This window comes from Novosphingobium mathurense, assembly GCF_900168325.1.
GTDB lineage: Bacteria > Pseudomonadota > Alphaproteobacteria > Sphingomonadales > Sphingomonadaceae > Novosphingobium > Novosphingobium mathurense.
In genome coordinates, this window is the sequence record NZ_FVZE01000015.1 from 1 (window position 1) to 41344 (window position 41344).

The 41344-nt window shown below is 62.1% G+C and carries 39 protein-coding genes and 3 pseudogenes; 19 read left to right on the top strand and 23 right to left on the bottom strand.

Annotated elements, in window-relative coordinates:
* Positions 1 to 59 precede the first annotated feature (59 nt).
* From B5483_RS21360 to B5483_RS21380, 5 genes are all read right to left on the bottom strand, one after another.
* Entirely contained in the window at positions 60 to 833 is a 774-nt protein-coding gene (locus tag B5483_RS21360; RefSeq protein ID WP_079731930.1) for a hypothetical protein, read from the bottom strand.
* Positions 830 to 2341 (bottom strand): hypothetical protein, encoded by a 1512-nt coding sequence (locus tag B5483_RS21365; protein ID WP_245829512.1) that lies wholly within the window; start codon positions 2339 to 2341, stop codon positions 830 to 832. Before B5483_RS21365 ends, B5483_RS21360 begins: the two co-directional genes overlap by 4 nt.
* Positions 2342 to 2351: 10 nt before the next feature.
* Positions 2352 to 4556: a TonB-dependent receptor gene (locus B5483_RS21370; protein ID WP_079731931.1), complete on the bottom strand. Its 2205-nt coding sequence runs from the start codon at positions 4554 to 4556 to the stop codon at positions 2352 to 2354.
* Between the two features lie 92 nt (positions 4557 to 4648).
* Complete coding sequence (locus tag B5483_RS21375; RefSeq protein WP_245829514.1) at positions 4649 to 5833, bottom strand: MFS transporter; 1185 nt, start codon at positions 5831 to 5833, stop codon at positions 4649 to 4651.
* Positions 5830 to 7140, bottom strand: a complete 1311-nt coding sequence (locus B5483_RS21380; protein ID WP_079731932.1) for an MFS transporter — start codon at positions 7138 to 7140, stop codon at positions 5830 to 5832. Before B5483_RS21380 ends, B5483_RS21375 begins: the two co-directional genes overlap by 4 nt.
* Positions 7141 to 7211: 71 nt before the next feature.
* Here B5483_RS21380 and B5483_RS21385 point away from each other — a divergent pair, with 71 nt between their 5' ends.
* The 8 genes and pseudogenes from B5483_RS21385 to B5483_RS21420 all read left to right on the top strand — a co-directional run bounded on the left by B5483_RS21385 (position 7212) and on the right by B5483_RS21420 (position 16198).
* Positions 7212 to 8387, top strand: coding sequence for a cytochrome P450 (locus tag B5483_RS21385; protein WP_079731933.1), 1176 nt, complete (start codon positions 7212 to 7214; stop codon positions 8385 to 8387).
* A 48-nt stretch (positions 8388 to 8435) separates the two neighbouring features.
* Positions 8436 to 9437 carry a LacI family DNA-binding transcriptional regulator gene (locus B5483_RS21390; RefSeq protein ID WP_079731934.1) on the top strand — a complete coding sequence of 334 codons (1002 nt, stop codon included), beginning with the start codon at positions 8436 to 8438 and terminating at the stop codon, positions 9435 to 9437.
* Positions 9438 to 10248: 811 nt separating this feature from the next.
* On the top strand, positions 10249 to 11403 hold the full coding sequence (locus tag B5483_RS21395; protein WP_281251267.1) for a type II toxin-antitoxin system HipA family toxin: 1155 nt from the start codon (positions 10249 to 10251) through the stop codon (positions 11401 to 11403).
* Entirely contained in the window at positions 11400 to 12398 is a 999-nt protein-coding gene (locus B5483_RS21400) for a helix-turn-helix domain-containing protein (RefSeq protein WP_079731936.1), read from the top strand. The genes B5483_RS21395 and B5483_RS21400 overlap by 4 nt, the downstream gene beginning before the upstream one ends.
* Positions 12399 to 12740: 342 nt before the next feature.
* On the top strand, positions 12741 to 13166 hold the full coding sequence (locus tag B5483_RS23605) for a helix-turn-helix domain-containing protein (protein ID WP_079731937.1): 426 nt from the start codon (positions 12741 to 12743) through the stop codon (positions 13164 to 13166).
* Positions 13160 to 13441 (top strand): annotated as a pseudogene (locus B5483_RS21410) (transposase); the annotation flags it as partial. The gene B5483_RS23605 and the pseudogene B5483_RS21410, both read left to right, overlap by 7 nt.
* An 803-nt stretch (positions 13442 to 14244) precedes the next feature.
* Positions 14245 to 15492, top strand: a complete 1248-nt coding sequence (locus B5483_RS21415) for an MFS transporter (protein WP_079731938.1) — start codon at positions 14245 to 14247, stop codon at positions 15490 to 15492.
* Positions 15485 to 16198 carry an SDR family NAD(P)-dependent oxidoreductase gene (locus B5483_RS21420; protein WP_079731939.1) on the top strand — a complete coding sequence of 238 codons (714 nt, stop codon included), beginning with the start codon at positions 15485 to 15487 and terminating at the stop codon, positions 16196 to 16198. Before B5483_RS21415 ends, B5483_RS21420 begins: the two co-directional genes overlap by 8 nt.
* A gap of 3 nt (positions 16199 to 16201) precedes the next feature.
* On the opposite strand, the gene B5483_RS21425 is transcribed toward B5483_RS21420, so the two are convergent.
* The 3 genes from B5483_RS21425 to B5483_RS21435 are packed head-to-tail and all read right to left on the bottom strand — an operon-like array spanning position 16202 to position 18437.
* On the bottom strand, positions 16202 to 16951 hold the full coding sequence (locus B5483_RS21425) for an SDR family NAD(P)-dependent oxidoreductase (protein WP_079731940.1): 750 nt from the start codon (positions 16949 to 16951) through the stop codon (positions 16202 to 16204).
* Positions 16951 to 17496: a cupin domain-containing protein gene (locus B5483_RS21430; RefSeq protein ID WP_079731941.1), complete on the bottom strand. Its 546-nt coding sequence runs from the start codon at positions 17494 to 17496 to the stop codon at positions 16951 to 16953. The genes B5483_RS21425 and B5483_RS21430 overlap by 1 nt, the downstream gene beginning before the upstream one ends.
* Positions 17493 to 18437, bottom strand: coding sequence for a fumarylacetoacetate hydrolase family protein (locus tag B5483_RS21435; RefSeq protein ID WP_079731942.1), 945 nt, complete (start codon positions 18435 to 18437; stop codon positions 17493 to 17495). Before B5483_RS21435 ends, B5483_RS21430 begins: the two co-directional genes overlap by 4 nt.
* A gap of 186 nt (positions 18438 to 18623) precedes the next feature.
* Between B5483_RS21435 and hisD the strand changes: the two genes are divergently transcribed.
* From hisD to B5483_RS21470, 7 genes are all read left to right on the top strand, one after another.
* On the top strand, positions 18624 to 19955 hold the full coding sequence (hisD, locus tag B5483_RS21440) for a histidinol dehydrogenase (protein WP_079731943.1): 1332 nt from the start codon (positions 18624 to 18626) through the stop codon (positions 19953 to 19955).
* A 126-nt stretch (positions 19956 to 20081) separates the two neighbouring features.
* Positions 20082 to 20846 (top strand): SDR family NAD(P)-dependent oxidoreductase, encoded by a 765-nt coding sequence (locus tag B5483_RS21445; RefSeq protein ID WP_079731944.1) that lies wholly within the window; start codon positions 20082 to 20084, stop codon positions 20844 to 20846.
* 4 nt (positions 20847 to 20850) lie between these two features.
* Positions 20851 to 21633: a cyclase family protein gene (locus B5483_RS21450; protein WP_079731945.1), complete on the top strand. Its 783-nt coding sequence runs from the start codon at positions 20851 to 20853 to the stop codon at positions 21631 to 21633.
* A gap of 11 nt (positions 21634 to 21644) precedes the next feature.
* On the top strand, positions 21645 to 22799 hold the full coding sequence (locus B5483_RS21455; RefSeq protein ID WP_079731946.1) for an alpha/beta hydrolase: 1155 nt from the start codon (positions 21645 to 21647) through the stop codon (positions 22797 to 22799).
* Positions 22800 to 22809: 10 nt separating this feature from the next.
* Positions 22810 to 23217, top strand: a complete 408-nt coding sequence (locus B5483_RS21460; RefSeq protein ID WP_079731947.1) for a VOC family protein — start codon at positions 22810 to 22812, stop codon at positions 23215 to 23217.
* Complete coding sequence (locus B5483_RS21465; RefSeq protein WP_079731948.1) at positions 23214 to 23858, top strand: O-methyltransferase; 645 nt, start codon at positions 23214 to 23216, stop codon at positions 23856 to 23858. The genes B5483_RS21460 and B5483_RS21465 overlap by 4 nt, the downstream gene beginning before the upstream one ends.
* Before the next feature lie 17 nt (positions 23859 to 23875).
* Positions 23876 to 24166 carry an antibiotic biosynthesis monooxygenase family protein gene (locus tag B5483_RS21470; RefSeq protein WP_079731966.1) on the top strand — a complete coding sequence of 97 codons (291 nt, stop codon included), beginning with the start codon at positions 23876 to 23878 and terminating at the stop codon, positions 24164 to 24166.
* A gap of 13 nt (positions 24167 to 24179) precedes the next feature.
* Here B5483_RS21470 and B5483_RS21475 read toward each other — a convergent pair.
* The 8 genes and pseudogenes from B5483_RS21475 to B5483_RS21515 form a co-directional block, all read right to left on the bottom strand.
* Positions 24180 to 25213: pseudogene (locus B5483_RS21475) on the bottom strand (M20/M25/M40 family metallo-hydrolase); the annotation flags it as partial.
* Between the two features lie 152 nt (positions 25214 to 25365).
* The gene (locus B5483_RS21480) at positions 25366 to 26436 is read right to left on the bottom strand and encodes a VOC family protein (RefSeq protein WP_079731949.1); all 1071 of its coding nucleotides are present in this window, start codon (positions 26434 to 26436) and stop codon (positions 25366 to 25368) included.
* A 169-nt stretch (positions 26437 to 26605) separates the two neighbouring features.
* A pseudogene (locus B5483_RS21490) lies at positions 26606 to 27724 on the bottom strand (FAD-dependent monooxygenase).
* The gene (locus B5483_RS21495; protein ID WP_176168163.1) at positions 27618 to 28301 is read right to left on the bottom strand and encodes a VOC family protein; all 684 of its coding nucleotides are present in this window, start codon (positions 28299 to 28301) and stop codon (positions 27618 to 27620) included. Before B5483_RS21495 ends, B5483_RS21490 begins: the two are co-directional and overlap by 107 nt.
* A gap of 2 nt (positions 28302 to 28303) precedes the next feature.
* Positions 28304 to 28489 carry a VOC family protein gene (locus B5483_RS21500; RefSeq protein WP_079731953.1) on the bottom strand — a complete coding sequence of 62 codons (186 nt, stop codon included), beginning with the start codon at positions 28487 to 28489 and terminating at the stop codon, positions 28304 to 28306.
* Positions 28490 to 28630: 141 nt separating this feature from the next.
* On the bottom strand, positions 28631 to 28870 hold the full coding sequence (locus B5483_RS21505; protein WP_079731954.1) for a hypothetical protein: 240 nt from the start codon (positions 28868 to 28870) through the stop codon (positions 28631 to 28633).
* Positions 28870 to 30456 (bottom strand): phytoene desaturase family protein, encoded by a 1587-nt coding sequence (locus tag B5483_RS21510; protein WP_079731955.1) that lies wholly within the window; start codon positions 30454 to 30456, stop codon positions 28870 to 28872. Before B5483_RS21510 ends, B5483_RS21505 begins: the two co-directional genes overlap by 1 nt.
* On the bottom strand, positions 30453 to 31265 hold the full coding sequence (locus B5483_RS21515) for an SDR family NAD(P)-dependent oxidoreductase (RefSeq protein ID WP_079731956.1): 813 nt from the start codon (positions 31263 to 31265) through the stop codon (positions 30453 to 30455). Before B5483_RS21515 ends, B5483_RS21510 begins: the two co-directional genes overlap by 4 nt.
* Before the next feature lie 131 nt (positions 31266 to 31396).
* Here B5483_RS21515 and B5483_RS21520 point away from each other — a divergent pair, with 131 nt between their 5' ends.
* The gene (locus tag B5483_RS21520) at positions 31397 to 31804 is read left to right on the top strand and encodes a winged helix-turn-helix transcriptional regulator (protein WP_079731957.1); all 408 of its coding nucleotides are present in this window, start codon (positions 31397 to 31399) and stop codon (positions 31802 to 31804) included.
* Positions 31805 to 31809: 5 nt separating this feature from the next.
* On the opposite strand, the gene B5483_RS21525 is transcribed toward B5483_RS21520, so the two are convergent.
* The 4 genes from B5483_RS21525 to B5483_RS21540 are packed head-to-tail and all read right to left on the bottom strand — an operon-like array spanning position 31810 to position 37611.
* Positions 31810 to 32820, bottom strand: a complete 1011-nt coding sequence (locus B5483_RS21525) for a LysR family transcriptional regulator (RefSeq protein ID WP_245829516.1) — start codon at positions 32818 to 32820, stop codon at positions 31810 to 31812.
* A gap of 12 nt (positions 32821 to 32832) precedes the next feature.
* The gene (locus tag B5483_RS21530; RefSeq protein WP_079731958.1) at positions 32833 to 33753 is read right to left on the bottom strand and encodes an NAD-dependent epimerase/dehydratase family protein; all 921 of its coding nucleotides are present in this window, start codon (positions 33751 to 33753) and stop codon (positions 32833 to 32835) included.
* A gap of 11 nt (positions 33754 to 33764) precedes the next feature.
* Positions 33765 to 35171, bottom strand: coding sequence for a sulfatase family protein (locus B5483_RS21535; RefSeq protein ID WP_079731959.1), 1407 nt, complete (start codon positions 35169 to 35171; stop codon positions 33765 to 33767).
* A 4-nt stretch (positions 35172 to 35175) separates the two neighbouring features.
* The gene (locus tag B5483_RS21540; protein WP_079731960.1) at positions 35176 to 37611 is read right to left on the bottom strand and encodes a TonB-dependent receptor; all 2436 of its coding nucleotides are present in this window, start codon (positions 37609 to 37611) and stop codon (positions 35176 to 35178) included.
* A 144-nt stretch (positions 37612 to 37755) separates the two neighbouring features.
* Between B5483_RS21540 and B5483_RS21545 the strand changes: the two genes are divergently transcribed.
* On the top strand, positions 37756 to 38895 hold the full coding sequence (locus B5483_RS21545; protein ID WP_079731961.1) for an FAD-dependent monooxygenase: 1140 nt from the start codon (positions 37756 to 37758) through the stop codon (positions 38893 to 38895).
* 72 nt (positions 38896 to 38967) lie between these two features.
* Here the strand turns inward: B5483_RS21545 and B5483_RS21550 are convergent, their stop codons facing one another.
* The 3 genes from B5483_RS21550 to B5483_RS21560 form a co-directional block, all read right to left on the bottom strand.
* A complete protein-coding gene (locus B5483_RS21550; protein WP_245829518.1) occupies positions 38968 to 39198 on the bottom strand; it encodes a carboxymuconolactone decarboxylase family protein in 231 nt (76 codons plus the stop codon).
* A gap of 199 nt (positions 39199 to 39397) precedes the next feature.
* The gene (locus B5483_RS21555) at positions 39398 to 39724 is read right to left on the bottom strand and encodes a type II toxin-antitoxin system RelE/ParE family toxin (RefSeq protein ID WP_079731962.1); all 327 of its coding nucleotides are present in this window, start codon (positions 39722 to 39724) and stop codon (positions 39398 to 39400) included.
* Positions 39721 to 39960: a ribbon-helix-helix domain-containing protein gene (locus B5483_RS21560; RefSeq protein ID WP_079731968.1), complete on the bottom strand. Its 240-nt coding sequence runs from the start codon at positions 39958 to 39960 to the stop codon at positions 39721 to 39723. Before B5483_RS21560 ends, B5483_RS21555 begins: the two co-directional genes overlap by 4 nt.
* Positions 39961 to 40078: 118 nt before the next feature.
* Here B5483_RS21560 and B5483_RS21565 point away from each other — a divergent pair, with 118 nt between their 5' ends.
* Positions 40079 to 40711 (top strand): tyrosine-type recombinase/integrase, encoded by a 633-nt coding sequence (locus tag B5483_RS21565; protein ID WP_079731963.1) that lies wholly within the window; start codon positions 40079 to 40081, stop codon positions 40709 to 40711.
* A 149-nt stretch (positions 40712 to 40860) separates the two neighbouring features.
* Positions 40861 to 41091 carry a DUF6933 domain-containing protein gene (locus B5483_RS23795; RefSeq protein ID WP_425435061.1) on the top strand — a complete coding sequence of 77 codons (231 nt, stop codon included), beginning with the start codon at positions 40861 to 40863 and terminating at the stop codon, positions 41089 to 41091.
* Positions 41092 to 41344 lie beyond the last annotated feature (253 nt).

A 41344-nucleotide genomic window follows, 5' to 3' on the forward strand; every position in this document is an offset into this window, starting at 1 on the left:
GATCGGCCGCGAGGTTCAGATTGCACCCGTGACAGTTGCCGTGCCGCAAATGGCTCACGCTAGAACACCGCGCGGATTTCCACGCGCCGTTCGGCCTGACCGGGTATCGTGTCGGCGTCGGGATCGTCGCTCGGGCTCGTTCCGGCTTTCCAGCGTGTCTCTACGCGAATGCCGGGCACGAGGCGGCGCAGTGTTTCGGCGATCGTTTCCGCCCGCTGCCGGGCGAGATCAGCAGGCTCGGCGAGCATGACGCCGGACACTTCGACCGGATCGGTGGCGGCAAATCCCGTGACGATCAGCTTGCCGGGCTTGGCGGCCTTGATCCATGTCGTGGCGCGGTCCAGCAGGTAATCGTCGTACTGGTAGATCAGGAAATCGTTGCCGTACTCGAAATAGGCATTGAAGGTCCGCTCGGTGTAAGGGCCGGGCGGCGTTTCGCGCGGGACGGAGATCGGATCGATATAGCGGCCCTGCAGCTTGTACCTGCGACCGGGGAAGCCCTCGGCGGGCAGCATGTGGCGGGTGCAGGGGATCCCGTAAAGGCGCGAGGTGCGCACGGGGCGCAGCACCGTGTCGCCGCAGGGCGCCGGTGGTTCGTCCGAGACGCGGCCCTCGACGAGAATGGCGTAGTTCCAGTCCGGCTTGTATGGCGACCAGCTGACATCGTAGCGCTTGCCGGTTTCGCGATCCGAAGCGAGCCAGCAGCCGGATTTGCGGCCGTCATCGGTGTCGCGATAGACCGGGCAGGTGACGAAGCGCAGCAGCTTCCCCGTATCCTGCGCGGGCGATGCGAGCGAGGCGCCGAGCGCCACGAGGGTTGCTAGTGACTTCATAGCACGCTCATCAGGTTGACCAGATCGCGCTTCTCCTGCTCGGTGTAGCCGATATCGTAGCGGCGGTCGTAATAGTCGACGACACCGCGCAGATCCCCGGCCAGGCCGTTGGAGAAATAGGGGGGCCTGGCAGCGAGACCCCGCATGGACTGGAGCGTGATCTTGCCGACGTCGGCGCAGCGCCCGGTGGTCAGCGCGAAGCCCGGGTCCATGGTATAGAACTCGCGCCCGTAGTGGGGATGGGGCGCCTTGAGACAGGTTATGCGAAACAGCGGCAAGTCGGGCATCGGATCGGCGAAGGGCATCGTGGTCGTCCCCAGATCGACCTGTCCCGGGGCGACATCGTTCCCCATCTGGCTCATGTTGTGGCAGAAGACGCAGGAGTTCCTGACCGGGTTGCCGAACCCGATCCGCGAATTGATGCCCGCGCTGTCGGAAATGAGGAAAGTCCTTTCGCGGAATACCTTGGCGCCGCGCGCCACGGACTGTCGGAACGCGAGTTGCGCGGGGGTTAGCGTTTTTGCGTCTTCGGGGGAGATGTCCTCCCATTTCGCGAATTCGCTCCACACCGGTTCACCGATGCTGCCGAGCGCGCCGGGCTCGGAATCGCGCAAATGCGCAGGCCCGCCCTTCGCGCCGAGGGTATCGAGTGCGCCGGCCTCCTTGCTCACCTGCTGGGCGGTGAAGATGCGTTTCTCGAACTCCTCGATCCGGGAGATATCGGCCTCGTCAAGGTGCTTCAGCATCTCGAGGTGGGTCGATCCGGCGTCCTCCATCTGCAGGCGCAGGGTGCCCGTGCGATTGTCGGCCATGATGTTGCCCGACATCATCTGGCCGGTGCGGGGGTCAATGGGCAGCGCGTACCCCTGCTTGGGATCGAAAGGGAAGCCCACGGCCAGCAGGTACTTCATGTTCGCGACGGGGCGAGGGCGGCGGTAGACCGAGATGTTGCCATGTTTCGGGCCACGGTCGGGGCCGCTGTTGCAGCCATTCGGATCGCGCACGACGGTGATGCTGAAATCGGGCGTGACCGGCTTGCCGTTCCATTCGCGCACGGGCCAGGCCCGCTCGATGCGAATGAGGCCGCGATCGAGCAGGAGCGAATGCGAAGCGCGCTCGCCTTGCGGCAACGATGGGCAGTTCGAACCGTCATAGGCCGCGAACAACGGGTCCTTTCCACCGGTCGCGTCCCACCGTTCGCGCGCGGATTGCGCCGACAGGCTCATGGCGTCGGCAGGCTGGTGGCAGGTTACACAGGCGCGGCCGTTGCTTCCGATCGGTTCGAAGAACGGATGCCCATTCGTCTCCAGCTTGCCTCCGGTGAGAAGCAGGCGAAGCGTGCCGTCGCCGTTTTCGTAGTCGAGTTCTTCGGGAAACACCCGTCCTTCGCCGGGCGACCACCACCGCGGCAGCGGGTCCCGGGCGGCTGCGACGGAAACCGCAGCCGCCCCGGTCACCGTGGCCAGGAGCAGAAAGAGCGATCGGAACGAGTGCCTGAGTTTCGCCAACGGTCCTGCCTCAGTCGCCGAATGCAACCTTGACCCGCACGCCGTAGGTGCGCGGTGCGCCGTAGATGATGCCGCCGTCGGCGCTCGAGCTGTTCTGGATCTGCGTTGCGATGTAGGTCTTGTCGGTCAGGTTGTTGACGAAGGCTTCCAGCTTGTACTTCTCGCCCAGGTCGAAGGTGAGGCGCGCATCGAACAGGTCGCGCGATGGCACCAGCGTGTTGAAGCTGGGGAACGGCGTCGCGTTCTGGGCGCCCACGTGCGACCATTGCACCCTCGGTGTCACGTCGATCCCGCCGACGGGGAAGGTGTACTGAACCCCGCCGTTGATCGTCCAATCGGGCGAGAACGGCAGGACGCGGCCCTTGGGCACGAAGCGCAGCCCGGTGGGGCACCCCGCGTCGGTTCCGGGCGCGTTGGTGTCGGTAATGCAGCCCGAGTTGCTGAACTTGGCGTCAAGGTATCCCGCGCCAAGATTGAAGGCGAGGCCGCCGAACTGGCCGGTGATCTCGATCTCGCCACCCTTGGAGTGGCCGCCAAGCGCGTTCTGCGTGACCGGAAGGCCGTTCAGCAGGCTGGAGAGCTGGATATCCTTGTAGACCGAATAGAACACGTCTCCGTTCACGCGCAGGTGACGGTCAAGCAGCTCGGTCTTGAAGCCGGCTTCGTAGACGAAGTTGCGCTCTGGCAGGAAGTCGGGCGTGTTGGGCGTCAGGTTCACGCCGCCGGCCTTGTAGCCCTTCGACGCCGTCACGTAGAGCATGTTGTTGTCGCCGAAGTGGTAATTGACGCCCAGCTTGCCGGTCAACTGGTGGGAAGACGCTGCGCTGACATAGGGCAGGGGGATCGGCGGTCCCGGAACCGCGAAGCGGGTGTAGACTTGCTTGTCCCAGCTGTAGCGGCCGCCCGCAATCAGTTCGATCCGGGGCGTCACGAACCAGTTCGCCTGCCCGAACAGCGAATAGGACGTGTTCTTCGCACTGGTGACGATATCGCTGTTCGAAACCACGAAGTCGGTGGTGTGGCGATTGTCCCGGTACAGCGAAACCGGCACGGTTTCGTCGAGCGCGAAGGCACCGACGACCCACTGGAACGGGCCGTTTCCGGTCGAGAGCAGGTTGAACTCGCCGATCAGGGTCTTGAATTCGGTCGAAGCATTGCTGACGCGGCCGGGATAGAGCCGGGTGTTGGCGCTGCTGGTCGGCAGGTTCGCGGGCACGGGCAGGGCCGTGGCGGTGCGGTCACCGTCGGTCTGGTCGTGGGTAAAGCCGTCCTGCCAGGAAACCATCGCGCGGGCCTGCATGGCATCGCTCACGTCGTAACGGATCTCGCCGCCGATGCGATAGCCCGCCTGGTTCTGGTATGAGCGCCCATCCTCTTCGATCACGAAGGGGTCGCTGCTGACCGCGTCATTGCGGTTCTTCACGGCATTGTTGTCGGACCGCACGTCGAAGTACTCGCCGCGCACGTGCACATTCAGCCTGCTGTCCATCCCTTGCAGCCGCAAGGTCGCGCGCACGGCATCCATGTTGAGGTTGCCGGGCTGGCTTTGTGCATTGGCTGCGATGTTCCTGGTGAAGCTGTCGCGCTCTTCATGAACCGCCGCGATGCGCAGGGCGACGCTTTCGCCCCCGACGTTGATCGCGCCGACGACGCGATAGCGGTCGTAGTTTGCGGCGGTGGCATCGACATAACCCGAAACCTCGTCGAAACGCGGATCCGGCGTGCGGACGTAGATGGCGCCGCCGGTCGAGTTCTGCCCGGTCAGCGTGCCCTGCGGTCCGCGCAGCACTTCCAGCGAACCGATGTCGTAGAAGCTGAAGCCGATGAACTGTTCGTGCGGGATGAGCTGGCCGTCGATATAGTAGGCAACGCCGGGGTTCGAGGTCGGCGCAGACTGGGCGATACCCACGCCGCGAATGTTGATGAAGGTAGAGCGGTTGAAGGTATTGATGGCGATCGAGGGCGCGACCTGCTGGATGTCGTTGAGGTTGGTGACGCCCTTCTGGTCCAGCTGCTCCCCGGAAAGGACCGTGGCCGAGATGGGGATGTCCTGAAGGCTCTGTTCGCGGCGTTCCGCGGTGACGATGATCTCGTCAAGCGCTCTGTTCGCCAGACTGCCGGCAGAGCCCTCTGCGGCGGTCTGGGCGAGCGCAGGTACGGCTACGCTGCAAAGCAAGGCAACGATACTCGGGCGCGCGAAAGCGGTAATCGGCATGGTAGACCTCCCAAATTGTCTGTCTGTCTGTCTTTATGATTGGCTCTTTACGGCATATGTAAGCCCTTGCAAACCCGAATTGCATGTCGGGTTCAGCGTGTCGCCAGAGGGCGGGCCAATACGGCGCAGGCCGCAGCGATGGCGGTTGCGATCACCAAGGCGCTGCAGAGTTTGGATGGTCCGACAGGTGAGAGCCAGGACATAACCGTTATGGAAAAGGCACTTATCAGCATTTGTCCGGCACCTGCCAGGCTTGCCGCGGTTCCTGCGAGAGTGGAATTGACGGCGATTGCGCGTCCAATGCCGGCCGGACCGGCTATTCCGGCGCTCACGCCAAGCAGAATGAGCGGTGCGATCAGCGCGACGGGGCCGGTGAAACCCGCAAGATCGGCTGCAAGCGCTGCCACGGCGCCTGCCACGCCCAATGCAACGCCTGCTGCCAACGGGTCGGTCCGGCGCTCCAGCATCGCCACGAAGCGGGAGCCGACGATGCCCCCTGCTGCGACGAAAAGGAAGGCGATGCCGACCTCGTCCGGAGACAGGCCATAGCGGCTGACAAGCAGAAACGGCGCATTCGCGAGGAAAATGTAAAGCGCCGAACTCATCGCGGCGAGGGTTCCTGCCGCGCCGAGGAAACGGCGGTCGGTCAACAGTCTGAGGTATCCGGCCCACAGCGACCGAACCAGACTGGGGGCCGGCTCGACTTCGCGGCGCCGCGGTCCGGTCTCGGAAATCGAAGCCCATGCCGCGGCGAAGGCGAGGAGGCCGGCAAAAGCAAGGACGGCAAAGACTGCGCGCCATCCTGACGACGAAGCGATCAGCCCACCGATAACGGGAGAAAGCGCCGGCGAGATCAGCACGACCATCATCAGCGTCGCCTGCCGGGCGGCACCTTCGCCGGGCGATCCGCTGTCGCTCACGATCACGCGCGCCGTGACCACGCCCGCAGCGCCGCCACCGGCCTGAAGGACGCGCGCGGCCAGAAGGGCGGGAAAAGAGGGGGCAAGCCATGCAGCGAAGGCCCCGGCGGCATAGGCCAGAAGCCCGGCAAGCAGCACCGGTCGCCGGCCGATCCGGTCAATGAACTGCCCGGCCACAAGCTGGCCCGCACCCAGGAAAAACAGGTAAAAGCCAAGAATGTGCTGCGCTTCGCCGGGGCCGACAGCGAAGTCTGCGGCAATCAGCGGCAGGGCCGGAACCAGCATGTGGATCGCCATCGACCCCATAGCCGCGATCCCCGCAAGCAGGACCAGCTTGGGATAGGTCCGCTCGGTCACCTTTTGGCCTGTGCCCGCCCGTTTCGGTCTGCGGATCGCGCCACAAGGCACAATCCGGCGCAGGCTGCCGCGATTCCGAAAAGCAGCAGGGTCGGTGGCAGGAACGACCCGCTCCATTGCGCGAGCACGCCCATCAGCGCCGGAACCGTTGCGCCCGCAAGGCTGCCGCACATGTTGATGACGACGATGCCCATGGCGAGGGCGGCCGGTTTCAGCAATCGGATCGGAATTGCCCAGAATGCCGCCACCGTGCACCCGGTGCAGGCGCCGCCGATGGTCAGGGCTGCAAGACCCAGAAGACCGGGACCGGCCAGAAAGGCGATCAGCAGGCCGCCGCCGCCGGCCAGCGCGGGCAGGGCAACGTGAAGATACCGCTCGCCTGTCCGATCCGAATGCCTTGCATTGAGCAGCAATCCCACCGCGCTGGCGGCCCACGGCAGGGCGACCACGATCCCGGTTTCGGTTGCGGTCAGTCCGGTCATCCCTTTGACGACCTGCGGCAGCCAGAACATCACCCCGTAATTGCTGGCAAGAATGCAGAACCAGATCGCGGCGCAGGTCCATCCGACCGGACTGGACAACATATCCCAACGGCCGCCGTCGCGATCGCCGCCGGACTCCCGCTTCGCGCCATTGACGTTCGCCGCCAGCCAGTTGCGTTCCGCGCTGTCGAGCCATCCCGCCTTGCCGGGATGGTCAGGGAAATGCAGCCATGCAAACACGGCGAGGGCGAGCGCGGGCAGCGCTTCGATCAGGAACATGAAGCGCCAGCCCGGGATGCCAAGGGGGTTCGCTGCGTCCAGCAACAGGCCCGAAATCGGCGCTCCGATCACTTGCGCTATCGAGATCGAGGTGATCGGAATGGCAAGGATGGAAGCGCGATACCGCTCGGGCGCCCAGTGGCTCAGGTACAGCATCAGCCCTGAAGACAGGCCGCCTTCGGTGATGCCGATTACGACGCGCAGGCCATAGAGCTCCCATTCGTTGCGCACGGCTGCCATCGCGCAAGAGGCAAGTCCCCAGGCGAGCGTGATTATCGCCAGCCAGCGGTGCATTCCGATCCGCTCGTAGACCAGCACGCTCGGATATTTTGCGAGCATGTAGCCGACGAACAGCACGCCGGCGCCGAACCCGTACTCGCTTCCCGACAGGCCCAGGTCCTGGTTCATCTGCAGTGCAGCGAAGCTGACATTGGTCCGGTCTATCGCGCCGATGAGGATGTAGAGGGCGCAAGGTATGACCAGGCGGACGAGCACCTTGCGCCCGATTGCCCGCTCAAGATCGTCCGCTGAAGGTTGCGAGGACAAAATTCCAATCTCCCGTTTGCGCCGATGATAGCGCTTGCATAAGCTCGCGTCGATGCCGTATTAGCGCCGTCATGAAAGAGACGATGCAAGACTTCGATCCCGAACGGCCCGAGGACTTCGACAGCGCGCACGCCGAATATGCGCGCCTGCGCCGTGAATGTCCGGTGGCGCACACGAATGGGCTGGGGGGCTTTTGGGCCCTTACCCGCTACGATGACGTCAAGCGCGCCGCGTCCGATCCGCTTTTCGTCACCTCGGTGCAGAATGTCGTGCCGAAGGTGGCCTTCACGGGCCGACGCCCGCCCCTCCACCTCAATCCGCCCGAGCACACGCCCTATCGCAAGGCGCTCAATCCGTTGCTCTCGCAGGAGCGCTCCGAGACCCTGGTGCCCCATACGCGCGCCCTGTCTCGCGAGCTGCTGGCGCCGATGGTCGCCAAGGGCGGCGGCGATATTTGTGTCGAGTTTTCAAGCCATTTGCCCGTCCACGTCTTCGGCGAATGGATGCGCATGCCTGAAGAATCGCTTGCGACCCTGCACGATGCGGGAAGGGCGTTCATTCTCGCGGTTCATTCGACGAAGCCGGAATCGATGAAGGAAACCAGTCTCAGGCTCTATGAGATGGCCCGCGACCTCATCGCCCTGCGCCATCGCGAGCCGCAGGACCCGACCGTTGACCCGACGAGCGCCTTGCTTGCGGCCCGCCACGAAGGCGAACCGCTGCCGGACGAACTGATCCTCGGCACCGTTCGGCAGGTGCTGGTGGTGGGGATGGTCGCGCCGATGGTGATGATCGGCAGCATAGCCGTTCACCTGTCGCGGGATCCTGAACTGCAACAGCGTCTGCGCGAAGATCCTTCGCTCATCCCTGCGGCGATCGAGGAATTCCTGCGCCTCTATACGCCTTACCGTGGTTTTGCGCGCACTCCGGTCTGCCCGGTAGAGATGGGCGGGCGCACGATCGGCAAGGACGAAGCGGTGGCGCTGGTCTATGCCTCCGCCAATCGCGACGAGGCCGTATTCCCGAACTCCGGCGAATTCATCATGGACCGGCCCAATATTGCCGAGCATCTCGCTTTCGGACGCGGTCCGCACAATTGCCCCGGGCTCCATATCGGGCGCATGCAATTGCGCGTGGCCCTGGAAGAGTTGCTCGCCGCCACGAAGCACTTCGCATTGGATGGTGAGATCGTGGTGAGCCGGTGGCCTGAAATTGGCGCGCTTTCAGTGCCCTTGCGGTTCGATTGACCTTGCTGGGCGATTGCGCAAGGCCAGTGATCCTGCGTATGGAAGGACATGGCCGAAATCCCCGATAAGGTACCTACACTCGACGACGTGGCATCGCGGGCGGGCGTTTCCAGCGCAACGGTAAGCCGTTTCGTCAACAATCCCAAGGTGGTGGCCGCAGCGACGGCGGAGCGCATCAGGGCCGCGATCGCAGAAGTCGGCTACATCCCGAACCTGCTGGCCGGCGGCCTCGCTTCGAGCAGGTCCAAGATGGTGGCCGTGCTGATCCCCCACCTCGTCGATTCGATCTTCAACGACACGATCGAGGCGATGGTCGAGGAGCTTTCGTCGGGCGGCTTCACGGTCATGCTGGGCCTCACCGGCGTCTCGGCCTCGCGCACGAACGAGCTGATCCGCGCGGCGCTCAGCCGCAAGGTCGATGCAATCATTTCGAGCGGGCCGATCGACGCCACCATTCCCGCGCTGGTGTCGCGCAGCACGACGCTGTTCATCCAGATCTGGGAATTGCCGGAGCACCCGGTCGGACTGGCAATCGGTTTTTCGCATCGGGATGCGGGTAGCGACATGGCGCGCTTCCTGATGTCGCGCGGGTACAGGCGGCCGCATCTGGTCACCGCAGACGGCGCGCGCGCGGGTGTCCGGCGCGACGGTTTCGTCGAGGAATGGCAGACCCTTGGCGGTGGTAACGTGACCCATGCGACCGTCGACATCCCCTCGCGCTTCGGCCATGGCCGCCGCGTGTTCGCCGACATTCGCCGGCTTCCGGAAATGCCTGACGTGGTCGTTTGCGGATCGGACTATCTGGCTCAGGGCCTGATTGTCGAGGCACAGGCTGCGGGACTTCGCGTGCCTGAAGATCTGGCTGTGGTGGGCTTCGGCAACAGTTCGATCGCTGGCGAGATGCGCCCCACCATCACGACCATGGACGTCGACGGACGTCGCATAGCGCGCGAAGCCATCGCGGCAATCCGCCGCTACGGTGAGGGTTCGGCGCTTCCCGACCATCCCATCGACGTCGGCTTCAGGCTGATCGCCAGGGAAAGCGCCTGAGCGCAAGGCTGGCGCTCAGATTCGACCTTGCCCGTTCGCTTCAGACCTTTCAGTCTCAGCGCCGGGCGCCTGCGAAGACGCCGGCAGCCTCGTAGATGCCCTGAAAGGCTGGCGGGAACGCTGATCCGGAGGGGATTTCGATGGGGACTTGCCAGCGGCCGCCGACTTCTGCGGCGTCCGGGCCCATGAAACGGCCTTCGAACGTTGCGGAGCGGCTCAGGCCAGCAGGGGTAGTGAAGTCGCCGGAGAAGGTCGTGCTGCCGACCGGATGGGCGCCATCGGCGACCGGGTAGGTCCCAATGGGCCGCTAGCCTACTTAAATGAGGCCATTTGAACCTGCCTTCCATTCATTAAGCGCTGAGTGCACCCATAATCACGCGAGGACGATCGCGAACGCCCCGAGGTTCGGGCCGATGAGTAATTTGGTCGGGGTCATGAAGCTGCTCCGCCCGGCCCGTGAAGTGCCGGTTAGTGACGGGCCATAGGGTCGCTCGGACTGAAGGTTGGGAATAACGGACTTGTGGCATCTCGAGGCGCCATCACGCAACAGCGCAGTTTGGCTTGTTCAAGAAAGCATTGCAAAGCCCATAACGAACGCATGTGCGTTTCAGATTTGCTGTTCTTCTGTTTCTCCGCGTCCGCACCGCTCGGGAAAATTGATCTTGTCTCTTCGGAGGTCAGTCGATCAGAAGATGCTGTATGTGTCCAATGCAATTTGGCATATGTTCAATATTGCCTAATCATTTTCATGATGATAAGGTTGGTCTTATCATTATCTTGATCGAGTACCGCCATCGCCGACCGCCACGCCATCGTCACCTTCAAGCGTCGTCCTGTCGGTCGGCTCAGCGAGCTAGGTTTGGACACCCGCTTCGTCTATGACGAGGGCTGGCGCGAGACGATCGCCTGCGCGCTTCCTGCAGAGACACGGGACCATTACTGGCGCGGTGGCCTGATACCCTTTTTCGAACATCTCGCCCCGGAAGGCTGGTTGCGCGGGCGTCAGGCGCGCGCGGGCGGCACGGCGAACCAGGACGATTTCGGACTTCTGCTGCATTATGGGGCAGATTGTATCGGGGCAGTGGGTCTTATCCCGGCAGACGGCGAAGCGCCGGTCCATCCGATCGAGGACGACCTCGTCGATGCGGCGGCGACTACCGCCGGACGGACCCTGTCGGGCGTGCAGAAAAAGCTGCTGGCCTTTCGCGCCGACGATGGCTTCCGACCGGCCGTGGAGGCTACCGACCCGGCCACGCACATCGCCAAATTCAATCGCGAGGATCTTCCCTCGATCGTCCAGAACGAGCATCTTTCGCTAAGCTTGGCCCGCGAGCTCCTTGGCGAAGACGATGTCACGCGTGCACAGCTTGCAAAGCTGGACGATATCGACGGGATCGCCCTTTTGGTCGAACGCTTTGACCGCCAAGGAGATAAAAGGCTGCGCCTCGAAGATCTCGCGCAAATCCTCAGCCGGCCACGAGGGCGGACCTTCGAAGGCAAATATGACGGGAGCTACGAGGAAGCGGCCGAAATTGTGACCCGTCATTCCGCGCGCGGCCGCGTCGACCTCGACCGGTTCTTCCGTCTTGTCGTCTTCAATCTGGTTCTGGGTAACGCCGACGCGCACCTCAAGAACTTCTCGCTGCTCGAACGGCCCGAAGGCTTGCGGCTCTCGCCCGCCTACGATCTCATCAACACGCTCGCCTACCCCGTCTACGACCGGATTACCGCGCTTTCGATCGGCGGACGCAAACGTGAATTCGATACGATCGACCGCAAGATCGTCCAACAATTCGGTCTCGATATCGGCTTGCCCCGTGCGGCCGTCGAGCGCGCGCTTGCCGCGCTCGGCAAGGGGTTGGCGACCGCGCGCACGCTCGCGTTCGGGGACAAGGTTCAGCCCGATGATTTCCGCGAAACCTATCGCAACGTCATCCAAAGCCATGCGCAAAGGATCTTTACATGACCGACCGGTCGATCGATTGGCGCGCGACGGTCGACGAAGCCATTCGCCGCCGCAAGGAAGAAGGTCTCAGCCAGCGCAGCCTGGCCGCCTTGGCTGGCGTCAGCCTGCCGACGGTCAACGCGTTCGAGCAGGGCCAGATCAACCTGCGCTTCGAACGGGTAATCGCGATCCTCGAAGCGCTGGACCTCTTCCTGCGACCGGCCGACAAGGACAGCTTAGAGAGCTTCCTTCATGACTCGCGTCGTCGGTGGGAGGACCTCATCGCGCCACTGCCGCCCGACCACCCCTCTCGCCAACCGCTCGGACACAGCGAGCAGAGCTACGCCATCCTTGGCCTCAAGGACGTTCCTCCGCCAAGCCAGCTTCGCGAGTTGCTGACCGAAATCCCCAAGAGTTCCGGATGGACGCCGTTCTGGGTCTCCACCCGGACAGACCTGCGTCCCGTCATCGAGGATGGAGCGCTCGAATGCTGGTTGGGTCGGCCCGACACCGATCGGCATTTTCGGGATGCGGCGCATAGCGATTTCTGGCGGGTCACGCGCGATCCCTTCGCCTATCTCCAGCGCGGCTATCAGGAGGACGGCCCTGACAATCTCGAGCCGGGCACGATCTTCGACCTCACCTTGCCTGTCTGGCGCACTGCCGAGTTCTTCCTGCACGCAGTGAATTTTGCCCGTGCGCTCGGCGCGATTGATACGACTGAAATCCGTTTCGTGGCTCGCTATACGGGGCTTGAAGGACGCACGTTGATAACCTGGACAAAGCCGCTGCTGCACGAGCGTTTGGACCATCGGCTGCGTGCCCGCTCGTACAAGGCCGACCTGGCCACGGTAGCGCAAGTATCCGACCTTGAGCGCAATCTAGAGGACGTCGTCCATGATTTTGTCGAGCCGCTCTACGAACGCTTCGACGGTTACCGACCGTCGATCGAATTGGTAGCGAACCAGCTGTCCGAACTGAGGCGGCAGTCTGGTTTTGGCGCTCGGGGAGGGTGAGATGGGACCGTTCGAGGTCTCTAAGGAACTTGTCGCAAGGCTGGATGAACTTCAACTGCGCGCCTTTCTCGAACGCCTGCTTGTCGTCGAGGCCAATTCGCGGAGAATTTGTCCACGCCGCTCAAGGATGCAAATTCATTTTGCTGGGCGGCTGCGCAAGAAGATCCATGGCACAATAGTATCCGCAAAGTGTCGAAGGCTTCCGCGATCCACAAATGGCGGCCGGTGATCCCCTACAATCAGAATATCCGTGTTATACCAAAACCTGTGGAATCTGACTCACGGGGGATTCCCGGTTTGGGGCTGACGTGATTCACCATCGCAAACGGTTGGAGTTTTGCGATGGCAGCACCAGTGAGGCTTCGGGATGATTTGAGTTCTGCGCAGGTTCGCGCCTTTGCTCGCAGGACCAAAGACGCGGCCCAAGTGCGACGGCTCCTGGCGATCGCGACAATTCTGGATGGCGGAAGTCGAAGCGATACCGCGAAGGTGGGCGGGGTGACACTGCAGATTGTCAGGGACTGGGTCCTGCGCTTCAACGCTCAAGGCCCTGAGGGTCTGGAGACGCGAAAGGCTCCGGGGCCGGATACGATCTTGAATGACAGTCATCGACGCGCGCTGGCAGACATCATCGAGACCGGCCCCATTCCTGCCGTTCATGGCGTGGTTCGTTGGCGGATCATCGATCTCGTCCAGTGGCTGTGGGAGGAGTTCGAAGTTTCGATCAGCAAGCAGGCGCTGGGTCATGAGCTGCGCACCATGGGCTGACCACACGACGATACCAATCAGGCCAGGTGGACTACAATGGCCACATCTCCAGGCGCGGCGACCACCGGGTGCGAAACCTTCTGTACGAAGCGGCCTGCGTCATCCTGACCCGCAGCTCGGCTGAAAGTACCTTACGAGACTGGGGCCTCAAGCTCCGAGAACGCGTCGGCTTCAAGCGCGCCGCAGTTGCGGTGGCGCGGAAGCTCTCGGTGGTGATGCATGCCATGCTCAAGTCCGGGGAGCTATTCGACAAGACCGCTGGCGCGCCAGCGTAGCAACTTCGCCGGCGAGCAGTCGGCGAACGGATCCGTCCCTGCCGGGACGTGGGCTGAACCATTCCGCTTGATGGGATGCACCGGCTTCTGCCGAGTGCGCCGTCCACATAGGAAGGTTCCGTCCGCCGAAGACCCACCGTGCGGCGGCCCATGCCGACCGCGAAGACGACCCCATCACTTCAGTCTACACCAATGGGCGCATGGGTCGGGATCAGAGAGTCTTGGTATAAGATCGCAATGAGGGCCGATACGGTTGACAGCGCGCCGCTTTACCTGGACGGCAATCATGCGCGAAGCGTGTTGCGCGTAATCTCTTGTAGATTTTCAACCTTCATTATTGCGCGAAAAGCCTGTAACTTGCGCGCAGTGCCTTACGCGCAATTAAAATTGAAAGGGATGGCGTGGCTCGACCCATACTGACCGAAGCCATGGCCATGCTCACTCAGCATTTGATCAACGCTGCCTGATCTCCCAAACGGCGTGGCGGCGCTCGAGGGTCGACAATGTTTGCAACTGAGCCCGCGCGAGCACTATGCTGGCCCGGTTGACCTCGCGCATTACCTGTCCGGCCTCGATGTTCCCTGCAGAAGCGAATTTCGCCGATGACCAGCCCAGATTGCAGGCAAGTGCCGGGCAGCCGGATCTGCCCATCCACTCGCCATGGCCCGGCCTAGATTTCACAGATAGCTTCGATCCTACACAATCGATTGGACACAAGGGCCATGGTTGTCGGATGTCTTTGCGCAAATAGCGCATCGACTGCGGGCGGGACCGGATTGCCCGGATCTAGCGAAAGGGAGAGAATGACACGCCACCACGAAGCAGGGTTCATGACTGGCATATCGCTGTTGTTGCCGATCACGCTGACGACGATGGCGATCGTGCTGCTCACGCCGGTCATTCCCAACCTGATGGCCGAGTTCTCGGATGTGCCCAATCACGAATACTGGGTGCCGATGATCCTGACTTTCCCCTCGCTGTGCGTGGCGCTGCTGTGCCCGTTTGCAGGGATGCTAGGCGACTACTTCGGGCGCCGCCGGTTGCTTCTGTTCTCGTTCTTTCTCTATGCCGTCGTCGGGGTGGCGCCGATCTTCCTGACCGATCTCTCGCATATCCTGATCTCGCGCATTGGCGTGGGCATTGCCGAAGCGATGATCTATGTGCTCTCGACCACCATGATCGGCGACTATTACAAGGGCGCGAGCCGGGACAAGTGGCTGGCGGCGCAGACCGCATTTGCCTCGATGTCGGCACTGTTGTTCTTCAACCTTGGCGGGATCATGGGCGAGGCGGGCTGGCGCACGCCGTTCTGGGCCTACACCTCGGCGCTGGTGATGTTCCTGCTTGTCTGGAAGTTTACCTGGGAGCCTTCGGGCGAAGTGTATCCGGATGACGAGGCGGAACACGCGCCGCACAATCTGTCATGGGAAGGCTTTCCCTGGGCGACGATGGCGATGATCGTGGCGATTACGGTCTATGGATCCGTGTTCTTCTATACGGTGCAGATTCAGGCGCCGAGCGGTCTTGCCGAACTGGGTCTCACCAGTCCGGCCGAGCGGGGCTTCCTGACCTCGATCGCATCAATTGGAGTGCCGCTGGGCACGTTCTTCTACTCACGCATAGGGCCGAAGTGGCCGGTAGGGCGGCTGCTGCTGGTTGAGTTCGGCCTGCTCGCGATCGGGTTCATGCTGATGGCCAAGTCAGGTTCGGTGGCGGGATTCCTGGCTGGTTGCTTCGTTAACCAGGTCGGTGCCGGCTTGCTGCTGCCGACATTGCTGGTCTGGTCGATGTCGGTCCTGAAGTTCGAGTTTCGCGGGCGCGGCACCGGCTTCTGGCAATCGGCGTTTGCCTTCGGGCAGTTCCTGTCTCCGGTCGTGGTGACCTTTGCGGCGCAGCGCACCGGCGGCTTGCTGGGCGCCTTCACGGTGCTCTCCATCGGGGCCCTGGGCGGTGTCGTTATCGCCTTGATTGCCTCACGGCTGGGAGGTTCCGGCGGTTCCGGCATGAATGGGAATTCAGTCGCCCTGAACAAGGTGCCATCGCATGGCTGATCGCCTGAAGGGCCGTGTCGCGGTCGTAACGGGTGCTGCCAACGGCATCGGTGAAGGCATTGCCCGCATGTTCCGGGCCGAGGGCGCCACAGTGATCGGCATCGACCGTGAAGGCCCGGACATGGCCTGCGACCTGACCGACGAAGCATCCACCGCCGCCCTGTTCGCGCAGATCGGCCGGCGGCACGGCCTGATCGACGTGCTGGTCAATGCGGCTGCCTTTGCCGTTTTCGCGTGGATCGAGGACATGAGTTATGCCGACTGGAAGCGTACGTTGACAGGCGAACTCGATATCGTGTTCCTGCCCACCCGCGCGGCCTGGCCGCTGCTCAAGGAAAGCGGTTCTGCCAGCGTGATCAACTTCGCCTCTGCCAACGCGCGCCATGCCCTTGAAGGCTCTCCGGCGCTGGCGCACTGCGCGGGCAAGGGGGGCGTACAGGCGATGACGCGCCAGCTGGCGATGGAAGGCGCCCTGCACGGCATCCGCGCCAATACCATTTCCCCGGGCTTCATCAGGACCGCCGCAACGGCGCGCCATCTCGCGGCGGACCCGGCATTCGAACAGCAGGTACTCTCGAAGAACATGCTCAAACGCCTCGGCGAGCCGGAGGACATCGCATGGTGTGCCACCTGGCTTGCCAGCACCGAGGCGCGCTACGTCACCGGCGCCGACATTCCCATCGATGCCGGGGCTACCGCGTGGTGAGCCTCAACTGCCGTCGGTGATCAGCGTTCCGCCATCGACGACGAGATTCTGACCCGTCATGAAGGCGCCTGCCGGAGACGCCAGAAAAACGGCGGCTCCGGCGATTTCTTCCGGTGTTCCCGGCCGGCGCAGGGGTGTCATGGCCATGCGCCGTGTCATGAACGCTTCGTCCGCCAGCAGCGGTCCGGACAGTTCAGTCGCGATGAAGCCGGGCGATATGGCATTCACGCGCACATTGCGCGGTCCCCATTCGATGGCAAGGTTGCGCGCCAGTTGCGCGACGCCTGCCTTGGACAACGCGTAGGCGTTGATCCGCCCGTTCCCGCGCAGGCCGGAAAGGCTCGACATCAGGATAGCCGATCCGCCGCCGCGGGCCGCGATGTGGGGCAGGGCGAGGTTGCACAGCTCGACCTGGCTGGTGAGGTTGATCGCCAGGACCCTTGCATAATCGGCCATGTCGATGTCCGCGAAGGTTCCGGGCTTCCCGGTAATCCCCGCATTGCAGACCACGATATCGAGGCCGCCGAATTCACCCGTGGTCGTTTCGACCAGCGCCTCAAGCGCTGCCGCGTCCGTCACGTCGCAGGTCAGCCCGGGCATGCCCAGTTCAGCCGAGACGCGCGCCGTGTCATCCGCATTTTCGCTCGAAATGACGACGCGCGCGCCTTGTGTGATCAAGGCCTCTGCAATGGCGCGTCCGATGCCCCGTGTGGATCCGGTGACGATCGCGCCTTTGCCGGACAGGTCGAACATCAGTGACCGGCTTCGTTGTACCGGGCGTCCACCTGTTCCGGCTTGGCTTCTTCCAGCGGCTTGCCATTGTGCAGGTAGGCAGGTGCTTCGATCAGGATGAAGGCAATGCGCGTCACCTGATCGGTGGTATTGCGCCACAGGTGGTTGGTGCCGCGCTGGACGATGATGCCACCCTCGCGGATGGTCTTCTTCACGCCGTCTTCCAGTTCCAGCTCGATCTCGCCTTTCAGGATAATGCCGTAATCGACCGAATTGGTGCGGTGCATGGGGCTTTCTGCGTGCGGCAACATATCGACGATGCGGATGACCGAGCCACCCTCCAATGTTACGCCGGTGGCCAGTTCACGGCCGTCGGTATCGTCGTTGTTGTCGGCGGGCACCGTCTTCGTCGCCCAGATGGTCAGCATTGCGGCATCGCCCGAGGGTACCATTTTCGGAGGCGAGACGTCTTCGGAGCGGAAGCGTGCGCGGCCGTTTTCGTCGTGGCAGGTGACGACGCGCTGCACACCGGGAAGACCGGAGTCGGAGAGAATGTCCTCACTCATGCTTTTACAACTTTCTGTTCGAGCGCGCCGAAGGGCGCTCGCCCGTCCGGCAGGTGCGCTTCCATGCGCACCGTATCGCCGTACTTCATGAATTCGGTCTTGGCCGCGCCGGTGTCCACCACCTCGATGCCGCGCCGTTCAGCGATGCACGAGGAGCCGACTTCGCGGAAGTTCTCGTTGGAGACTGTGCCGGAGCCGATAACCGTGCCGGCAACAAGATTGCGGGTGCGGGCGGCGTGGGCGACCAGTTCATGGAAGCCATAGGCCATGGCCTCGCCGAAGGCATCGCCGAACTGCCCGCCGTTCCAGTGCACGCGCAGGTTCAGGGCCGGGCGGCAGTCGCGCCAGGCATCGCCTAGTTCGTCGGGGGTGATCGCGAAGGGCGCCATGCCGCACGGCGGCTTGGCCTGGATCCAGCCGAAGCCGCTTTTCATCTCGGGGCCGGCCAGCTTGCGCAGCGACCAGTCGTTGACCTGAACGATCAGGCGGATGTGCTTGTCCGCCACACTGGCCGGGGTGCCGACCGGCACGGCATCGGTAATGATGCCGAATTCGCCTTCGAAATCGATTCCGAGATCCTCATCGATCATAGGGACGTCAGCGGTGGGCGCGTAGAAGGTATCGGAAACACCCTGATACATGGGCGGCCAGTCCGGCTTGAACGGCTCGATGCCGAGAGCCTTGTCCATCAGCGCGCCGTGGCTGGGATAGACCGAGCCATCTAACCACTGCCAGGCACGCGGCAGCGGGGCCAGCAGCTTTGCCGTGTCGAGGGGATGGTCGAACACGTCGATCGCGCGCAATTGCGGTTCAATCGCCTCCCAGTTCTCAAGGGCTTCCTGCAGCGTCCTGAGTGGCGCATCGGCACAGGATTTCCCGTCTGGTGAGACGACGACCAGACGGCCGTCGCGGGTTCCATCGTCGAGGGTTGCCAGTCGCATCTGTCGCTCTTCTCCCGGTCGTATCTACAAGGATATTGCTCATGACAGCGGCTAGCGAAGGCTCTTGTGCGCAACAACGGCATAAGATCGATAGCGATCCATCGATAACATGCGATGGTGAGGGGGGCGTTCCCGGCGCTAGGTCACTGCTTGAAGCAATCAGCGAGATTTCGGGGAGACATTTTCATGGCGCAGTGGCTGAAGCGTGGTGCGACGGCAGAGGCAAAGGCGGACGCGGACCGCAAGGTTCGCGATATTGTCGAAGCGGCGCTTGCGGACATCGAGAAGCGTGGCGATGACGCGGTGCGCGAGATGTCGGTCAATTTCGACAAGTGGGATCGTGACGACTATCGGCTGACGCAGGCCGAGATCGACGCCTGTGTCGACAGCCTGACGCCGCAGGAGCGCAAGGACATCGAATTCGCGCAGGCGCAGGTCCGCAACTTCGCGCAGATCCAGCGTGACAGCCTGAGCGAAGTCGAAGTCGAAACGCTGCCCGGCGTGGTGCTGGGCCACAAAAACATCCCGCTTAATTCCGCCGGCTGCTACGTGCCGGGAGGCAAGTATCCGCTGCTCGCCGGTGCGCACATGTCGGTGATCACTGCCAAGGTCGCAGGCGTTAAGCGCGTGGTGACGTGCGCGCCGCCGTTCCAGGGGCAGCCTGCGCGCGCCATAGTGGCGGCGCAGGCCATGGCCGGGGCCGACGCGATCTATGCGCTGGGCGGCATCCAGGCTGTCGGCGCGATGGCGCTGGGCACGGCCTCGATCGATCCGGTCGACATCATTGTCGGGCCGGGCAACGCCTTTGTCGCCGAAGCCAAGCGCAAGCTCTACGGCCGCGTCGGCATCGACCTGTTCGCCGGCCCGACCGAGACGCTGGTCATCGCCGACGAAATTGGCTGCGATCCCGAGATCGCAGCGACCGACATCCTCGGCCAAGTCGAGCATGGCCCGGACAGCCCCGGCGTGCTGCTGACGAACTCCGAGAAATTCGCGCGCGAGACGATGGCGGAGATCGAACGCTTGTTGCAGGTCCTCCCCACCGCCGACCACGCCCGCAAGGCCTGGGAGAGCTTCGGCGAGGTGATCGTGGCCGACAGCTATGAGGAAATGGTCGCGATTGCCGACGACATTGCCAGCGAACACGTGCAGGTGATGACGGCCGATCCAGACTATTTCCTCGCTAACATGACCAATTTCGGCGCCCTGTTCCTCGGCAGCCGCACCAACGTGGCCTATGGCGACAAGGTGATTGGTACCAACCACACGCTGCCGACCAAGAAGGCGGCGCGCTACACGGGTGGTCTGTGGGTCGGAAAGTTCCTGAAGACCTGCACGTACCAGAAGGTTCTGACCGATGAGGCGTCGGCGCTGATCGGCGAGTACTGCAGCCGCCTGTGCGCACTCGAAGGGTTCGCCGGGCATGGCGAGCAGGCCAACATCCGCGTGCGCCGCTTTGGCGGGCGGAATGTCCCTTATGCCGGTCAGGCCGAGCCGACGCCGGAAACGATTGCCTGAATTCTGCCAGTTCCCCTCGCGGGGGGATGCGGAGACGGGTCGGAGCGGCTTGTCTCTCTCCACCGCCGGGTTGTGCCGTCCCGTCTGCGGGATTTGTGATACGAAACAGAACACGAGGATAGCCGCATGACCCTGCCCACGACCCCGAGCTTTCGCCTCGATGGCCGGCGCGCGGTGGTGACGGGCGCGGGGCGGGGTATCGGGCTCGCTGCTGCAGCGGCACTGGCAGACGCTGGCGCCCATGTGACGCTGGTCGCACGCACTTCGTCCGAGATCGAGGCGGCTGCGGCCGAATTGGCCGGGGCAGGATATCAGGCCGAGGCAGCCACGCTCGACGTGTCGGACCTTGACGCGGTCCATACCTTCTTCGCCGACCGCGATCCCTTCCACGTTCTCGTCAACAATGCGGGAACCAATAGGCCTAGGCCGATGTGGGAGGTGTCGGAAGACGATTATGATGCCGTGCTCGATCTCAATGTGAAGAGTGCCTTCTTCGTTGCGCAGGCCTGCGTAAAGCGGATGATGGCGACCGGCACGAAAGGTTCGCTGGTGCACATGGGAAGCCAGATGGGCCATGTTGGCGGACCGAACCGCTCGCTTTACTGTGCCAGCAAGTGGGCAATGGAGGGGATGAACAAGGCTTTCGCGCTGGATCTGGCGCAGCATGGCATCCGCTCCAACACGATCGCCCCCACTTTCATCGAGACCCCGCTGACCAAACCGTTCTTCGAGGACGAGGTGTTCAGGTCGAGCGTGCTGACCAAGATCAAGATCGGCCGTATCGGGCAGGTCGAGGACCTGATGGGTGCCGTCCTCTTCCTTGCGTCGGACGCTTCCGCGCTGATGACCGGCACCAGCCTCGTCGTCGACGGCGGCTGGACGGCGGATTAGCACCATGCCGCGCCGGTTCGTCGATCTTTCGATCCTGCTCGAAAACGAGGTCGTGGCCGACCCGCCGTTCATGCGGCCGCATATCGAATATGCGGCGCATCACGACACGATTGACGAGCTCAATACCTTCTTTCCCGGTGTCGGCGCAGATCAGATGCCGGGCGGTGAGGGGTTCGGCGCGGTGGAAAAAATTACGCTGACCACGCACAACGGGACCCATCTCGACGCGCCGTGGCACTTCCATCCGACGCAGGATGGTGGCGCACCGGCGCTGACTATCGACGAGGTCCCGCTGGAATGGTGTTTCCAGCCCGGAGTGAAGCTGGATTTCCGGCATTTCCCTGATGGCTATGTCGTCGGCGCTGCAGACGTTGAAGCCGAGTTGGCGCGTATCGGGCACGATGTGCAGCCGCTGGAGATCGTGCTGATCAATACGGCGGCGGGAATGGCCGTGGGCGACCCCGACTATGTTGGCACGGGCTGCGGGATGGGCTACGAAGCAACCATCTATCTCACCAGCCGCGGTGTCCGCGTCACCGGCATCGACGCCTGGAGCTGGGATGCGCCTTTCCGCCATACGGCTGAGAAAGTGGCCGCGACCGGCGACACTTCGCTGATCTGGGAAGGGCACAAGGCCGGGCGGGACATCGGCTACTGCCATCTGGAAAAGCTGCACAATCTCGAAGCGCTGCCATCCCATGGTTTCATGGTCAGTTGCTTCCCTCACAAGATAAAGGGCGCATCGGCGGGCTGGACCCGCGCTGTCGCCGTTATCGACGAAAACTGAAGGACCGTCTCATGTTCGAACCGTTTCCCGGAAATTACGTCTGGAACCTCGCCACGAACCTCGCGCTCGTGTGCGGTGGCAACCACGGCGAGATCGACGAGGCCAACCGGCCGATCATGGAAGCGTCGAAGGAACTCGGCCCGGACAAGGCCTCGGCCCTGATGTTTGACAGCTGGATCCGCGTGGCCGACCAGGTCGCGGTGAATGCCGCGGAGGACGAAACGGCCGGATACCTGCTCTCTGCCGGGACCAAGTATCTGCGGGCCTCGGGCTACTTCCTTGCCGCTGAGCGCATGCAGAGCCGCGACTATCCGCCGCGCTGGGCTGCCTACGACAAGGGCATGGAGCTGTTCCACAAGGGCTGCGCACTGCGCGGCATCCATGTCGAGAAGGTCGAAATTCCTTACGGCGACACCAGCTACACCGGCATCTTCTATCACGATGGCTCAGGCACACCGCGCCCGGCGCTCGTCTCGGTCAATGGCCTCGATTCCATGAAGGAACAGGTCTGCATGGCCGGGCATGGCCTTTCCAACCTCGAACGCGGCATGAACACCCTGTTCGTCGATCAGCCCGGCACTGGCGAGGCGATCCGCAAGCGTAACCTGCCTGCGGTCTACAATGGCGAGGCTTGGGGCACGCCCGCGCTCGAATACCTGCTGACGCGCGAGGACGTGATCAAGGACAAGATCGGCATCTTCGGCCTTTCGTTCGGCGGCTATCACGCCCCGCGCATTGCCGCCAATGAGCCGCGCTATGCGCTGTGCGCGGTGATGGGTGCGAACCATGTCTGGGGCAAGCGCCAGCGCGAGCGCGTCGCCAATGAAGGCGAGAACCCGGTCCCGCACTACTGGGATCACGTCATGTGGGTCTTCGGCTTCGATGACCGTGACAAGCTGCTCGAATATACCGATCAGGTGGACCTAACGGGCCAGGTCGGGAAAATCACGGTCCCGTTCCTCATCACCCATGGCGAGAACGACCGCCAGATCCCGGCCTACAATGCGCAGATCAGCTACGACGAGGCGGTCAACAGTTCAAAGCGGACCATGCGCATGTTCACGAAGAAGGATTTCGAGGTCGAGCACTGCGGCGCCGACAACGGCACCGGCATGCGCGACTACATCGCCGACTGGTGTGCCGAGACGTTCAACGAGATGGGCTGAGAGAAGCGAAATGGCCGAGTTCACTTTCCATCACGGCGGCGTGTCGGTTCCTAGCCTCGATGAGGCGATCGACTGGTATGGGCGCGTGCTGGGCTTCGAGGTTGAAAAGCGCTTCTACATCGAGCCGGCCCGCGCACATGCGGCCATGGTCCGGAAGGGACCTCTGCGCTTCGAGATCTTTGAGGTGGCAGGCGCCGCGCCACTGCCGGAAGACCGCCGCTTCCCCCCGCGTGACCTCCAGACCCATGGCAACAAGCACGTCGCATTCCGGGTGGAAGACCTTGAGGTGTTCCTTGCCGAGATGGAGCAGAAGCAGGCCGAAGTGGCCTTCGTCGTGCGCGAAGCGTTCGGCAAGGGCTGCTTCATCCGCGATTGCGCCGGGAACCTGATCGAATTCGTCGAGGAGCCCAATCCGTGATCTTCGCCGCCCCCGCTGCGCAGAGCGTTTTCGCTCGTTACGAGGCCCGCGCCGAGGCCGACCGGGTGCGGATGCGGGAACTCGGTTCGGCGGGAATGGCCGTGCGCGATGAGTTCCTCCTGCCGGTAGGGCTGGATGTCGGGCGCTTGCTTCACGCGCTGGTGCTCGCGCGCAAGCCGCGGCGTGTTCTCGAACTGGGAACCAGCTATGGATACTCGACTCTGTTCCTGGCCGATGCCGCCGCACAAGTAGGTGCCACGGTCGTCACCATGGAACTGGCCGATTACAAGCAGTTGCACGCCCGGGAACAGCTAACAGAAGCCGGGCTGACCGAAGCCGTCGACTTTCGATGCGGCGACGCTCTTGAGCTTCTGGCAGCCGATCCGGGGCCATGGGACTTCGTGCTCCTCGATATCTGGAAAGACCTTTATCTGCCTTGCTTCGAGGCATTTTATCCGAAGCTTTCGGAAGAAGCGCTTGTCGCATCGGACAACATGATCGAGCCGGAGTTCGATCGTCCGAGCGTGCGCCTCTACCGCGAGGCAGTTCGGAGCAAGGCGGACCTGCAAACTGTGCTGTTGCCAGTGGGCAGCGGTATCGAACTCACCGCGCGATGGAGCGCGGGCAACTCCAAACTCTGACGCAAGGCAGCAACGACATGATCCACGAAATCGCGACGCTCACGATTGATCCCGCGCGGGCCGGTCCATTCGAGGCGGCCGTCGCTGCGGCGCGCCCGCATTTCGAGGCCGCGAAAGGATTTGTCTCGTTCGGACTGGAACGCTCGATCGAAAGCCCGGAGCGCTATCACCTCGTGATCGGTTGGGAGAGCGTGGAAGCGCATATGGTCGACTTCCGCGAGTCCGAAGGCTTTCAGGCATGGCGGACGCTGGCTTCGCCGTTTTTCGTCGCTCCGCCCAGCGTGGAACACATCTCCAAGGTCATCTGAGTGTGACCCCGGGTCAGTACTTGGCCGTTTGCCTGCTGAGGCGTGTCATGAGCAGTGCCGCGCGTTTGATCTGGCGCGGGAAGCTGGAGAGGTCGACCCGCTCTTCGGGGTATGATCGCCGCTGCTGCTGGGGACCATGCCCGCCAGCCCATCGACATATTGCGCAACGAAGCTGATGTCGCCTGCGCCGCGCTTTAGCGGATCAAGGGATGGCATCGATGCCAGGCCGAGATCGGCGTTGATGGTGTTGAGCGTGTTCAGCAGCGCCTGGTTGCCAGCCGTCGGCGGCATCGGCGGGTAGCTTTCCTTGAAGTCGATGCGGGCTCCAGTTTGCGGCAGGTGGTCGGCCACGATGGCCTTCATCTTTGCCTTGACCCGTTCGATCCGGTCCTGGGTCAGTGCGCGGAAGTCGCCGCGCGCAATGGCAACGGGCGGTACGATGTTGGTCTTGCCGGTTGCGCTGGCCCCGGCTTCGTCCGTGCTTAGCGCGGCCGTGGCGCCGCCCGCGATGAGGCCGATATTGAATGTCAGGTTCGGTTCAGGCAGCTCCCGGCGGAAGCTGTCGATGATGCGCGCCAGTTCGTAGACCGCGCCGTAGCCGACCTTGTCCGTAAAGATGCCGCTTGAATGGGCGGTCTTGCCGGTGTTGGTGATTGTGTAGTTGCCGGACGATCGCCGTGCGACAGAGCCGTAATCCTGTCCGTCGAGGATCACCAATCCTTCAAAGTCGAGTGCGACGTCGGCGCGTTTGCCCGCAGCGACAAGATCTGCCCGCGCCGTGCCGACAGGTGAGCCCACCGATTCCTCGTCGCCGGTCAGGACCACCTCGATACTGGCGTTTCGCAGCGTACCTGCGGCCTTCATTGCCTGCAGCGCGGCCAGCATGACTACCACGCCACCCTTGTCGTCGGCGGCGCCGGGACCATGCAGCACGTTGCCCTCGCGCTTCGCGCTCTGGAATGGGGAGCTGGGTTCGAACACGGTATCGAGGTGGCCGATCAGCAGCATCCGTGTGGTGCCCGGCTTGCCGGCATGCAGGGCGAGCAGGGGGGCGCATTTCATCTTGCCACGATAGCGCGGCGCGTTGGCCGGGCAAGTGCCGGAGGAAACAGAGGCGCCGCGAACAGGGCTTTCGCGCGTGCAGGATTATGGCCGAGCCTGCTGTGGCATTGCCCGGCATTCGAGCGACCCGACGATAATCAGATGGCGTGTTCGTCGTCGTCGGTGATTTCTGCGAGCTTGCCTTCCACCGGCTTCTTGCCGGGGGTGGTCTTGCGATAGGGCTCGAAGCTGGCGCGGTCGGCGTCGAAGGTCATGTCCCAGGGAATGTTGTCGCCGCGGAAGATCGGCGGTGCATTGTTCGACCACAGCAGCGAGCCGAAGCGGAAGTCCCAGGCGCGCGGCACCCAGTTGTCATCGAGATAGTCGGTGTCGGCATGGTATTCAGCCTCGCCGCACTTTCCGGGCATGTCGCAGTAATAGTAGATGGCGCTGGAAATACGGTGGCGGGAAATGCCGCCCGAGCTGTTCATCGTCTCGTTCTTCCAGCCCTTCTTGTCCATCAGGTTGGCGCCGAGCATGACTTCGTCAATGTCGTCGCAGCCGAAGGCGATGTGCATGAACTTGAAGTGATCGGGGGCGATCGGCAGGTCGCAGTTCACCCAGAAGATCGAGTGGTGCTCGTAGGTGCCGCCAGCGCGCGCGAAAATGCCGGTGCCCTTCGAGTGGTCGGCATAGCGGAAACCGAGGTGGCGCTCGTAGAACTCGAAGCTGCCGACATAGTCGGGCGAGAAGAAGACGACATGGTTGATCGTCTTGGGGATCGCTTTCTGGCGCCAGATGCGGTGCTGGTTGAAGCGCGGATAGCAGGAGGGCGTGTTGACCGGGCTCACTTCGCTGAAGAACGTCTGCTTGTCCCATACGCGCACGGCGATGGGCTGGCCGTCCGGGCAGATGCAATGGACGGTGCCTTCCGCGTCGCGGGTCACGTCGACTTCACTGGCCAGACTGGCCGCGATCTTTTCGAGGTTTTCCGCGGTGTCTGCACCCCAGACGGTCAGCTTCAGGCCATCGCCGGGGAACGGGTCGGGAGAGGGCAGGCGGGCATCGCCATGCGGCAGGACGATCAGGCGGCTGCCCGAGGCGAGGCGGAACACGGCTTCGCTGTCGCTCGCGCTTTCGACTGGCAGGCCGAAGTCCGTCCAGAAGCGGGTATGTTCGGCCACGTCCGACACGCCGAACAGAACGCTTTCAACTCCCAAGATGCTCATGCTTTTCTGATCCCGATAACTCTCGATGCTGCGCTTATGAACGGAACCGGACCAGGGATAAAACCGAACCTGTGGGATGCATCCTATCGAAATCGCCGAAACCTTCCCCGGCTCAGGTCCGGAGAAGGTGGCGGCATCGCGATGACCGCGATGTGTCGGGAGAGACGGTTCAGACCGGCTCCGCGAGCTTCTTGCGGATCTCGTCGGTCAGTGCGATCGGATCGCCTGCAGTTTCGGGGTGGATGTCCCATTCGCCGAGCAGGATCGAACTGGTTCCCACCAGCTTTGCACGTTCGAAGCGGCGTTTCATGAAGACATCGAGCGCCGCGTCGACATCGTGGTGCGCCAGTTCATCGGCGAGGACGACGGCATCCTCGATCGCCATGGCCGCGCCCTGCCCAAGGTGCGGGGTGGCACTGTGCGCGGCATCGCCGATCAGCACTAAGCGGCCCTTGTATCAGGGGGCGGGCATGATGCAGGCTTCGAGCGGGCGATAGACCACAAGGTCCGGATCGGTAACGTGCCTGGCCGCTTCGGCCATCAATCCGCCATAGCCTTCAAGCCGTTTGCGCATTTCGTCTGCGAGCGTCTCCTTGGGAAAGCGCGGATTGCCGGGCTCCTCGAACACGGCGAAGATGTACATGTCCTCCTCGGTCAGCGGGCAGTAACCGACCTTGCCCTTGGGCTTGCCGACGTAGATATCCGACCATTCGAGGTCTTTGGGACGAGGCACATTGTAGCGCCATACGCCCTGGTCGGTATATTCGGGCTTGGCTTCGGGCCACAGTACATTGCGCACCGCCGAGTAGTTTCCATCGGCGCCGATCACGAGGTCATAGGTGCCAACACTGCCGTCGGTAAACGTGACGTCCACCGCTTCGCCGCGATCGGTGAAGCTCTCGAAGGTGACGCCAAGACGCACCGGAATGCCCAGTTCAAGCGTCTTTTCGGTCAGCACCTTGTGCAGCGCCGGACGGGTAAGGCCGAGGTCGGACGGCAGGGCATCGACTGCTGTGTCGCCGGGCAATTCCTGCAGGACATTGCCGTCCATGTCGACAAAGCGTGCGCCGCGATAGGCGTATCCGGCCTTAACCGCCTTGTCGCCGATGCCCAGCACGTTGAGGGCGCGCACGAAGTTGGCCTGAACGTTGATGCCGACGTGATAGACCTTCCAGTCCTTGTCACGCTCCACCACTTCGACGTCGATGCCCTGCTGGTGCAGGCCGATGGCGATTGCCAGGCCGCCAACGCCGCCGCCGACTACGAGTACTTTCTGTGCCTTTGTCATGTTTGTATCCTCTCTTACGGGGCCGGCTCGGCGATCGGCTGGGGTCGGCAGGCAGGTAGCGAAGCTGATCGTCACGCGCGAAAGTGACGTCCCAGTTGGGGTAGTCCTGCATCCAGACAGGCAGTTCGTGCATGAAAATGGCCGTGCCGAAAGGGCCGTCCCACACGCGGGGCTTCCAGCTGTCGTCGACGCAATCGCAGTCAGCGCCGTATTCCATCTCGCCACCAAGGAACGCGACGGTGTCGGTATAGAGGAAGGCGGCCGAAGTCAGCCGGTGACGGCCGAGGCCCCACCCATTGTTCTTCCAGCCCTTGCGGTCGAGATAGTTCTTCGCGACCATGACTTCGTCGATGTCTTCCAGCTCGAAATTGCAGTGATGGAAGCGCAGCGTGCCGTCGAAGTTGGGCATGCCCGCATGGGCATCGGCGAGGAAGATGTTGTGGTGCTCGAAGGCAACGCTGGCGCGCATGTAGACGCCGAAGCCCTTCTGCAGGTCGGTGACCCGGAAGTCGAGGTGGTCACGGTAGTATTCGAGCGCCTCTTGCACGTCCGGAAAGGTCCAGACGCATTCATGCACGCCTATACCGGTTTGCTCGGTTCCAGAAGGCAGGCCGGCGTGGCCGCCTCGCCGCCGTCCATCGTCTCGAGTAGTGCCGATGTCTCGTCACGCTCGATGGGATGGAGGCCGTAGTCGGTAAAGAAGCGCTGGCTTGTCTCGATATCGTCGACAAGAAAGACCGGTCGCCTGATCCCTGTAATTGCCATTGATCCAAACTCCCAAATGTCAGGAATGTGGTTGGCGGCACGAGCGGCTGTTTTTCTTGATCCAGCGCAATCGCGGATCATGGATTGAATTGACGGGCACCTATCGAGAAAACCAATGGGCCCGCCAATTACTGGTGAGGCCTACTTGCTCTTGCGGAACAGCAGTGTCAGCAGGAACATGATCGTCCGGGCGTCCAGCAGCTTGAGCGCGGCGCGAGCCTCTTCTGGCGTCACCTTTGCGACCATTGGCATGGCGCCGAAGATCTTGCCGCGGATCACCAGGTTGTCGCCATCACGGTCGAACCGGCGCACGGCCATGAGTTCCTTGTCGTTGGCATCCAGAATCTTCATCACGGGCGCCTTCTTCTTCTTGTCGCTCATCACACGGGCTCCCCGCAAACCTTGTCGTATTCGATGTCGAGATCGTCCATCATCTGGATCGCCGTCGCGCGGCCCGCACCGAAAACGCCGCCGCCCGGATGCATGAACGGACCGACGAGGTAGAGCCCCTCAATTTCCGGAACGCGCAAGGATCCGAGGTCCGACGTCGGGCGATGCGCCATTGATTGATAGAAGAAGGGCGCGCAGCCGTGAATGTCACCCTTGATGAAGCTGGCCGGGCTGTCGCGCTCGTGATCAATGGGTGAGCGGATCAGGCGCCCGGTAATGTTGTCCTCGTCCAGGTTCGAATAGAATTTGCGGTATTGGTCCAGCGCCTTGTCCGCGATCTCTTCCTTGCGGTCGTCCCAGGATGCCGGGCCGCCCGGATAAAGATCGTAGGGGGCAAAATTGACGCCGTAGAACACGCCTGAGCCCTCGGGAGCCCGGCTGGGGTCGAATATCGTATTGTCGCCGCCCGCGATAAGTCGTTCGGACACTTCGCCGCGCCGCAACTTGTCATATTCGAACAGCATGTCTCGCATGGTGTAGAAGTCCATAAGCTCGGTCATCATGGCATTGCAGTCGTTGCCGACCTTCAGCTTCAGCCGTTCTTTCAGTGTCATGTGCGTAAGGTTGATCGAGAACGTGGACTGAGTGACGCGCTCGGCCCGTTGCAGCACCGGCTCGGGCACTTCTGCGACGAACTTGCGCAGCACATGCGGATGGATGGCGCCGATAACGCCGTCCCTGGCCATGAAGGTTTCACCATCCACGAGCTGCAGGCCGGTTGCCTTGCCGGAGGAGACAAGGACCTTCGCGACCGCTGCGTTGCAGCGCACTTCGCCACCGAAATGTTCGATGGCCCGCACCAGTGCGTGAGACAGCTGGCCGGAACCGCCCTTGGGCATCGAGCAACCGTAAGTGTGGACGATGCCCGGCATGACGAAGGCGCCCATGCCGGTGCCCAGTTCGTCGGGCATCTGCAGGTTCTCCGTGACCATGCGCACGATATGGAGGCGCAGGAGCTCGCTCTCGAAATAACCGCTGACGACGTCGAGTGCAGAGCGTTGCATGAGATCGAGCAGGAAGCGTCCTTCGTCCGACTGGTCCATCATCGCGACGAAGGCCCCCATCGGGAAGGGTGGAGAGTACAGGCCCGACACCATCATGGGCAGCATCTGCTGGCTCATTTGTACGAACTTGCGGTACGCCTCGGCATCGCGTGAAGACGTGGTGCGCGCCAGTTCCTCGCAGGTGCGGTCTAGGTCCTTGTAGCTCCGGATGACGGTGCCGTCGTCCCAGATGCTGACATGGATCAGGTCAGGATAGATGTATTCGAGGCCGAACTTGCCCAGTAGACCCAGTTCGTCTTCGCGCAACATCGGGTTGCCCTGGATCATGATGTGCACGTTGGAATGCTCGTCATGCCAAAATCCGGGATGAATGAGTTCCCGCGTCGAGACGCCGCCGCCGTAGTGGGGCTTGCGCTCGAGGACGAGAACCTTCTTGCCTGCCTTGGCCATGTAGGCGGCGGCGACAAGGCCATTATGGCCTGCGCCCATGACGACGATGTCGTACTGGCTCATGCGTGTTCTCCCGAAAAGAAGGACCGGAACTGTGAAATGCCCGGCACGTGGCTGGCGCAGCCGCCGTCGGCGACGAGCACTTGCCCGGTTATGTTGCGCGCCGCATGGGACGCGAGGAAAGCCGCGGCTTCGGCAATGTCTTCCGGCTCGCCGAGCTGGTCGCGCAGGGTTTCGTCCTCCACGGCCTTGCGCAACACCGGCGGGAAGGCATCGCGCAGGGCCGAAGTCATGGTCATGCCCGGCGCGACGGCATTGCAACGAATGCCATGGATACCGTGACTGGCTGCAATGGCGCGGGTCATCTGGATGATCGCCGCCTTCGACGAGGAATAGGCGGCCTGGATCATGTGCCCCTGCAGCGCAAGGTTGCTTACGGTGTTGACGATGTTGCCGCGCGTCTTGCGAAGGTGGGGCAGGGCGGCGCGGCAGCCGATCATCGTGCCGCGCACGTTGACTGCGAAAGTGCGGTCCCAGAGCGCTGTCGACATGCTTTCCACGTCGTTGTCGGCCTGGGCAATGTCGGGACCGAGCAGCGCGGCATTGTTGTGCAGCACGTCGAGCTGGCCATAGTGGGCGACCGTCTCGGCGATCATCGCTTCGATCGAGGTCTGGTCCTCCAGGTCCAGATGAATGGCTATCGCGCCGGGCAGTCCGGCAGCCACTTTCCGGGCAGCGTCTTCCATGATGTCGGCGATGGCGACCCTTGCTCCGCGTGCGGCCATCAGCCGTGCTGTAGCTGATCCGATCCCGCCTGCGCCGCCGGTAATAATGACGACCTTGCCGTCCAGCCTGATGGCATCGGCAACCATTGCGCTCTCCCGTGATTGACTGTCTTGGCAGCAGTCATAAAGTACCACCTGATGGATGGAAGACGGCACTTTTTTGTGCCCCTGGGCTGCGGATGCGCGAGATGAATGAGGCATCGCCAAAACCGGAACACATGGTGCGTCTTGCCGATGAAATGGCCCGCTATGGCAATGATCGGGAAGCGCCCGCGCGTGCCGTGATGGGCATGCTGGGCGATCGCTGGACCACGCTGATCCTCCTCGTTCTGTGGCAAGTCGAAATCCGCCACGCCGAGCTCAAGCGCGCAATGGAAGCGCTGTCCTATGAGGGGGCGATTTCGCAGCGCGTGCTGACCTTGAAGCTGCGCGCACTGGAGCGGGACGGGTTCGTGCAGCGCACAGTGAGTGATGACGTGCCGCCGAAGGTTAGTTACAGGCTGACAGAGCTGGGTCAGGAATTGTCGGAACGGGCCCGGACCATGATTGACTGGATCAACACGCGGTCCGGCACGATCCGGGAAAATCGGGAAAGGTACGACAGCGAGTCCAGCATGGACGGCTGACAGTCCTAATTGTTCTGGTTGTTCATGCGATATTCGAATTCAAGCCGTTCGCGTTCGGCGTCCTGCCGGGCACTGTCCTCGATCGAGACGACGTTGCTTTTCTCTTCATTGACCTTTGCGGCGGCTGCCAATCGCTCGACAACCCAGCGAATGGCATGATCGTTGTTGTTGCTGATGTGCCATTGCACCGCCTCGCGAATGCGCGGGATGTTGAACGGGGTTTCGCGCATGATGAGCGGGAGATTGCGTGCGAACATCTCCGCCATGCGGCGGTGTACGGTGGCTATGCGGTGCGTGCCCATGACCAGGCCGGCGAGCGATAGGAATGTCGGTGCGACGACTTCGACACGGCGTTGCTGCTTCTGGCGCTTGACGAACCAATCATCGAAGGCGGCAACGCGCGATTTGCCGAAGCGCGCCGTTACGTGGCCGAGCTTGAAGTAGAGATCGCGTGTCATCGGCCCTTGCATGGCCGGATTGTCCTTGCAGCCGAGCACCACGTAGTCGTCCTCGAACAGGATCTGGCTGGGATGGTCCGTCGAGATTGCGTAATCGATGGTTAGTAGCAGATCGACGTAGCCGCGCTCCAGAGTGTCGACTGGTGCGTCGTTCATCGGTTGAATCTCGAAGCGGATTCCTGGTGCTTCCTTCTCCATCTGAGCCAGTGCCTCGGTAAGGAGCACCTGCGTGGAATAGTCGGACGCCATAATCCTGATCTGGCGTTCGGCTGTTGCCGGATCGAAAGGTGGAGTGATGGTTATCGTCGTGCGTATCTGCTCGAGGACCCCGCGCACCGGTTCGATCAGTTCTTCTGCGCGTGTCGTGAGGATCATGTGGCGGCCCTTCACGACCAGCAGTTCATCGCCGAAGTAATCACGCAGCCGGCCGAGCGCACTCGACGTCGCAGACTGCGACAGGCAAAGCTTGTCAGCAGCAAGTGAGACGCTTCGTTCGGTCAACAACGCATCGAGTGCTACCAGCAGATTGAGGTCCAGCCGACCGAAACGCATCGCCATCTCCCGCGCTCCTCAGGCCAGGGTGCCGAGGGCGTTGGCGACGAGCTTAGCAAGATTGCCGTCATGTGCAAAACCGGCGCGTTCGGCTGCCGGTGTTTCCAGCGGTGGTTGGGCTGCGAAGGCGGCTTCGAGCGCGGCGTCGGGCTCATAAGTCACGAGGTCCACGCTCACGCCACATTGGCTTGCCACTTCTTGGGCAAGATCGCCCATCGTCACCCGCAGTGCGGGCAGCGTGACAGCGCGGTTTGGCGGCAGCAGCGCGGTGTCGAGTGTCAGCGCATGGGAAAAGTTCATCGCGCAACGGGCAACGGATTCAGCCCAGATCGTGCCGCCAGCCGATACAGGGCAGGTGAACGGTTCGCCTTCCCTGAGGGCGTGGAACAGGTTGCTCATGAATGCCGACTTCATGCCCGAGGGGCCCTTTGGACGGGCAAGGATGCCGGGCAGACGCACCGTTACGCCGTTGATCATGCCGCGGTTGGAGAACATGGCGACGGCGTGCTCCATCATCGCCTTGTGCCCGCCGTAGATCATCTTGGGTGATAGCGGCGTCGCATCGTCGACATGGCCGGGAAGCGGATCGCCATACACGGCGATGGAACTGGCATAGGCGACGCGAAGACCGGGCGTGAGGGCGGCGGCCTCCAACAACAGATCGTACATCGCGTCGATGTTGATGCGGCGCGATGCCACCGGATCGACCTCGGCCGCTCCGCCCGGGACGGTTGCCAGATGGACAAGAGCCTCGCAGCCATGGCCCAAGGCATCCGCCCGAACCGCCGCGCTGCCCAGATCGCCTTCGACAGACCGCGCGCCCGGCGGGATGCCGACCGCAACCGTGTCCAGCCCGGTGACCTCATGGCCTTGATCGAGCAGGAGCGAAACGAGCTGACGCCCGACAAAACCACCGGCGCCGGTGACGAGGATCTTCACAAGGTTCTCCTTCAGTACCGGTCGATGTAGGTCTTGGTCACGTCTTCGGAGAATCCATCGACCCGATAGGGAACCATCTGACGATTCCAGTCGTCCCACAGGCGTTTGAGTTCATCGAATTTTTGCGGTTCGGCGCCTTGGCGCTCGGCGCGCTCGTGCTCATCCTCGGCAAGGTTGAAAAGGCGTTCCTTCCCGCCGATCCTGACGTACTTCCAGTCGCCCTTGCGTACCGCGGCCTGATTGTTCGCGTTGAAACGCCAGAACAGTGTGCGTTCGATTGACGCTGCCTTGCCCGTGAGCTGGGCGGCCAAATCGGCGCCGTCAAAGGTGCCCGCCTTGGCGACGTTCCCGCCAGCCATTGTCAGCAGCGTCGGCAGGAAGTCCATCGAGGACATGACCTGGTCCGAGACGCTTCCCGGCGCGATATGACCGGGCCAGCGGACGATGATCGGTACTCGCACGCCGCCTTCGAGCACTTCACCCTTGTGACCCACGAAGGGCCATGTCTGTGAATAGCGCTCGCCGCCGTTGTCGCTGGTGAAGACGACAATGGTGTCCTGAGTCTTGCCGGTCTGTTCGAGCGCGACAAGGATCTTCGCGACGTTGTCGTCTACCGCCTCCATCATTTCCTCGTATTTCTTAAGGCTGCCGCCATCGTAGTCGAAGGAGTCGGGGATGGTCTTTGCTGCAGCAGCGTCTTCCCGGCCTTCCCAGGGCCAGTGTGGCGCGTTGAAGTGCAGACTCAGCAAGAAGGGCTTTTCGCCGGACTTCTCGATCGTTTCGACGGCTTCCGCACCGAACAGATCGGTCAGGTAACCTCCCGCCTCGACGGGCGAGTTGCCCCGGGCGAGGCCCATTCCCACTTCCTTGCCGTGGACCACAATATGGTGTCGGAAGTAGTCGGCCGCACCTTCGACGATACCGAAGAACTCGTCATAGCCGTGCTGCAGCGGGCCGTGTTCCGGCGGATCACCCAGATGCCACTTGCCGATCAGCTTCGTGTGGTACCCGATGTCGCGCATGACCGATGCAATGGTCGGGCGGTCGTATGGAACCCCGATGTGCGCAGGCGCGTTGGGACCGAGCGGTTCCTCCACACCCACGGGGAAGCGTTGTGCCCAGCAACCGGTGAGCAGAGCCGTGCGTGTGGGCGAACAGATCGGTGTGCTTGCATAGCCCTGAGTCAGGCGCACGCCGTCACGGGCCAGGCTGTCGATCGCGGGTGTCTTGATGTGCGATGAGCCCGTAACCGAGAGATCTGCATACCCCATGTCATCGACGAGGATGAACACGATGTTCGGCTTCTTCGCGGCCGAAGCCCGACGCGAGAATGCGCGCCCGGTTCCGGGGAGCGCGACGATTGCTGTCGTCGCGCCCAGCCACTTCAAAAGCGTCCGGCGATTGGTGTTGGCGCGCATCGGATCAGAAGTCCGCCGAAAGCCGCAGGCCATAAGTCCGTGGCGCCGTGTAGGTGGCGATGGCAAAACCGATTGGCGATGATTGCGGCGAGGCGATCCGGCGTTTGTTTTCGATATTGCGGACAAAGGCGCCGATTGAGAGGCCGCCATCGGCGAGACGCAAGGTCAGGTTCGCATCGGTCGTCCAGTGGGCGGGAATCTTCTCGAAATCGAGGTATTCGAAAGCGCCGTATGACGAGTCGCGCCACGCCGTGTTGACCGAGGCCACCAGTTCATAAGTGTCGCCCAACGGTACGATCTGTTCGGCGCCGAGGTTCAACGTCCACTTGGGCGAGTAGAGCAGCGGCTTGCCGGAGCAGTCGAACGAGATGATCGGCGTGCCATCGGTGAGTGTATCGCCGGTCAGGCTTGACGGGCAGTTGATGTTGTTGCGCGGCGGTGCGGTGAGGCGGCTGAACGACTTGTACTTGCTGTCAAGGTACTGGACCTTGGCGTTCAGCGTGGTCAGGTGCATCGGCTTGACGGTAAGGTCTACGTCGAAGCCCTTGATGTCCGCGCGGCCGGCATTGTTGATGGTATTGACCAGAACACCTCCCGGCGAAACGGTGAAGTAGTTGATCTGTTGGTCCTTGTATTTCCAGAGGAAGCCCTCGATGTTGAGCTGGACCTTGTTGTTGAGGAAACGGTTCTTCGAACCAATCGTGTAAGCCGTGATGGTCTCGGGGTTATAGTTCGGATTGCCCTCGGAAAGCTGGAAGCCGCCGGCGCGGTAGCCGGATTCGACCGTTGCGTAGAGTAGTGAATCCGGCGTTGCGTCGACTTCCACACCGGCCTTCCACGTCAGCTTGCTGAAACTGCCCGAATCCTGGACCGGGAAATCGGTCTTGAGGATCACGCCAGCACCCGAAAGCAGGGGGAAGACCTGGTTGCCGGAGACAATCGAGCTGCCCGAAGCGATGTAGCCGTTTGAGGTGAGCCACGACACCGTATCGGCAGTCGTGGTGAAGTTGGGGTAATGCGGCAGGGCACCGGGAACCGCGCAACCGGCCGCGAACGACGCTGGGGGTGTGACCGGAGGGATGCCGCCGCAGAACGTGATGAAGTTGTTGATTACCCCGTCGATCGACTTCTTGTCATGTGTGTAGCGTAGGCCGCCGACGAGGCGGAAGGTGTCGGTCACATGTGCTGTGAGCTGACCGAAACCGGCATAGGACTTGGTGTTGTGGGTGTAATGCTGGATCGGGAGCACGAATTCCTGGTTGTATTCACCGGTATTCTTGACCGTCTCGTCGAAGTAGAAGGCCCCCACGACGTAGTCGAGCATTCCAACGTTGCCGGCGAGTCGGGTTTCGAGGCTGAACTGCTTGTCCTGTTCGTTTGTATAGGCCGTATTGAATGCAGGACCGTAGAAGTAGCTCTCGGCATCTGTGTGTCGGTAGGCAGGGAGCACGGTAAGCTTGCCGATGCCCGTGTCTAGCGTGATTTCCGCATTGACGCCCCAGTAAGTGGCGTCAGTCATCTGCTGCTGGTTGATCGGGGCAAGGAAGCCGAAGCCAGGGGCTCCGAGCGAAGTCTGGCGGAAGGCGTTGGCTGCGTCGGTGTTGAGGCCTTCCGAAGAATTCAGACCCGAAGGGACGAACGTGAATGTCGCTCCGGGGATGAAAGTGCCGATATAGTTGGGGCCGGCGCCGACGCCACTGACCTTGGTGTAATCCCCGCCCACCTTAATTGAGAGCGTGTCGGTGGGCTCGAGCTGGAACTGCGCGCGCAGGCCGGAACGATCGAGATCGTCGCTGCCATCGCGGTTGTATCCGTCATGGACCTGACGGGTCGCAGCAAGGCGAAGGGCACTGGAGTCGCCAATCGCGATGTTTACGTGACCGTCGGCATTGACCGCATCATAGTTGCCGAACGAAACCGTGAAACCTCCGCTGGTCTCGCCAAGGACCGGGCGGTTGGGGATGATATTGACGGCGCCGCCAGTGGCGTTGCGGCCATAGAGAATGCCTTGCGGTCCCTTGAGAACTTCCACGCGGGCGAGGTCGTAAAATGCCGCGCCGAATGCGCCCGCAGCCCTGCCAAGCACGACACCGTCATAGCTGGGAGTCACGGCCGGGTCGTTGTAGCTCGACGTTGTGATGTTGCCGACGCCTCGAATGAAGATCGAGGTGTTCGAGCCGCCACCGTTGGTGATTGAGATCGCCGGTACGGCCTTGGTAAGGTTGTCGGCCTGGGTGATGCCGCGTGCGGTCAGGTCGCCGCCGCCAACCGCATCGATGGCAATGGCGGCATCCTGCAGGGTTTCTTCCTTGCGCTGCGCAGTGACGATGATTTCGTTAATGCCGCCGTTGTTGGAATCCTGGGCAAGCGCCGGTGCGGACCACAGACCTGTGATGGCGATCGCGGAAATGCAGGCAGAATTCAAAAGCCGGTTGCGCACGTTGGTACCCTCCCATGAAGTGCGTTGTTCTTTGTGCAACTGGCGCTACTCATTTGTGCGCAGCAAATCACACCGATTGTGTCGATACTCACCCATCCACAGTTCGAATTTGTTTGTTGCGGTGGTGGCGCTAGTTCCCAATGCATGACACGGGAGAAGATCAGCAGCATCGTCAGCGCACTTGTCGTGGGCGGGGGCATAGGTGGGATGGCAACGGCCATCTCTCTTGCGGAAAGGGGTGTGAAGGTCGACCTTATCGATCTCGATCCGGAATGGCGCGTCTATGGCGCAGGCATCACCATTACCGGTCCGACCCTGCGGGCCTATCGGCGACTTGGACTCCTGGAGCCCATCAAGCAGGCTGGCGCGATCACCAACAAGACCCATCTTTACCGTTACGACGGCACTCTGCTGCAAACCCTCGACGAACCGGTGATTGAGGAAGGGCTTCCCGCGACCGGCGGCATCATGCGGCCGGTGCTGCACCGGATCATGCAGAAGCGTGTCCGTGAACTCGAGATCCCCGTTCGCCTCGGTTTGACCGTTACTGCGCTCGAAGAGGACGGGACCGGAGTTGATGTCACCTTCTCCGACGGGACAAAGGGGCAATTCGATCTCGTCGTCGGTGCAGACAGTGTCTTCTCATGCGTCCGTGACTTCGCGTTCCCGCACATGGCACCGGCCGTTCCGACCGGGCAAGGCTGCTGGCGTATCTCGATCCGCAAGCCGCCTGGCCTTGACGCCGGGGAGTTCTTCCTGGGGCACGACAACCCTTGCGGGATTACAGCCTGCAGCCCGGATGACGTCTACATGTGGATGCTGACCGAGCATGAAGAACGCGAAGAGTTCATGACCGACGAGGAACTTTATACCACTCTCAAGGGACTGTTGGCCGAATTCGGTGGCAATGCCGGCTGGATTCGCGACCACATGACGCGCGAGGACTGGATCAATTACCGCCCGCTCGCAGCGGCCCTGCAGCCCCGGCCCTGGTACAACGGCCATATGGTACTGGTAGGCGATGCTGTCCATGCGACGACACCCCACCTGGCGTCAGGTGCTGGCATGGCGGTGGAAAGCGGTATCGTGCTTGCCGAAGAACTGGCCAAGGCCGATACAGTGCAAGAAGGGCTGCAAGCTTATGAGGACCGCCGTTTCGACCGGTGCCGTGACGTTATCGAAAGCAGCATTGGTATCGGTCAGCTGCAACTCAATCACCGTCCGCCGGAAGAGCATGCCGCGCTTCTGGAGGGAGCCCTGCATCGCCTCAACCAGCCGTTTTGATACGAGGGTTGGCAGCGACATTTTTTTTCAAGATTGAGCAACCTGTTGTCTGGAAATTTGCGCTTGGGCTGATCATGCATCCTGGCGTTCCCACTTGATGTAGGCCTTTGTGTCGGAGGCCCGGCGAGCGTCGGCGGTGTGCATGTTGAGGCAATTGGCACAGCCGTTAATCTGCGACGCGCGGATCTTGACCAATTCGAGCAACGACTTCTCAAGGCCGCATTTCTCGACTTGCATTGAAAAGGTATACCAGGGCTTGAACAGGTCGGGTGCAACAGCGGCTAAATCGGCGCGAGGTGTCATGAGGATCATCCTCTTCTGATGGAGATGCCGACATGACGAGCCAGCTCGGGTCAATGTGACATCGTCCGCGGGATTTATCTTCAAGGGGAAACCATGAAGCAGATGACACGACCGCATAACCAACAATCAGCATGGACGCTGAACGAAAGGAAGGTTTCAGGACAACGACATCGATCGACGTATGACCGCGATGACGGCGTTAGTCGTCTACATCGGCCAACCAGGCAGACATGTCCCGCTTGGCGTGAAGGACGCGCCAGACGTCCACATGGGTCTCGAATTCAAGGTAGAAAACAAGCCACGGAAACCCCTTGAGCCTTATGGTTCTCAACTCCGGCAAGTTGAGTTCATGAGACCAGCGTAGAGATCCTGCCGCCGGCATTTGTCCGATGAAGGTATAGGCCTGTTCAAGTGCGTCAATGAAGCTGAAAGCCACATCCGCGCCGGCTTCGTCCGCATAATGCTCGACCGCAAAGTCGACATCCGCCCGCGCTTTGGCGCGCGGTATAACCAGTTTTGCAGTCACGATCCCGTGCGTTGCGTCACACGGTCACGAAGGCTTTGGAAATATCCGTCGTCAACCGGCGCGGTCGTTGCAGAACCGGCACCGTCCAGGAGCATCTCCCGAAGGCGCTGAATGTCCTGATCCTTGCGGATCAACTCTCGCACATACTCGCTGCTCGTGCCGTAACCACGCATGTTGACCTGCTGGTCCACAAACGCCTTGAGCGTATCCGGAAGCGATATGTTCATCGTCGACATGGACTGAGGCATAGCGGGTTTGGCAAAAATTGGCAAGATGCCGTGAGGCTCAAGTCGCCGTACATGGCGGTGTTCCGTTATCTTCTGATCGGCCAATTCCGGCCATCGGAGGACTATCATAGGGCATTCAGATCTTGACCCTGCCGTACATGATCGGCGTCCTTGGAATGCAGGGCAGAATGTAGGACCCAAGCGCCCGCTTAAACCCCGCGACATCCGAGCCATCCGCTTCTATCTCGACGAACACAGGCGCTTGCGCGACCGCGCGCTATTCGATCTGGCTATCGACAGCACGTTGCGTGGCTGTGATTTGGCCAAGATCAGGATAGGGGACCTGATGAGCGCGGGTTCGTTTCGTGATCGCGCCACTGTCATACAGCAAAAGACAGGCCGGCCTGTGCAATTCGATATCATGTCCGAGGCACGAACGAGTCTGAAGGCGTGGCTTGATCGTCGCGGCGGGATGATCCACGACTTCGTCTTCCCAAGCAGGATTGACTATCCGGGGCACTTGAGCACACGGCAATATGCGCGCATCGTCGACGAATGGGAGTCAATGATCGGCCTGGACAGACGAGACTATGGCACACACTCGATGAGACGGACCAAGGCGGCGTTGATCTACAAGGCGACGGCCAATCTCCGCGCAGTACAGATCCTCCTCGGCCATACCCACATTGAGAATACGGTCAGGTATCTCGGGGCCGATGTGGACGATGCCCTGACACTGTCCGAGCGGACCGAAATTTGACAGTTTACCGGCCTTTGATGTCCTCAAAGGTCGGTAATCTTCATGATGAACGAAGGGCAGCTTGAGAGCCGCTGCCATGTTGGCGGGGGCGGAAAGCTCCGGCAATGGGCACTGGACTCGCAAAGTTGGGATCCTAATCCCTGAGCCCAATGTTTTACCTGTATTGCACCAAGAAGTTACTCGATCGGATCAAGCCGGAAATTTCACTTTCGGGCCGAAGCGATACTTCGTTGGGCAACTGGTACGCCACCGCTCTGTTCTGGAAACCCCAAATCGCGCTGCTGGTTTCGGAACGGACTCTGCTGCCCTTGTTGATACCGCTTGCACCTGATCTCCGAAACGGACCGAGCGCAAGGTCCCAGAGCCACTCGCAATTTTGAACGACCGTTTCCGAGCGCGGGAAATTGCTGTCGAACGGCGGTGTCGGTGCTATGGGGAGGACTGCAAAAAGGAGGGGGTAATGACCAAATCCATATTGCTTCTTATTCTCCCCGCATTGCTGACCGCGTGCCAAGCGAGTGAGACGCCTGCAGACGGTGCCGCGCTGAACGATAGCGCCGCTGTCGACACTGGCGTCGATGAGCGGGCCATCCGCGGGCAGATCGATCAATGGGGCCAGCTTGTGAAAGCCAA

Excerpts from the sequence above, each read along its gene's own strand:
- B5483_RS21360 (WP_079731930.1), bottom strand. The coding sequence starts at position 833 with ATGAAGTCACTAGCAACCCTCGTGGCGCTCGGCGCCTCGCTCGCATCG.
- B5483_RS21370 (WP_079731931.1), bottom strand. The coding sequence starts at position 4,556 with ATGCCGATTACCGCTTTCGCGCGCCCGAGTATCGTTGCCTTGCTTTGC.
- B5483_RS21385 (WP_079731933.1), top strand. The coding sequence starts at position 7,212 with ATGAAAGAGACGATGCAAGACTTCGATCCCGAACGGCCCGAGGACTTC.
- B5483_RS21390 (WP_079731934.1), top strand. The coding sequence starts at position 8,436 with ATGGCCGAAATCCCCGATAAGGTACCTACACTCGACGACGTGGCATCG.
- B5483_RS21400 (WP_079731936.1), top strand. The coding sequence starts at position 11,400 with ATGACCGACCGGTCGATCGATTGGCGCGCGACGGTCGACGAAGCCATT.
- B5483_RS23605 (WP_079731937.1), top strand. The coding sequence starts at position 12,741 with ATGGCAGCACCAGTGAGGCTTCGGGATGATTTGAGTTCTGCGCAGGTT.
- B5483_RS21415 (WP_079731938.1), top strand. The coding sequence starts at position 14,245 with ATGACACGCCACCACGAAGCAGGGTTCATGACTGGCATATCGCTGTTG.
- B5483_RS21420 (WP_079731939.1), top strand. The coding sequence starts at position 15,485 with ATGGCTGATCGCCTGAAGGGCCGTGTCGCGGTCGTAACGGGTGCTGCC.
- B5483_RS21425 (WP_079731940.1), bottom strand. The coding sequence starts at position 16,951 with ATGTTCGACCTGTCCGGCAAAGGCGCGATCGTCACCGGATCCACACGG.
- B5483_RS21430 (WP_079731941.1), bottom strand. The coding sequence starts at position 17,496 with ATGAGTGAGGACATTCTCTCCGACTCCGGTCTTCCCGGTGTGCAGCGC.
- B5483_RS21435 (WP_079731942.1), bottom strand. The coding sequence starts at position 18,437 with ATGCGACTGGCAACCCTCGACGATGGAACCCGCGACGGCCGTCTGGTC.
- hisD (WP_079731943.1), top strand. The coding sequence starts at position 18,624 with ATGGCGCAGTGGCTGAAGCGTGGTGCGACGGCAGAGGCAAAGGCGGAC.
- B5483_RS21445 (WP_079731944.1), top strand. The coding sequence starts at position 20,082 with ATGACCCTGCCCACGACCCCGAGCTTTCGCCTCGATGGCCGGCGCGCG.
- B5483_RS21450 (WP_079731945.1), top strand. The coding sequence starts at position 20,851 with ATGCCGCGCCGGTTCGTCGATCTTTCGATCCTGCTCGAAAACGAGGTC.
- B5483_RS21455 (WP_079731946.1), top strand. The coding sequence starts at position 21,645 with ATGTTCGAACCGTTTCCCGGAAATTACGTCTGGAACCTCGCCACGAAC.
- B5483_RS21460 (WP_079731947.1), top strand. The coding sequence starts at position 22,810 with ATGGCCGAGTTCACTTTCCATCACGGCGGCGTGTCGGTTCCTAGCCTC.
- B5483_RS21470 (WP_079731966.1), top strand. The coding sequence starts at position 23,876 with ATGATCCACGAAATCGCGACGCTCACGATTGATCCCGCGCGGGCCGGT.
- B5483_RS21480 (WP_079731949.1), bottom strand. The coding sequence starts at position 26,436 with ATGAGCATCTTGGGAGTTGAAAGCGTTCTGTTCGGCGTGTCGGACGTG.
- B5483_RS21500 (WP_079731953.1), bottom strand. The coding sequence starts at position 28,489 with ATGGCAATTACAGGGATCAGGCGACCGGTCTTTCTTGTCGACGATATC.
- B5483_RS21505 (WP_079731954.1), bottom strand. The coding sequence starts at position 28,870 with ATGAGCGACAAGAAGAAGAAGGCGCCCGTGATGAAGATTCTGGATGCC.
- B5483_RS21510 (WP_079731955.1), bottom strand. The coding sequence starts at position 30,456 with ATGAGCCAGTACGACATCGTCGTCATGGGCGCAGGCCATAATGGCCTT.
- B5483_RS21515 (WP_079731956.1), bottom strand. The coding sequence starts at position 31,265 with ATGGTTGCCGATGCCATCAGGCTGGACGGCAAGGTCGTCATTATTACC.
- B5483_RS21520 (WP_079731957.1), top strand. The coding sequence starts at position 31,397 with ATGGTGCGTCTTGCCGATGAAATGGCCCGCTATGGCAATGATCGGGAA.
- B5483_RS21525 (WP_245829516.1), bottom strand. The coding sequence starts at position 32,820 with ATGGCGATGCGTTTCGGTCGGCTGGACCTCAATCTGCTGGTAGCACTC.
- B5483_RS21535 (WP_079731959.1), bottom strand. The coding sequence starts at position 35,171 with ATGCGCGCCAACACCAATCGCCGGACGCTTTTGAAGTGGCTGGGCGCG.
- B5483_RS21545 (WP_079731961.1), top strand. The coding sequence starts at position 37,756 with ATGACACGGGAGAAGATCAGCAGCATCGTCAGCGCACTTGTCGTGGGC.
- B5483_RS21550 (WP_245829518.1), bottom strand. The coding sequence starts at position 39,198 with ATGACACCTCGCGCCGATTTAGCCGCTGTTGCACCCGACCTGTTCAAG.
- B5483_RS21560 (WP_079731968.1), bottom strand. The coding sequence starts at position 39,960 with ATGTCGACGATGAACATATCGCTTCCGGATACGCTCAAGGCGTTTGTG.
- B5483_RS23795 (WP_425435061.1), top strand. The coding sequence starts at position 40,861 with ATGTTTTACCTGTATTGCACCAAGAAGTTACTCGATCGGATCAAGCCG.